Annotated in this window: 58 protein-coding genes and 1 tRNA gene (2 of these 59 cut by a window edge); 34 read left to right on the top strand and 25 right to left on the bottom strand. The window is 70.5% G+C overall.

Features of this window, described 5'->3' with window-relative positions:
- On the top strand, positions 1–26 hold the final stretch of the coding sequence (locus AC1DDU_RS04665) for an NIPSNAP family protein (protein WP_477431594.1). Its footprint begins 280 nt before the window's first position; 26 of the gene's 306 nt are visible here — the last part of the coding sequence; its start codon lies beyond the left edge, outside the window; the stop codon is at positions 24–26.
- Between the two features lie 6 nt (positions 27–32).
- On the opposite strand, the gene AC1DDU_RS04660 is transcribed toward AC1DDU_RS04665, so the two are convergent.
- The 3 genes from AC1DDU_RS04660 to AC1DDU_RS04650 form a co-directional block, all read right to left on the bottom strand.
- Positions 33–629 carry a hypothetical protein gene (locus AC1DDU_RS04660; RefSeq protein WP_477431592.1) on the bottom strand — a complete coding sequence of 199 codons (597 nt, stop codon included), beginning with the start codon at positions 627–629 and terminating at the stop codon, positions 33–35.
- 168 nt (positions 630–797) lie between these two features.
- Entirely contained in the window at positions 798–2825 is a 2028-nt protein-coding gene (locus AC1DDU_RS04655) for a galactose-binding domain-containing protein (RefSeq protein ID WP_477431590.1), read from the bottom strand.
- A 174-nt stretch (positions 2826–2999) separates the two neighbouring features.
- Positions 3000–3623 (bottom strand): TetR/AcrR family transcriptional regulator, encoded by a 624-nt coding sequence (locus AC1DDU_RS04650; RefSeq protein ID WP_477431588.1) that lies wholly within the window; start codon positions 3621–3623, stop codon positions 3000–3002.
- Positions 3624–3799: 176 nt separating this feature from the next.
- Here AC1DDU_RS04650 and AC1DDU_RS04645 point away from each other — a divergent pair, with 176 nt between their 5' ends.
- The gene (locus tag AC1DDU_RS04645; protein WP_477431586.1) at positions 3800–5125 is read left to right on the top strand and encodes a D-arabinono-1,4-lactone oxidase; all 1326 of its coding nucleotides are present in this window, start codon (positions 3800–3802) and stop codon (positions 5123–5125) included.
- A gap of 92 nt (positions 5126–5217) precedes the next feature.
- On the opposite strand, the gene AC1DDU_RS04640 is transcribed toward AC1DDU_RS04645, so the two are convergent.
- A complete protein-coding gene (locus AC1DDU_RS04640) occupies positions 5218–7572 on the bottom strand; it encodes a sulfatase-like hydrolase/transferase (protein WP_477431584.1) in 2355 nt (784 codons plus the stop codon).
- 159 nt (positions 7573–7731) lie between these two features.
- On the opposite strand from AC1DDU_RS04640, the gene AC1DDU_RS04635 reads away from it, so the two are divergent.
- Positions 7732–8751, top strand: coding sequence for an alpha/beta hydrolase fold domain-containing protein (locus AC1DDU_RS04635; protein WP_477431582.1), 1020 nt, complete (start codon positions 7732–7734; stop codon positions 8749–8751).
- Between the two features lie 36 nt (positions 8752–8787).
- On the opposite strand, the gene AC1DDU_RS04630 is transcribed toward AC1DDU_RS04635, so the two are convergent.
- Positions 8788–9558: a class I SAM-dependent methyltransferase gene (locus tag AC1DDU_RS04630; protein ID WP_477431580.1), complete on the bottom strand. Its 771-nt coding sequence runs from the start codon at positions 9556–9558 to the stop codon at positions 8788–8790.
- Positions 9555–10541 (bottom strand): epimerase, encoded by a 987-nt coding sequence (locus AC1DDU_RS04625; protein WP_477431579.1) that lies wholly within the window; start codon positions 10539–10541, stop codon positions 9555–9557. The genes AC1DDU_RS04630 and AC1DDU_RS04625 overlap by 4 nt, the downstream gene beginning before the upstream one ends.
- A gap of 89 nt (positions 10542–10630) precedes the next feature.
- Between AC1DDU_RS04625 and AC1DDU_RS04620 the strand changes: the two genes are divergently transcribed.
- Complete coding sequence (locus AC1DDU_RS04620) at positions 10631–11041, top strand: MmcQ/YjbR family DNA-binding protein (protein ID WP_477431577.1); 411 nt, start codon at positions 10631–10633, stop codon at positions 11039–11041.
- A 119-nt stretch (positions 11042–11160) separates the two neighbouring features.
- Positions 11161–12627, top strand: coding sequence for an APC family permease (locus tag AC1DDU_RS04615; RefSeq protein WP_477431575.1), 1467 nt, complete (start codon positions 11161–11163; stop codon positions 12625–12627).
- A gap of 66 nt (positions 12628–12693) precedes the next feature.
- Here the strand turns inward: AC1DDU_RS04615 and AC1DDU_RS04610 are convergent, their stop codons facing one another.
- Genes AC1DDU_RS04610 through AC1DDU_RS04600 form a run of 3 tightly spaced genes read right to left on the bottom strand, consistent with a single transcriptional unit; the run spans position 12694 to position 15235 of the window.
- Positions 12694–13170: a MarR family winged helix-turn-helix transcriptional regulator gene (locus AC1DDU_RS04610; protein WP_477431573.1), complete on the bottom strand. Its 477-nt coding sequence runs from the start codon at positions 13168–13170 to the stop codon at positions 12694–12696.
- Complete coding sequence (locus AC1DDU_RS04605; RefSeq protein ID WP_477431571.1) at positions 13167–14408, bottom strand: flavin-dependent oxidoreductase; 1242 nt, start codon at positions 14406–14408, stop codon at positions 13167–13169. Before AC1DDU_RS04605 ends, AC1DDU_RS04610 begins: the two co-directional genes overlap by 4 nt.
- Before the next feature lie 44 nt (positions 14409–14452).
- Positions 14453–15235 carry an MBL fold metallo-hydrolase gene (locus AC1DDU_RS04600; protein WP_477431569.1) on the bottom strand — a complete coding sequence of 261 codons (783 nt, stop codon included), beginning with the start codon at positions 15233–15235 and terminating at the stop codon, positions 14453–14455.
- A 114-nt stretch (positions 15236–15349) separates the two neighbouring features.
- On the opposite strand from AC1DDU_RS04600, the gene AC1DDU_RS04595 reads away from it, so the two are divergent.
- The 4 genes from AC1DDU_RS04595 to AC1DDU_RS04580 all read left to right on the top strand — a co-directional run bounded on the left by AC1DDU_RS04595 (position 15350) and on the right by AC1DDU_RS04580 (position 18839).
- Positions 15350–15694 carry a UBP-type zinc finger domain-containing protein gene (locus AC1DDU_RS04595; RefSeq protein WP_477431567.1) on the top strand — a complete coding sequence of 115 codons (345 nt, stop codon included), beginning with the start codon at positions 15350–15352 and terminating at the stop codon, positions 15692–15694.
- Positions 15695–15732: 38 nt separating this feature from the next.
- The gene (locus AC1DDU_RS04590; protein WP_477431565.1) at positions 15733–17370 is read left to right on the top strand and encodes an FAD-dependent oxidoreductase; all 1638 of its coding nucleotides are present in this window, start codon (positions 15733–15735) and stop codon (positions 17368–17370) included.
- Between the two features lie 114 nt (positions 17371–17484).
- Positions 17485–18465 carry an aldo/keto reductase gene (locus tag AC1DDU_RS04585; RefSeq protein ID WP_477431563.1) on the top strand — a complete coding sequence of 327 codons (981 nt, stop codon included), beginning with the start codon at positions 17485–17487 and terminating at the stop codon, positions 18463–18465.
- Complete coding sequence (locus AC1DDU_RS04580) at positions 18465–18839, top strand: DUF2255 family protein (protein WP_477433419.1); 375 nt, start codon at positions 18465–18467, stop codon at positions 18837–18839. The genes AC1DDU_RS04585 and AC1DDU_RS04580 overlap by 1 nt, the downstream gene beginning before the upstream one ends.
- On the opposite strand, the gene AC1DDU_RS04575 is transcribed toward AC1DDU_RS04580, so the two are convergent.
- Positions 18826–19725, bottom strand: a complete 900-nt coding sequence (locus AC1DDU_RS04575) for a helix-turn-helix transcriptional regulator (RefSeq protein WP_477431561.1) — start codon at positions 19723–19725, stop codon at positions 18826–18828. The two genes, AC1DDU_RS04580 and AC1DDU_RS04575, sit on opposite strands and share 14 nt — an antisense overlap.
- 238 nt (positions 19726–19963) lie before the next feature.
- Here AC1DDU_RS04575 and AC1DDU_RS04570 point away from each other — a divergent pair, with 238 nt between their 5' ends.
- Positions 19964–20824: an EamA family transporter gene (locus AC1DDU_RS04570; RefSeq protein WP_477431559.1), complete on the top strand. Its 861-nt coding sequence runs from the start codon at positions 19964–19966 to the stop codon at positions 20822–20824.
- Between the two features lie 2 nt (positions 20825–20826).
- On the opposite strand, the gene AC1DDU_RS04565 is transcribed toward AC1DDU_RS04570, so the two are convergent.
- Positions 20827–21579 carry a GntR family transcriptional regulator gene (locus AC1DDU_RS04565; RefSeq protein WP_477431557.1) on the bottom strand — a complete coding sequence of 251 codons (753 nt, stop codon included), beginning with the start codon at positions 21577–21579 and terminating at the stop codon, positions 20827–20829.
- A gap of 172 nt (positions 21580–21751) precedes the next feature.
- Between AC1DDU_RS04565 and AC1DDU_RS04560 the strand changes: the two genes are divergently transcribed.
- Genes AC1DDU_RS04560 through AC1DDU_RS04535 form a run of 6 tightly spaced genes read left to right on the top strand, consistent with a single transcriptional unit; the run spans position 21752 to position 28272 of the window.
- Entirely contained in the window at positions 21752–22675 is a 924-nt protein-coding gene (locus AC1DDU_RS04560) for a phosphate/phosphite/phosphonate ABC transporter substrate-binding protein (RefSeq protein ID WP_477431555.1), read from the top strand.
- 31 nt (positions 22676–22706) lie between these two features.
- Positions 22707–23534 carry a phosphonate ABC transporter ATP-binding protein gene (gene phnC, locus AC1DDU_RS04555; protein ID WP_477431553.1) on the top strand — a complete coding sequence of 276 codons (828 nt, stop codon included), beginning with the start codon at positions 22707–22709 and terminating at the stop codon, positions 23532–23534.
- Positions 23531–25279: a PhnE/PtxC family ABC transporter permease gene (locus AC1DDU_RS04550; RefSeq protein ID WP_477431551.1), complete on the top strand. Its 1749-nt coding sequence runs from the start codon at positions 23531–23533 to the stop codon at positions 25277–25279. The genes phnC and AC1DDU_RS04550 overlap by 4 nt, the downstream gene beginning before the upstream one ends.
- The gene (locus AC1DDU_RS04545; protein WP_477431549.1) at positions 25276–26412 is read left to right on the top strand and encodes a TIGR03364 family FAD-dependent oxidoreductase; all 1137 of its coding nucleotides are present in this window, start codon (positions 25276–25278) and stop codon (positions 26410–26412) included. Before AC1DDU_RS04550 ends, AC1DDU_RS04545 begins: the two co-directional genes overlap by 4 nt.
- The gene (locus AC1DDU_RS04540) at positions 26409–27131 is read left to right on the top strand and encodes a phosphonatase-like hydrolase (protein ID WP_477431547.1); all 723 of its coding nucleotides are present in this window, start codon (positions 26409–26411) and stop codon (positions 27129–27131) included. Before AC1DDU_RS04545 ends, AC1DDU_RS04540 begins: the two co-directional genes overlap by 4 nt.
- Before the next feature lies 1 nt (position 27132).
- Positions 27133–28272, top strand: coding sequence for an alcohol dehydrogenase catalytic domain-containing protein (locus tag AC1DDU_RS04535; RefSeq protein WP_477431545.1), 1140 nt, complete (start codon positions 27133–27135; stop codon positions 28270–28272).
- A gap of 16 nt (positions 28273–28288) precedes the next feature.
- On the opposite strand, the gene AC1DDU_RS04530 is transcribed toward AC1DDU_RS04535, so the two are convergent.
- From AC1DDU_RS04530 to AC1DDU_RS04520, 3 genes are all read right to left on the bottom strand, one after another.
- Positions 28289–29371: a DNA polymerase IV gene (locus AC1DDU_RS04530; protein WP_477431543.1), complete on the bottom strand. Its 1083-nt coding sequence runs from the start codon at positions 29369–29371 to the stop codon at positions 28289–28291.
- Positions 29372–29471: 100 nt separating this feature from the next.
- A complete protein-coding gene (locus AC1DDU_RS04525) occupies positions 29472–30848 on the bottom strand; it encodes a permease prefix domain 1-containing protein (RefSeq protein ID WP_477431541.1) in 1377 nt (458 codons plus the stop codon).
- 1 nt (position 30849) lies between these two features.
- Positions 30850–31224, bottom strand: coding sequence for a PadR family transcriptional regulator (locus tag AC1DDU_RS04520; RefSeq protein ID WP_477431539.1), 375 nt, complete (start codon positions 31222–31224; stop codon positions 30850–30852).
- Between the two features lie 168 nt (positions 31225–31392).
- Between AC1DDU_RS04520 and AC1DDU_RS04515 the strand changes: the two genes are divergently transcribed.
- A complete protein-coding gene (locus AC1DDU_RS04515) occupies positions 31393–32142 on the top strand; it encodes a DUF1684 domain-containing protein (protein ID WP_477431537.1) in 750 nt (249 codons plus the stop codon).
- 85 nt (positions 32143–32227) lie between these two features.
- A complete protein-coding gene (locus AC1DDU_RS04510) occupies positions 32228–33265 on the top strand; it encodes a potassium channel family protein (RefSeq protein WP_477431535.1) in 1038 nt (345 codons plus the stop codon).
- Here the strand turns inward: AC1DDU_RS04510 and AC1DDU_RS04505 are convergent.
- Complete coding sequence (locus AC1DDU_RS04505; RefSeq protein WP_477431533.1) at positions 33262–34521, bottom strand: MFS transporter; 1260 nt, start codon at positions 34519–34521, stop codon at positions 33262–33264. The two genes, AC1DDU_RS04510 and AC1DDU_RS04505, sit on opposite strands and share 4 nt — an antisense overlap.
- Positions 34522–34691: 170 nt before the next feature.
- Complete coding sequence (locus tag AC1DDU_RS04500) at positions 34692–35681, bottom strand: ArsR/SmtB family transcription factor (RefSeq protein WP_477431531.1); 990 nt, start codon at positions 35679–35681, stop codon at positions 34692–34694.
- Positions 35682–35759: 78 nt separating this feature from the next.
- Here AC1DDU_RS04500 and AC1DDU_RS04495 point away from each other — a divergent pair, with 78 nt between their 5' ends.
- Entirely contained in the window at positions 35760–36146 is a 387-nt protein-coding gene (locus AC1DDU_RS04495) for a cupin domain-containing protein (protein WP_477431529.1), read from the top strand.
- A 9-nt stretch (positions 36147–36155) separates the two neighbouring features.
- Complete coding sequence (locus AC1DDU_RS04490; protein ID WP_477431527.1) at positions 36156–36446, top strand: DUF4287 domain-containing protein; 291 nt, start codon at positions 36156–36158, stop codon at positions 36444–36446.
- Between the two features lie 42 nt (positions 36447–36488).
- On the opposite strand, the gene AC1DDU_RS04485 is transcribed toward AC1DDU_RS04490, so the two are convergent.
- Entirely contained in the window at positions 36489–37073 is a 585-nt protein-coding gene (locus AC1DDU_RS04485; RefSeq protein ID WP_477431525.1) for a DnaJ family domain-containing protein, read from the bottom strand.
- On the bottom strand, positions 37070–37921 hold the full coding sequence (locus tag AC1DDU_RS04480; protein ID WP_477431523.1) for an NAD-dependent epimerase/dehydratase family protein: 852 nt from the start codon (positions 37919–37921) through the stop codon (positions 37070–37072). The genes AC1DDU_RS04485 and AC1DDU_RS04480 overlap by 4 nt, the downstream gene beginning before the upstream one ends.
- 101 nt (positions 37922–38022) lie before the next feature.
- On the opposite strand from AC1DDU_RS04480, the gene AC1DDU_RS04475 reads away from it, so the two are divergent.
- Both AC1DDU_RS04475 and AC1DDU_RS04470 read left to right on the top strand, forming a co-directional pair.
- Complete coding sequence (locus tag AC1DDU_RS04475) at positions 38023–38967, top strand: aldose 1-epimerase family protein (protein ID WP_477431521.1); 945 nt, start codon at positions 38023–38025, stop codon at positions 38965–38967.
- A 54-nt stretch (positions 38968–39021) separates the two neighbouring features.
- On the top strand, positions 39022–39420 hold the full coding sequence (locus AC1DDU_RS04470) for a DUF5684 domain-containing protein (RefSeq protein ID WP_477431519.1): 399 nt from the start codon (positions 39022–39024) through the stop codon (positions 39418–39420).
- A 52-nt stretch (positions 39421–39472) separates the two neighbouring features.
- On the opposite strand, the gene AC1DDU_RS04465 is transcribed toward AC1DDU_RS04470, so the two are convergent.
- Positions 39473–40321 carry an SDR family NAD(P)-dependent oxidoreductase gene (locus tag AC1DDU_RS04465; RefSeq protein WP_477431517.1) on the bottom strand — a complete coding sequence of 283 codons (849 nt, stop codon included), beginning with the start codon at positions 40319–40321 and terminating at the stop codon, positions 39473–39475.
- Between the two features lie 104 nt (positions 40322–40425).
- Here AC1DDU_RS04465 and AC1DDU_RS04460 point away from each other — a divergent pair, with 104 nt between their 5' ends.
- The 4 genes from AC1DDU_RS04460 to AC1DDU_RS04445 all read left to right on the top strand — a co-directional run bounded on the left by AC1DDU_RS04460 (position 40426) and on the right by AC1DDU_RS04445 (position 42419).
- The gene (locus AC1DDU_RS04460) at positions 40426–41055 is read left to right on the top strand and encodes an asparagine synthase (RefSeq protein WP_477431515.1); all 630 of its coding nucleotides are present in this window, start codon (positions 40426–40428) and stop codon (positions 41053–41055) included.
- Between the two features lie 20 nt (positions 41056–41075).
- Positions 41076–41465, top strand: coding sequence for an MmcQ/YjbR family DNA-binding protein (locus AC1DDU_RS04455; RefSeq protein WP_477431513.1), 390 nt, complete (start codon positions 41076–41078; stop codon positions 41463–41465).
- Between the two features lie 106 nt (positions 41466–41571).
- Positions 41572–41644: transfer RNA gene (locus tag AC1DDU_RS04450), tRNA-Arg, on the top strand.
- Positions 41645–41990: 346 nt separating this feature from the next.
- Positions 41991–42419 carry a hypothetical protein gene (locus AC1DDU_RS04445; RefSeq protein WP_477431511.1) on the top strand — a complete coding sequence of 143 codons (429 nt, stop codon included), beginning with the start codon at positions 41991–41993 and terminating at the stop codon, positions 42417–42419.
- Between the two features lie 55 nt (positions 42420–42474).
- Here the strand turns inward: AC1DDU_RS04445 and AC1DDU_RS04440 are convergent, their stop codons facing one another.
- From AC1DDU_RS04440 to AC1DDU_RS04425, 4 genes are all read right to left on the bottom strand, one after another.
- Positions 42475–42939: a GNAT family N-acetyltransferase gene (locus AC1DDU_RS04440; RefSeq protein WP_477431509.1), complete on the bottom strand. Its 465-nt coding sequence runs from the start codon at positions 42937–42939 to the stop codon at positions 42475–42477.
- Between the two features lie 108 nt (positions 42940–43047).
- A complete protein-coding gene (locus AC1DDU_RS04435) occupies positions 43048–43596 on the bottom strand; it encodes a GNAT family N-acetyltransferase (protein ID WP_477431507.1) in 549 nt (182 codons plus the stop codon).
- Between the two features lie 117 nt (positions 43597–43713).
- On the bottom strand, positions 43714–43908 hold the full coding sequence (locus AC1DDU_RS04430) for a hypothetical protein (protein ID WP_477431505.1): 195 nt from the start codon (positions 43906–43908) through the stop codon (positions 43714–43716).
- Between the two features lie 295 nt (positions 43909–44203).
- Entirely contained in the window at positions 44204–44614 is a 411-nt protein-coding gene (locus AC1DDU_RS04425) for a nitroreductase family deazaflavin-dependent oxidoreductase (RefSeq protein WP_477431503.1), read from the bottom strand.
- Between the two features lie 238 nt (positions 44615–44852).
- Between AC1DDU_RS04425 and AC1DDU_RS04420 the strand changes: the two genes are divergently transcribed.
- Positions 44853–45596 (top strand): phosphatase PAP2 family protein, encoded by a 744-nt coding sequence (locus tag AC1DDU_RS04420; protein WP_477431501.1) that lies wholly within the window; start codon positions 44853–44855, stop codon positions 45594–45596.
- A gap of 130 nt (positions 45597–45726) precedes the next feature.
- Positions 45727–46278 carry an AAA family ATPase gene (locus AC1DDU_RS04415; RefSeq protein ID WP_477431499.1) on the top strand — a complete coding sequence of 184 codons (552 nt, stop codon included), beginning with the start codon at positions 45727–45729 and terminating at the stop codon, positions 46276–46278.
- A 56-nt stretch (positions 46279–46334) separates the two neighbouring features.
- On the opposite strand, the gene AC1DDU_RS04410 is transcribed toward AC1DDU_RS04415, so the two are convergent.
- A complete protein-coding gene (locus tag AC1DDU_RS04410) occupies positions 46335–46562 on the bottom strand; it encodes an RNA-binding S4 domain-containing protein (protein WP_477431497.1) in 228 nt (75 codons plus the stop codon).
- 74 nt (positions 46563–46636) lie between these two features.
- Between AC1DDU_RS04410 and AC1DDU_RS04405 the strand changes: the two genes are divergently transcribed.
- From AC1DDU_RS04405 to AC1DDU_RS04385, 5 genes are all read left to right on the top strand, one after another.
- Positions 46637–46975 carry an ArsR/SmtB family transcription factor gene (locus tag AC1DDU_RS04405; protein WP_477431495.1) on the top strand — a complete coding sequence of 113 codons (339 nt, stop codon included), beginning with the start codon at positions 46637–46639 and terminating at the stop codon, positions 46973–46975.
- 1 nt (position 46976) lies between these two features.
- Positions 46977–47624 carry a dihydrofolate reductase family protein gene (locus AC1DDU_RS04400; protein WP_477431493.1) on the top strand — a complete coding sequence of 216 codons (648 nt, stop codon included), beginning with the start codon at positions 46977–46979 and terminating at the stop codon, positions 47622–47624.
- A gap of 10 nt (positions 47625–47634) precedes the next feature.
- Positions 47635–48135 carry an SRPBCC domain-containing protein gene (locus AC1DDU_RS04395; RefSeq protein ID WP_477431491.1) on the top strand — a complete coding sequence of 167 codons (501 nt, stop codon included), beginning with the start codon at positions 47635–47637 and terminating at the stop codon, positions 48133–48135.
- A 49-nt stretch (positions 48136–48184) separates the two neighbouring features.
- On the top strand, positions 48185–48574 hold the full coding sequence (locus tag AC1DDU_RS04390) for a DUF1801 domain-containing protein (protein WP_477431489.1): 390 nt from the start codon (positions 48185–48187) through the stop codon (positions 48572–48574).
- Between the two features lie 104 nt (positions 48575–48678).
- Positions 48679–49647, top strand: coding sequence for a LacI family DNA-binding transcriptional regulator (locus AC1DDU_RS04385; RefSeq protein ID WP_477431487.1), 969 nt, complete (start codon positions 48679–48681; stop codon positions 49645–49647).
- Here the strand turns inward: AC1DDU_RS04385 and AC1DDU_RS04380 are convergent.
- Positions 49639–50658, bottom strand: coding sequence for a DMT family transporter (locus AC1DDU_RS04380; protein ID WP_477431485.1), 1020 nt, complete (start codon positions 50656–50658; stop codon positions 49639–49641). The two genes, AC1DDU_RS04385 and AC1DDU_RS04380, sit on opposite strands and share 9 nt — an antisense overlap.
- Positions 50659–50919: 261 nt before the next feature.
- Here AC1DDU_RS04380 and AC1DDU_RS04375 point away from each other — a divergent pair, with 261 nt between their 5' ends.
- Positions 50920–54211, top strand: the 5' portion of a protein-coding gene (locus AC1DDU_RS04375; RefSeq protein WP_477431484.1) for a DUF7402 domain-containing protein. The gene runs 1556 nt beyond the window's last position; only the first 3292 of its 4848 coding nucleotides appear in the window; the start codon lies at positions 50920–50922; its stop codon lies beyond the right edge, outside the window.

The following is a 54211-nucleotide window of genomic DNA, read 5'->3' as shown; positions in this document are numbered from 1 at the left end:
GGTTCCTCTCGCCGGTGTTCTCCTAGCGATGGTCACCGCGCGATGCCGGAGACGGTGATCGCGCCATCCTCGATCATGAACCGCAGCGTCGAGCCGTCCACCGTGCGCTCCACGGTGGCGCGCGTCACGCCCAGCGAATCGCAGGCGATCTCGCCCCAGCCGTTGTGGTCAGCCGCGCGGATGAGGATGCAGTCGCCGTCTCCGTCGGCCAGGGGAGCGGTCCACGGCTCGATCCCGGCGACGCTCTGAAAGCCCTGGATCATGTCGGCGTCGATCCCCTGATCCTCGAGCCACGCGTACGAGCCGAGCAGACTCTTCACCGTCAGGCACGGGTCGAGCTCCAGGATCAGATGCTCGCCCGGGGCGGGTGGCGTTGCTTCGAGGAGCGACGCGCGGGGGAAGTCGGAAGGCTCGCACCACTCGGGCGGCATCGTATGTGTGGGGCCGGGCGACGGATCCGAGCCGGCGGGCACCTCATCAGAGATGTTCGCGGGCGACGCCGAGGCGGCGATGACCTCCGCGCCGGTCCCCGCAGAGCAGCCCGTGAGCACCGCGATCACGACTGCCGCGCCGACGCCGGCGAACGCGATCGTCGTCGCTCCCCATCCGCGTCGATCCGGTCCTGCCATGGTCGGTCTCCCCATCGGCCGCGTGGTGAAACCCGACAACCCCATGCGCCGGGCCCACAACTGACAGAAGCATGCCAGTCGGCACAACGCCCCACAATGGGGCCGAGCGACGACATGAGGATGCCGGGGCGGCGACCGCCCCGGCATCCCGATGCCGGCTCGCTGCGATCAGCCCGAGAACACCCCCAATTCCCGGATCGAGTAGCCGTAGTTCGTCGTGCGCTCGGTGCACAGCACCCGGACGTAGCGGGCGCTCGTGGCCGGGAACGCGGCGGTGTCGAGACCGCCGTCGCCCGTCGTCGTGGACCAGACGGTGCGCCAGGTCTGCGCGTCGTCCGACACCTGCACCTCGTACGCCTTGGCCGCAGCCTTCTCCCAGTTCACCGTCACCCGCGAGAGCGGCACCGATGAGCCCAGGTCCACGCGCAGCCACTGCGGCGACGTGCCCCAGTTGCCGCTGGCCCACCGGGTGTCGGTGCGTCCGTCGACGGCGCGACCGGCGGCGAAGCTCGTGAACACGCTGAACTCGTTCGAGCTCGACGACGCCGGCGCGCCCGTGGCGAGGTTGACCGAGCTCTCGTGGGACCTCGTCGCCTCCCACGTCTGCAGGTAGGACTCGGCGCCCGACATCAGGTCGTCGACGAGCTCCTGCCCGCCTCCCGCGAGCCGCAGCTGCTCGATGTAGTCGGGGGTGAGCCCGGTGTGCGCGAACCCGTCGGTGTTGATGTCGAACGTGCGCTGACCGCTCACCTGCCGGTCGACGACGGTGCTGCCGTCCACAGCCGTGAACGGGTACTGCACGGCGACCGGTGCGGTCCCGCCGGCCGGGTGGCTGCCGACGCCGTTGAAGTCCAGCCCGAAGCCGTACCCCTTGCCGTACTGGTCGCGCAGCGCCGCGTCGTCCCGCCACTCCTGCAGGAAGCCCGCGGCGGCGTGCGGATACCCGGTCTTGAAACCGCCCAGCCGGTAGACGCGCTCGGTCCAGGTGTCGTCCATCCAGCTGTGGCTGGAGAGCACACCCGGGTAGTCCTCGGCCTCGAGCACGTCCAGCGCACGCCCGGCGGCCTTCACGCTCATGTGGTCGAGCTCGACCATCATGTTCCGCGCCATCATCGCCCGCAGTGCGTACTCGCCGAGCGAGGTCAGCCCGCGCTTGTTGCACTGGGCGCCGCTCGGATAGGTGGGCGGGTCGACGTCGGGCAGCCCCTCGGGCACCGGCGCGTTGCCGATGGGGTTGTCGTGCGCCGCTCCGGTGCACGCCTCGGTCTGCCACCAGGTGCCGGTCGAGTAGAACTGGCCGACGTTGATGATGGTGCCCTGGGTGCCCGTGTCGAAGCGCACTCCGCACAGGGCGTTGTCGAACTTGTGGCAGAGGAACATGCTGCTGATGCCCAGCTGCGCGAACTCGTCGAGCCCCCGGTCGATATCCGCCTTCGAGCACTGGGCGACGTCCATGATCATCTTGCAGCCGAACGGCTCGGACATCTCGACGCCGAGCACGACGGCGAGCTTGCCCTGCTGGATGACCTCGCGCGCCTGCGCGGGCGTGGTGACGATGCGGAAGAAGCCCTTCCCCGCACCTCCGTAGAGGCTGTCGATGTAGGCCTCCATCTCGCGCGCCTTCTGCGCCTCGAGACGGATCGCGCCCATCTCATCGCACGGGCGGTCCTTCGCCATGATGGGCAGCGAGCAGATCACCCCGTTGGTCACGAGGTCGTTCACGAGGATGCGCTGACCCGAGCGCCAGGCCCGCTCGATCCAGGCGTAGTACGAGGCCTGGTGGCTCATCGACGTCGTCTTCGGCCAGTCCGCGAAGGTCGGCCAGCCGACGGGGTCGTGCGTGCCGTCGGGGTCGCTCGTGAGGTTCTCGAAGATCGCCAGGCGCCCGTCGGGGTAGTGGTCGGGGCAGTCCTTGAGGGCGTCGGCCACGCCGTTCGGCGAGAACGGCGCACCGCAGATGAGGCGTCCGCCGAAGCCCTCGTTCGAGTTCAGGTGGGTGTGCGAGTCGATGAAGCCGCGGACGGGCTGTCCCGGTGCCGACGTGAACGGGGCACCCTCGACGTCGAGCTCGACATCCTCGGCAGGGCGGTTCGGAGCATCCCACCAGTCGGATGCCTCGGCAGCGGCGGGGGCGGCGGCCCACGACGCTGTGGCGGGGCCGAAGGGCACCACTGCGACGGCGGCCAGCACGGCCACGGCCGTCGTCGCGAGTGCGGTGCGGAGCGACGGTGTTCGCCGTCGTCTCGTACGGACAGCAGGGGAAGTCTGGGGAACACGACGCCACATATGAGCCTCCTTGCTCGGTTGCCTGGAGCGTAATGTGGGACGAATGTCCAGGTCAACCGACCCAGTAGGATGCCGCGCGGCGGCTCACGAGGTCGGTGGCACGTCCTCCGGGAGGTGGTCCGGGGTGGTCTCCGCGAGACTGGCGACGGCGCGCGCCGCGGCCATCACCGCCTCCTCGATGCCTTCGTCGTCGCGATTGACCAGCCAGTTGAGCGTCAGCCCGTCGGTGAGCGCGACGAGCAGTCGTGCGACGGTGGGCAGCGGGACGCTCCAGCGGACACCGGAGTGCTCGGCGGCGAGCGTCAGCGACGCCAGGGCGATCCGTGTGTACTGGGCATACTGCTCCTGAGCGAGGGCCGGGCGCGTGCGCAGCGCGTGCTGGGTGAGTTCGAGCATGGCCTGTTCATGCGTAGGGTCGGCGCGAAGGTGGTCCACGTAGCCCATCAGGGCGTCGGCGATCAGCTCGGTGAGCGTCTTGTCGAGGTCGGTGGGGACGACCGCCTTCTCCTCGCCGGCGAGCACCTCGACGATCAGGCGATCGATGAGCGCGTCGCGCGACTCGAACGCGTAGTGGAAGCTCGCCAGCGACATGCCCGCTTCCGCGACGATCGCCCTCGTCGAGGCCTCGTGGAGGCCGCGTGCGGCGATCACGCGCAATGCAGCAGCCGCGAGGGCTTTGCGGCGGACTTCGACGGGGGTTCTGGCCATGGTTCCTCCCTAGCACGTTCTGCGCGTCCGGCGGTTGATCTCGGGGGGACGTCACGTCTATGCTGACCCAGAAGTGGGACACTTGCCCCACTTCGGACATCCCCCCCGCACGTCGACGCAGACGGCCGTACCTCGGCCCGGCTTCCCGTGCACCGAGGCGACGAGAAGGCCCTCCAATGACGACGACGACAGCGACCACCACCCGGGCGTGGGAGAACTGGGGCCGCACCGTCCGCGCGCATCCGCGCTCGGTGGTCGCCCCGACCTCGGCCGAGGAGGTGCGCGACGCGGTGCGGGAGGCGGCCGCGGCCGGTCGTCGAGTGAAGGCGGTGGGGGCGGGGCACAGCTTCACCGCGATCGCCCAGGCAGACGACATCCTCATGACCCTCGATGGGGTGAGCGGACTTCTCGCGGTCGACCGGGACGCCCGCGCGGTGACGCTCGGCGCGGGGACGCGGCTGCACGCGATCCCGGCACTCCTGGCGCCCTACGGCCTCGCGATGGAGAACCTGGGCGACATCGATACACAGTCGATCGCGGGGGCGGTCTCCACAGGCACGCACGGCACGGGTGCGGGCTTCCGGGGGATCGCCGCGCAGATCATCGGGGTGGTTCTGGTCACCGGGCGGGGCGAGCTGCTTCGCGTGGACGAGCACCACAGCCCCGAACTGCTGCCTGCGGTGGCGCTCGGCCTGGGCGCACTGGGGATCCTCGTCGAGGTCACGATCCGCTGCGTGGACGCGTTCGATCTGCGGGCGAGCGAGAAGACCGAACCGCTCGAGGCCGTGCTCGAGTCGCTCGACGAGCGGGTGAGCGGCAGCGACCATTTCGAGTTCTTCTGGTTCCCGCACACGGACCTGGCCTTGACGAAGTCGAACACCCGGGTCGCGGCAGGCGACGGGCGCGCGCCGATCCCCGCGGTGCGGCGCTGGTTCGACGAGACGCTCATGGCCAACGGGGTGTTCCGTGCGACCTCGGCGATCGGCCGCGTCGCGCCGGGCGGCGTGCCTGCGATGAACCGTGCGGCCGCGCGTCTGTCGGGCAGCCGGTCGTTCTCGGACGTCTCCTCGAGCGTGTTCGCCACGCGACGCACCGTGCGCTTCACCGAGATGGAGTACGCCATTCCCGCGGACCAGGTCGTGGACGCCTTCGCGGAGGTGCAGGCGGTGATCGCGGAAGAGGGATGGCGCATCTCGTTCCCCGTCGAGGTGCGCTTCGCGGCGGCGGACGACCTGTGGATGTCGACCGCGTATCAGCGCGCCTCCGCCTACATCGCGGTGCATCGCGTGGCCGGCGAGGACCCCGAGTCGTACTTCCGCGCCGTCGAGCAGATCATGCGGGCCCGAGGAGGAAGGCCGCACTGGGGCAAGATGCACTGGCGCGAGGCCGCCGATCTGGCGGGGGTGTATCCGCGATTCGGGGGCTTCGTCGATCTTCGAGCCGACCTCGATCCCGAAGGAGTCTTCGCCAACGACTACCTCCTGCGCGTGCTCGGCGCCTGACCTGCACGCGGTCGCTCTCACGGCACAGCGATCGAGCTCGGTGGTCGCCGCGCCGCGGAGCGGCGTATCCGCCGCCCCGCGGATTCGGGCGGCTATTGCTTCATCATCGCGACCGCGAACTTGTGGTCGTCGTCGATGAGGTGGGAATGGTCGTCGTCGCCGAGGTCGATGCGCACCCAGTCGATCGCGCCGGTGAATGCGTTGCCCTGCGCGGCGTAGTCGGTGGAGACCGGCGACGCGAGGTCGCAGCCGACGTCGACGGTCTCGTCGAAGGTGAACTGGAACGGAATGGTCTTCTCGATCCGGCCCTCGCCGATCCGGTGATCACCAGCGAAGAGCGTCACGGTGCCGCCCTTGCCCAGCCCTCCGCCGTCGTACTGGAAGTGGGCCCGCACCTCCTGGGGTCCCGACGGCACCGTCTCGTCCGAACGCACGATGTCCACGCTGATGCCCAGCAGGTTGTACGCGAATGCGAGCTTTCCGGCGGTCGCGTAGAACGACCAGCCGCCGTAGGCGCCGCCCTGGGCGATGAGCACGCCATCGGCTCCGGCATCCGGGATCGTCACCTTCGCCGTGACGGTCCACGACTTGTTCTTGATGTTGATCGTGGTGTTCTCGCTCAGTCGCCGCATGCCGGGGTAGAACTTCTGCGAGTCGCCCAGCGAGAGGACGGGACGCCCCGCGAGGTCGGGGTTGAACCGCTCGGCGGTGCGGATGTCGAGCGGCAGCACGTTGAACCGCGCCGCCTGGATGAGGAAGAGCTGCTGCAGGTGGGCGAGCTTCGCGGGCTCCTGCTCGGCGAGGTCGTTGGACTGGGTCCAGTCCTCGTCGACGTTGTAGAGCTCCCAGCGGTCCTCGTCGAGCCCGTGGTCGGAGCCGAGCCACGGGTCCTTGTGCTTCGCGACGGCCGTCCAGCCCTTGTGGTAGATCGCGCGGTTGCCGACCATCTCGAAGTACTGGGTGACGTGGCGCTCCTCGGCATCGGCATCGGCGAACGTGTAATTCATCGCGGTGCCCTCGTACGGGCGCTGCGTCACGCCGTTGACACTCGTCGGCTCCGGGATGCCGGCCGCCTCGAGGACGGTCGGCGCGACGTCGATGACGTGGGCGAACTGATTGCGGATCCCGCCCTTCTCCACCCCGCCGTTGGGCCAGCTCACGATCGTGCCGTTGCGGGTTCCGCCCCAGTGGCTCGCGACCTGCTTCGTCCATTGATAGGGCGTGTCCATCGCGTGCGCCCAGCCCACCGCGTAGTGGTTGTACGAGCGCGGGGTGCCGATGTCGTCGATGTGGTCTGCGACGTACTGCTCGGTCTCGATCTCGTTCATGTGGTTGATCGTGAAGCCCTCGTTCGTCGTGCCGTGCATCGACCCCTCGGCGCTCGCGCCGTTGTCGCCGATGATGACGTAGACGAGCGTGTCGTCGAGGATGCCGAGCTCCTCGTACGCGTCCAGCAGGCGCCCAACGTGGTGGTCGGCGTAGGCGAGGAAGCCCGCGTAGACCTCCATCTGCCGTGCGAGTGCGGGCTTGATGAGGTCGCTCATCTCATCCCACGCGGGGATGCCGGGGCTGCGCTCGGTGAGCACGGCATCGGCGGGGATGACACCGAGCTCGAGCTGGCGCGCGAAGGTCTCTTTGCGGACCTCGTCCCAGCCCTGATCGAACCGACCCTTGTACTTGTCGGCCCACTCCGCGGGAACGTGGTGCGGGGCGTGGGTGGCGCCCGGAGCGAAGTAGGTGAAGGCGGGCACGTCGGGCGCCAGCATCTTCTGCTCCCGCGTCCATGCGATCGCCTTGTCGGTCATGTCGCCCATGAAGTGGTACCCCTGCTCGGGCGTGCCCCACGGCTCGACCGGCGTGGTGTTCTCGTAGATCGCGGGGTACCACTGGTTGGTCTCGCCGCCGATGAATCCGTAGAAGTACTCGAACCCGTTGCCCGGCGTCGGCCAGCCGTCGAACGGGCCGATCGCACTCGCCTGCCACACCGGGACCTCGTGGCACTTGCCGAACTGGGCGGTGTTGTACCCGTTCAGCTTGAGTGTCTCGGCGAGCGGCGCGCAGTTGTTCGGGCGCACGGAGCTGTAGCCGGGGGCGGATGTCGCGATCTCGGTGATGCCGCCCATGCCGACGGTGTGGTGGTTGCGACCGCTCAGCAGGGCAGCGCGCGTGGGGGAGCAGAGGGCCGTCGTGTGGAACCGCGTGTACTTGAGGCCGGCCGCGGCGACGCGCTCGAAGTTCGGCGTCTGCACCGGCCCGCCGAAGGCGCTCGACGCCCCGAACCCGGTGTCGTCGATGAGGATGACGAGCACGTTGGGCGCGCCCTGCGGCGGGCGCACCGGGGTGATCGGCGGGTAGTGGGTGTCGGGGTCGGTGGCGTCGTACGTCACAGTCCCCGTGTACGCCAGATCGGGGATCGGCAGACTGGAACGCTGAAGCTCATCGGACATGCAAATCTCCCAACTCCCGGCGGCGCGTTCGCGCGCGCCCGGTCGCCAGCCTAGGGGGATCCCCGAAAGGGACGCCGCGCGCGCCCGTCGACGGGCAGACGCTTCGGCGCATCGTTCGCGAGTCTGGCGGCTCCTCGACGGGTGCGATGAGATGGCACGGTGAACACTCCCACGCTCGCGATCAAGATCGCCGCGCTGTTCGGCCGGCCGATCGCGGTGTCGACGCGGCCCGCCGCGTTCGACGACACGGGCGGCATCCGCATCGCCGCCGATCGCCGCGACCAGCTGCCGCGGGCGCGCGGACTGCGATCGAGGAACGGCGTCGAGTACGCCCGCCGGACGCGGCCCGACGGTTCGCTCCGCCGGCTGCGGCTGGACCTGGTCCGCCCGGAGGCCGCCGGGCCGCTGCCGCTGGTGGTGTACCTCCCCGGTGGCGGCTTCGTGCGCGCGATCCGGCTCGGGGGCAGGCGCCTGCGCCGGCGCGTCGCCGAGGCGGGCTACGTCGTCGCGAGCGTCGAGTACCGGACGACGATGGATGCCGCCACCTACGTCGACGGCATGTCCGACGTGCGGGCGGCGATCGACCATCTGCGCAGGCATGCCGACGAGTACGGCATCGACCCGGGGCGCATCGCGCTGTGGGGCGAGTCGGCGGGCGGCTACCTCGCCGCCATGGTCGGCGTCGGCGCGGATGGCACCGACGATCCGGCGATCCTCGCGGTCGTCGACATGTTCGGCGCCTCGGCGCTGGACCGGGTCGCCGAGGGGTTCGACGATGCCATGGTCGCGAAGGTCGCGGAGCCGGGCGACTCGATCGCCCGCTACGCGCAGGGACCCGACGCCCGCCACGTCGACGACGACGAGGCGCGACTCCGCGCCGCCGATCCGGTGTCCCACGTCTCGGCCGCGGCCCCGGCATTCCTGCTGTTCCACGGCAGCGACGACCGGATCGTCTCGCCGGTGCAGACCGGCATCCTGCATCGCGCGCTGCGTGCGGCCGGCGCCGACAGCACATGGTGCATCGTCGACGGCGCGGGTCACGGCGAGATCGCGGTGAAGCCGGGGGAGGAGAAGGACTGGACGACCGTGCCGATGATGAAGCGGGTCACCGACTTCCTCGAAAGGACGGTCCGCGAACGACCGCTGCCGAGCGTTCCCGCGGGTCCCGTCGAACCGTGATCGCGCGCCCGGCGTCGCGGAGCCGGCGCGTCCCGGTCAGTCCGCGCGGCGACCGTACACGCTCGTGGCGCAGCCGAAGAAGTGTCGCCGCGTGGTGACTCGCAGCGCGCCGTGCGCCGTGAAGGCGTCGACGGAGCGGCGGCCGTCGCCGTAGGCGGCGAGGTAGCGGTGCAGCATCCGGTACTCCGTCGGATCGGACAGGAGCAGGATGCCGGCCACCGGCACGATGCAGCGGAGGTAGAGCCGGTATGCGGCCCGCAGCAGGCGGGACGGCGGTTCGGTGACGTCGACGAAGACGAAGGATCCGCCGGGCCGGAGGACGCGCGCGACCTCGTCGGCCAGCCGCTCGGACTGCGCCGCGTCGAACGTCTTCAGCCCGTACGCGCTCACGACGACGTCGATCGATCCGTCGGCGATCGACGTGCGCAGCGCGTCCTCGCAGAGGACCGCCACGTCGCCGTCGTGCGCCGCGCGGTTGCGGGCGTCGGCCTGCGCCGACATCCCCTCCGAGAAGTCGACGGCGGTGATCCGAGCTCCGGGGAAGCGCCGCACGATCTCGGACCAGGTCTCGCCCCGGCCGCTCATGAGGTCGAGGACCCTCACCGGCGTGGGCGCGCGATCGACCAGCGCGAGTGCCTGTCGTCGCCAGAGGGCGGAGAAGCCGAGCGACATCACCAGGTTCATGCGGTCGTAGGACGCCGCCATCCGGTCGAACAGCCGCCGCACCTCGCCCTGGTCGTACAGCGCGTCGTCGCGTGAGACGGCGAGGCACCCGGCGACCGCGCGAGCGGCGGTGACGGCGGTCATGCGCTCGCCCCGTGGGCGATGTCGACGAGCGCGGCCTCGAGGTCGGGGTGCGTGAAGGGGAAGCCGGCATCGAGGAGGGATGCCGGCAGCACCCACCGGCTCTTCAGCACCAGCTCGGGCTCGGTGCGCAGGGCCCACATGGCCGGCTCCAGCATCCATCGCCTCGCCGGCAGGCCGACGGGTGCCCCGACGACGCGCCGCAGGGTGCGCATCAGCGTGCGGTTGTCGGCAGGATGCGGCGAGGCGACGTTGATCGGGCCGGCGAGCTCGCCGTGATCGCGGATGAACCGGATGGCGGCGACCGCGTCGTCGAGGTGCACCCAGCTGAACCTCTGGCGACCGCCGGTACGGTGCCAGGGAGCGCGGTCGGGGCCGGTGGGATGGTCGCCGATCCCGCGATACCGGCGGTGCGGCGGGCACCACCCGTCGAACTGCGTCCCGCCCAGCCCACCGCGGGCGAGTGTCAGCAGCATCCGTGTCGCCGGCCCGTCGCCCAGCACGATCGCCATGCGCAGCGCGGCACGACGCGTGCCGGGAAGCGTGCCGGCGAAGAACTCGCGTTCCCACGAGGTCGCGACGTCGACCGAGAACCCGGCGCCGATCTCGCCGTCGGCCTCGGTCTGGGGCCGGTCCATGGCGTGGCGGTAGATGGTCGCCGTCGAGGCGTTCAGCCACACGCGCGGCGGATGCGTCGCACCAGCGACCGCCTCGCGGAGCATGCGGGTCGTGTCGATCCGGGAGTCGAGGATCGTCCTGCGGTTGCGGTCGGTGTAGCGACGGTTGACGGATGCGCCGGCGAGGTTGACGAGGACGTCCGCACCATCCACGACCCGCTGCACGCCGTCGGCATCGGCCCAGCGGATCGGCCCGTCGCGGCCGATGAGGCGCAGCTCGTAGCCGTCCGCCGCGAACGCATCGGCGACCGCGCGACCGACGAACCCGGAGCCGCCGGCGATCACCGCGACCGGGTGATTCTCACTCATGCCGCGACAGTACCACCTTTTTGAACATGTTCAGAAATGGATCGACGACGCCGGAGCCCGCTGTCGGAGGCACGGTCTACGCTCGCTCCATGTCCACGCTCGACGATCTGCGGCGCACCGCGAACGTGCTGCCCGGCAGCGAGGAGCGGGCGATGACGGGCGGCGCCGCGTGGTTCGTGCGCGGCAAGCTCTACGCCTGGGAGTGCCACCCCTGGCCGAGCATCCCGGACGATATGAGGGCGATCATCGCCTCCGAGCTCGTGGTCGGGGTCAAAGTCGCCGACGCCATCGATGCGCTCGCCCTCCGGGAGATGGCGCCCGACGTCTTCCTGCGTGCGACCACGAGCTGGGGAGAGCCCAAGGTCGCGTTCCGGATGGCCGGTGTCGACGACGAGCACCTCGCCGAACTGGTGACCGAGGCCTGGCGCACGCAGGCTCCGAAGTACCTGCGCCGGGCGTTCGACGACGGCGTCGACGGGGCGGCGATCCGGCCGGCCTGAGGCGCCGGATCACCGGCGCAGCGTCACGCCGCAACAAAATCATTCTGAACCCTATGTATTCGGGGTCGCGGGTGTTAGCGTCCCTCTGTCCTTCCCACAACCCGAACGACAGGGATGCAATGACGCATAACCACATCGAGACGGACACGTCTCTTCAGCGCGCGGTCGAATACGAGGAGCACGCGCTCCAATCCGGCGGCGTCTCCAAGCCCGGATCGACCCTCATGGCGGTCGCCGGCAGCGCTCCGGCGTACTCGATCGCCGCCAGCACCGCGCTGCTGATCGGCGCCGCAGGCGTCGGCGCCCCGGCCGCCCTGCTGTGGTGCGGCATCCCGATGCTCGGCATCGCCTTCGCCTTCAGCTACCTCGCGCGCGTCGACAGCCACGCCGGCGCCTCCTTCTCGTGGGTCGCGCGCGGACTGCACCCGCTGCTGGGCTTCTTCGCCGGCTGGGCGGTGGTGATCTCGGCGACGATCTTCATGGTCGCCGGCGCGCTGCCGGCGGGTGCCATGACGGTGTCGCTGTTCGCCCCCGAGCAGGCCGACAACACCCTGCTGGTCACGATCGTCGGCGCCGGCTGGTTCCTCGTCATGGCGGCCGCGGTGATCTTCGGCGTGCACACCACCGAGCGCGCGCAGTGGATCATGTCGGTCATCGAGGTCGGTATCCTCGTCGTGTTCGCGGCGATCGCGATCCCGCGGGCGATCGCGACCGTCCACCCGGGCGAGGCGTTCTCGTGGGACTGGTTCGGCTTCGGCCACCTCACCAGCGCGGGCGTCTTCGTCTCGGCCGCGCTCATCGCCGCCTTCTACTACTGGGGCTGGGACGTCACGGCCAACCTCGGTGAGGAGACGAAGAACGCGCACAAGACGACCGGCCTCGCCGGCATCCTCGGCATCATCATCGTGTTCATCCTGTTCGAGATCTACACGTCCCTGACGCTCGTGATGCTCCCGGGCGCGACCATCGAGGAGAACGCCGCGAACGTGCTCGGCGTGCTCGGCGACGCGATCATGCCGGGCATCGGCGGCAAGATCCTCATCGTGGCGGTCGCGCTGTCGACCATCGCGACGCTCGAGACCACGCTCGTCCAGGTCAGCCGCACGCTGTTCGCGATGGGCCGCTCGCGCGTCATCCCGTTCTCGTTCGGCCGCATCAACCGCCGCTGGAAGACGCCGGTGTTCGCGACCCTCGTGGTGGTCGTCGTGTCGCTGCTGCTGTTCGTGCTCGCGAACGTGTTCGGCGACAGTGTCGGCCAGATCCTCGGCTGGGCGATCTCGTCGATCGGCCTGCAGATCGCGTTCTACTATTCGCTGGCCGGGTTCGCGGTCGTGATCGGGTTCCGCAAGGTGCTCTTCAGATCCGTCAAGAACTTCCTGCTGATCGGCCTGTGGCCCTTCGCGGGGGCCGTGTTCATGCTCTACATCTTCGTGATGGCGATCCCGAACAACGAGCTCGCGGTGAACATCCTCGGCCTGGGACTCATCGTGGTCGGCGTGATCCCGCTGGCGCTGTTCTACCGCAAGGCGAAGGAGACGTACTTCACGCGTCGCCCGCTGGAGGTCCCCGAGGACTTCAAGGCGTAGCATCCGCTCGTTCCGACGCCCCCGCCGTGCCTCTGCACCGCGGGGGCGTCGGTCGTGCCGGCGCGATCACGACGCGCGGGCCGGGATCGCGGATGCCGCGCCCCGGCGCAGCGCGACGAGCGCATCGCGCAGGTGCTCGAGCACCGGCACGGCCTGTTCGAGCGCGGCCAGCTGGTCGGCGGTGAGCGCGGCGGAGACGTCGGCCATGATCGCCTCGGATGCCGCATCGAACCGGTCGAAGTACTCCAGCGCGGCGCCGGAGGCGGCGACGTCGACCCGGCGACCGTCGTCGGTGCGCGTGCGGCGGGTGATGAGGCCGGCCCGTTCCATCGCGGCGAGGAGGTTGCTCACGGTGGAGCGCCCGAGGCCCAGCGACGAGGCGAGTTCACCCGGCGACGAGACCGTGCCGCGTGGGAGCGCCCGGAGGATCTCGATCTGCGCGTCGGGGATGTCGGGAAGGCCCTCGCGTTCCCGGGCGGCGGCCAGCAGCGTCCGCCGCAGCGGCGAGATGACGGCGGTGAGCCGTGTGCCGTCGAACCTCACGGGCGCACCGTGAGCGACGACCGCTCGTTGAGCGCGTCGGGGTGGAACCCGGCGGCGCGCTTGTAGTCCGCGGCGATCTGCGCGAGTTCGTCGGCGGGGATGACGTCGTGGATGTCGGCGAACCCCTCGGGTGCGCGCTCCCGTGCGATGAGCATCACCCGCTCGGGCCCGGTCTGGCGCGTCATGTCGAGGAGCCGCGCTGTCGCCGGACGCCGTGCCCCGTCGTACGCGGTGAGAGCCTGCTCGACGGAGCCCGCGGAGGCCAGCTGGTACGCCAGCGTGCGCGCGTCGATGATCGCCTGCGACCCCCCGTTCGAGCCGTTCGGGTACATCGCATGCGCGGCGTCGCCGAGCAGGGTGGTGCGGCCGAACGACCACCGCGGCAGCGCGTCGCGGTCGACCATGGGGTACTCCAGGATCTCGTCGGCCGATGCGATCGCGGCGGGGACGTCGAGCCACTCGTACGTCCAGTCGCGGAACAGCTCGACGATCGGCGCCGGGTCGACCGCGCGGTTCCAATCGGCGTCGGGCGATCCCGCACCGCGGCGCTCCGCGATGAAGTTCACCCGCTGACGTCCGTCGGCGCCGGCAGCGGCGAGCGGGTACGCGACGAACTTCTGGTCGCCGTCGCCGGCCATGATCATGGTGCGGCCGTCGAGGAACGTCGGCACCACGGCGGTGCCCCGCCACAGCGTCAGTCCGCTCCACGCCGGGTCGCCGTCCGCGGGATAGCGCAGCGCGCGGAGGGCGGAGTGGATGCCGTCGGCCCCGACGAGCACGTCGGCTTCGACGTCCACCGGGCCCACGGCGGTGGCGAATCGGGCCGTCACGACGTCGCCTTCGTCGACCACCGCGGAGAGGCGATGGTCGAGCCGGACGACGTCGCCGAGCCGTTCGCGGACCGCGTCGAGCAGCGTCAGCTGCAGCCGGCCGCGATGCACCGACAGCTGCGGCCAGTGGTAGCCGGCCTCGAGCCCGCGCGGCTCGCTCCAGATCGGCTGGCCGAAGCGGTTGTAGTACGCGAGGGTCGACGGCGCCACGCCGAGGGCGGCGATCCGCTCGTCGAGACCGAGTTCGGTGAGCTCGCGCATCGCGTGCGGGAGGAGGTTGATCCCGACGCCGAGTCCGCGGATCTGCGAGGCGCGCTCGTAGACCGTGATGTCGCGGAAGCCGGCGGCCTCCAGGCTGAGGGCGGCGGCGAGGCCGCCGATCCCGGCGCCGGCGATGGCGATGCGCATATGAGACTCCTTCGTCGGACGCGATGAGGCTCACTTAGTTTTGTCTATGAACTACCCGGTTGTCCAGCGGCAGCCACGAGACGCACCAGATCGTCGTGCACCTCGGACATGCCGGGGTTCGCCAGGCGCGGATCGTCCGGCGTACGTCCGGCCAGGACGGCGTCCAGGTACCGGCGGTCGGCGTCCACGCGGGCGACGGCATCCCGGCCGGGAGCACCGTGGCCGGGGATCACGACGTCCGCGTGCGCAGCGAACCCGGCGAGGAGGTCCAGCGCCGCGAGGTAGGCGGGGATGTTCTGGGGTTCGTAGGGGAGCGGCAGCTCGATGTCGCTCAGCATGTCGCCGGCGACGAGCACCCTCTGATGCGGAAGCCACACCGCGGTGTGGCCGGGGGCGTGCCCGTCGTGCACCACGAGTTCGGGAGCGAACCCCGCGGGCACCGCGTCGGCGGGGAGCGCGGCATCCGTCCCCTCCACCCGCCCCATCAGCGCGACCAGCGGCGCGGGGAAGTCCTCACCCAGGTGCGCGACCAGCGCCTCACGCTCGTCGCGGGCCAGCGCCGCCGTCGCCGTCGACGCGAAGCGGCGCGCGTCGCCGAACCGCGGATGCCACAGCAGGTGGTCGTGGTGCGCGTGCGTGGCGATTCCGCCGACGACGCGGAGGGCGCGCGCGTCCAGCGCGTCGGCGAGTCCCTCGAGCTCGTCCGGACGCCACGACGGGTCGATCAGCAGCGCGTCCCCCTCACCCACGAGCACCGTCGACGTCGTCGACATGATGCGGCTGGTGGCGACGAACACGCCGTCGGCGACCTCGATCATCTCTCGCATCACCCCATCCTGCCCAAGGTGCCGTGCGAGACCGATTCCCCGCCGCTCGGGCCTGCTCGCCGCGCGGCGGGCTAGCATCGCACCGACGGAACGCGTGCGACGAGAGGCAGGCGGATGAGCCTGGACCAGATCGATCCGACCATCCCGCCCTCGGGTGCGGGCTGTGCCGACTGCGACGAGGTGGGCGGCTGGTGGGTGCACCTGCGCCGATGCGGCGTGTGCGGCCGGGTGCGGTGCTGCGACACCTCGCCCGCCCAGCACGCCACGGCGCATTTCCACGACACGGGCCACAGGTACGTGCGCAGCTTCGAGCCGGGCGAGGACTGGTTCTGGGACTACGTCGCGCAGGACTACATCGAGGGGCCCCCGCTCGCGCCACCGCAGTCGCGGCCGGTGACCCAGCCCTCGCCCGGGCCCGCCGGGCGGGTGCCCGCCGACTGGCGGCAGCTGATCCACTGATCCATGGGCGGGCGGATGACGCGGCGGGAGGTTCTGCGATGAAGCCGAGCGAGTTCGAGCGCATGATGAAGCCGGCGCTCACCGACGAGCAGTGGCACAGGCTGCTCGCCTTCGGTGAGGTGCACGACGTCGCCGAAGGCGAGCATCTGTTCCGCGCCGGCGATCAGGACTACGACCTGATCCTGGTCGAGACCGGCGAGGTGGAGCTCGTCCGCGTCGCCTTCGGGTGGGTCGAGGAGACCCGCATCGGCGTCATGGGTCCGCGCAGCTTCGTCGGCGAGCTGGGGCTGCTCAACGGTCAGGGCGCGTTCCTGACGGCGCGCGCGGCGACGGCGGGGCGGATGCGGCGCGTGAGCCGGTCGCGCCTGCGCGTGCTCATGGCCGAGGACGACGAGCTGTGCGACATCATCCTGCACGCGCTGTGGGCGCGACGGGAGATCCTGCGGCGCGGGCCCGCGGCGCTCACCCTCAAGCTCGTGGGGCCGCGATCGTCCCGCGACTTCCTCGCGCTGCGCCGCTTCGCCGATCGGGTCGACCTCGTGCACACCGCGATCGAGCTGGCACCGGGAGACCTCTGGACGCTCGGCGAGCACGGCATCGGCCTGGACGACCTGCCGGTCGCGTTCATCCAGGGCGAGCCGGTGAAGAACGCGACGCCCGGCATCGTCGCCGAGCGGCTCGGGCTCAGCTACCAGGCGCGTGCGGACGAGGTGGTGGACCTGGTCGTCGTCGGTGGCGGGCCGGCCGGACTTGCCGCGGCCATCTACGGCGCGTCCGAAGGGCTGAGCACGGTGCTGCTGGATGCCGTCGCCCCGGGCGGACAGGCCGCGGCGACGTCGCGCATCGAGAACTTCCTCGGGTTCCCGTTCGGCGTGAGCGGGGGCGACCTCATCGGGCAGGCATCGCTCCAGGCGCTCAAGTTCGGCGTCCGGGTGTACGCGCCGTGCGAGGCGGCCGACCTGCGGCCGGCGGGGAACGACCTCGACGTCACGCTCACCGACGGCCGCGTCATCCGCGCCCGCACGGCGATCGTGACCTCGGGGGCCGCATACCGCACGCTCGATCTGGACCGCTGGAACGAGTTCGAGGGCGCGGGCATCTACTACGCGGCGACGCCGCTGGAGCTGCGGCAGGTGTTCGAGTCCCCGGTGGTGGTCGTCGGCGGCGCGAACTCGGCCGGACAGGCGTCGCTGTACCTCGCGGCGAACGGATGCCCGGTGCACCTCGTCGTGCGCGGCGCCGACCTCGGCGGCCGCATGTCGTCGTACCTCGTGGATCGGCTGCTGGAGGACCCGCGGATCGACGTGCACACGCAGTCGCGGGTCGTCGCACTCGGCGGAGGTCCATCCCTCGAGAGCGTGAGCATCGACTCGGTCGGCGACGTCGCGGCGCGCGGGCTGTTCTGCTTCATCGGCGCCGAGCCTGCGACGTCCTGGCTCGCCGAGCTCGATCGCGACGCCGACGGGTTCCTCCGCACCGGCACCGACGTGTCGATGCAATCGCTCGAGCGCTGGCAGGGCCTGGGTCGCGAACCGCTGCCGTTCGAGACCTCCGTGCCCCGCATCTTCGCGGCGGGCGACGTGCGTCGCGGATCGATGAAGCGCGTCGCGGCGGCGGTGGGCGAGGGCTCCAGCGCCGTGGCGTCGGTGCATCGCGCTCTCGCCGACATCCGCTGAGAACCCACGGGGGTTCTCGCGGTACCTGTCACACCGGGCACTCCCGCGCGCAGTCTTGCAGGAGTGGGATGGAGGATGCCGCGGGGGAGCCCCCGCCGGCCACGAGGAGGATCCATGCACACCAGGAAGCTCGGTCAGGGACTGGAGGTCTCGGCGATCGGCATCGGCGCCATGGGGATGTCGATGAGCTACGGCCCGAACCCCGGCGACCGCGACGACATGATCGCCGTGCTCCGCTACGCGGCGGACCACGGCGTCACGTTCATCGACACCGCAGAGGTGTACGGACCCTACGACAACGAGGTGCTCGTCGGCGAGGCGATCGCCCCGATCCGCGAGCGCGTCGTCGTCGCCACGAAGTTCGGCTGGAACATCGTCGATGGCAGGATGCACGGCACCGACTCGCGCCCGGAGCAGATCCGGCGGGTCGCCGACGGCTCGCTCCAGCGTCTCGGCGTCGAGGCGATCGACCTGTTCTACCAGCACCGCGTCGACCCCGACGTGCCCATCGAGGACGTGGCCGGCGCCGTCGGCGAGCTCGTCGCCGCCGGCAAGGTGAAGCACTTCGGGCTCTCCGAGGCCGGCGCCGCGACCATCCGTCGCGCGCACGCGGTCTTCCCCGTGACGGCGGTGCAGAGCGAGTACTCGCTGTGGACCCGCGATCCCGAGGCGGAGGTGCTGCCGACGTGCGCCGAGCTGGGCATCGGGTTCGTGCCGTTCAGTCCGCTGGGCAAGGGGTTCCTGACCGGGACCGTCTCCGCCGACGCCACGTTCGGCGCCGGAGAGATCCGCGGTCGGGTGCCGCGGTTCGAGCCCGACAACCTGCGCGCGAACCAGGCCGTCGTCGACGGCGTCCGCGAGGTCGCCGCCGCACACGGGGCGACGCCCGGCCAGGTGGCTCTCGCATGGCTGCTGTCGCGGCATCCGTCCATCGTCCCGATCCCGGGCACGCGCCGTCGTGAGCGGGTCGACGAGAACGCCGGTGCGACCGCCGTGGCGCTGTCGGCCGACGACATCGCGACGCTCGACGCGCTCGCCGCGGCCGTGGTGGGCAACCGCTACGACGATGCCGGCATGGCGATGGTGGGGCTGTGATGACCGCCTGGGATGCCGAGGAACTGCGTCGCATCGGGGCGGCGACCGAGCTGCGCATCTCGTCACGGCGCCCCGACGGGTCGCTGCGCCCCGCCGTCACGATCTGGCATGCGACCGTCGGCGACGCGCTCTACGTCCGCTCCGCGCACGGTCCCGACAACGGCTGGTTCCGCCGTGCGGTGCGATCCGGCGCCGGCCGCGTGACAGCGGGCGGCGTCGAGAAGGACGTGACGTTCCGGATCGCCGACGCGGCCGTCGCTGCGGACGTCGACGCGGCGCTGCACACGAAGTACGACCGCTACGGTCCCGGTCCCGTCGGCGCGATCACCGGCATGGATGCCGCGACCACGACCCTGCTCGTCACGCCGGTCTGATCGACGGCGCAAGGGTCGCGTCGTGGGCGGCGAACTCCGCCGACTGCGTCGCCGCCCACGAGGCCAGGAGCTTCAGGGCGTCCGCCGAGGCGGAGTCCGCCGGGGCGGTGTAGACGTTGAGCACGAGCCCGGGTTCGCTGGGCAGGTCCATCGACTCGTAGTTCAGCTCGAGGTCGCCCACCACGGGATGGTGCAGGCGCTTCACGCCGCTGCGGTGGAACTTCACGTCGCGGGACGCCCAGCGCTCGCGGAACAGCTCGCTCTGCGTCGACAGCTCGCCGACGAGCCGGATGAGATCGCGGTCGTGCGGGTTGCGTCCCGCCTCCATCCGCAGCATCGCGGCGGAGTCGTGCGTGATCTGGTCGTAGTCGCGCCAGAAGTCGCGGGCCGCAGGGTTCAGGTAAACGAAGCGCGTGGTGTTCACGGGCCGGCGCGGGTCGTCGAACACGGGGGAGTAGAGCGCCCGCGCGAGCAGGTTCGCCGCGAGGATGTCGTGGCGGCCGTTGCGCACCCACGCCGGAGCCTCGGTGAATGCGTCCAGCACCTGCTGCACGGCCGGTCGCACCGTCGTCGTGGTCCGCCGGGACGGCCTGCGACCAGGACCTGCCGCGCGAGCGAGGTCGAAGAGGTGCTCGCGCTCGGCCTCGTCGAGCTGCAGCGTGCGGGCGACGGCATCCAGCACGCTCTCCGACGCGCCGGCGAGATTGCCGCGCTCGAGGCGCACGTAGTAGTCCACCGAGACGCCCGCCAGCATCGCCACCTCTTCGCGACGCAGGCCCGCGACGCGACGGTTGCCGCCGTAGGCGGGCAGCCCCGCCTGCGCGGGTGTGAGCCGGGCGCGGCGGGAGCTCAGGAACTCCTTCACCTCGGCGCGGATGTCTGCCATGACCTCCACGCTACGTCGCGGGATGCCGCGGTGACAGGTTCTGCGAATCCCCGTCAGCGCCGGAGGCGTCACCTGCGCCTGGTACGGTGTGCGCGACAGCGCCTAGGGTTCCGGAGCTTCGGCTCGACTGGTCCGAGCGGCGCCACGGCTGCCCGCCCGTGCGGACGGCCGTCATCTGACAGGACAAAAGCCCGGAGGACCCGGTTCGTCGCGCCCGCGGCGGACGGAAGGGTCTCGCATGTCCGGTCTCGCCATCGTCCTGGTCCTCGCCGCGGCCGTCGCCCACGCGACGTGGAACGTCATCGCGCACGGCGCCAGCCGATCCGGGCTGCCGTTCCTGTGGGCCGGGTCGCTGGTCAGCACGCTCCTCTGGCTGCCGGTGGTGCCCTTCACCGGCGGTCTCGGGGCGGCGCAGCTGCACGGCTTCGCGGTCGGTGTCGCCGTGTCGGCGGCGCTGCACGTCGTCTACATGCTCGTCCTGCAGCGCGGCTACGCCGTCGGCAATCTGTCGACCGTGTACGCGACCGCGCGGGGGAGCGGGCCGCTGCTGACGGTGATCGTCGCCGTCGCCGTGCTCGGCGAGCGTCCGTCGCCGATCGCTCTGGTCGGGGTGGCCGCGATCCTCGCCGGTGTCATCGGCATCGGGCTGATCGATCGCGGCGGATCGCGGGGCCGCGGGATGGACCCGGCGATCGTGTTCGGACTGCTCACGGGCGCGGCGATCGCCGCCTATACGCTGTGGGACGCGCAGGCGCTGCGCACGTGGGACATCTCGCCGGTCGCGTTCATGGTGGGGTGCACCGCGCTCGAGGTCCCGGTCTTCACGGTGCTCCTGGGTCGGCGCCTGCCCGAAGGCGTGAGGATGCTGCGGCGCGACGGGCGGCGCCTGCTCGTGTTCGGCATCCTGTCGCCGCTGTCGTACATCCTGGTGCTCGCCGCGGTCACGATCGCGCCGGTGTCGATCGTGGCGCCGATGCGCGAGGTGAGCGTCGTGCTGGTGAGTCTGTTCGGTGCCTTCGTGCTCCGTGAGGGGAGGCCCGGCGCACGCCTCGCGGCCTCTGCGGTCGTCGTGGCCGGCATCGCCCTGCTCGCGGTGTGACCTCAGGCGCTCCCCAGCGGGCGCACGTACGCGTCGCCTTGGCGGGAGCGTCCGGAAGCGGAGACCGTGAAGCGCACGATGTCGCTGAGGTAGCGATCGTCGGATGCCTCGAACGTGCGCCCCGCGGCATCCCGCGCGATCCGCCGCAGGCGCAGCACGGGCGCGCCGAGCGGAACCTCGAGCAGCCTGCTGTCGGCCTCGTCGGCGGCGACCGCGTCGATCTCGTGGTCGACGTCGGCCGACGCCGTGCCCTGGTCCTCGAGGTACTCGGTGATGGAGACGCCGTCGAGGTCGACGCCGAACAGCGCGCGGCCGACCGGCTCGATGTAGGTGAGGCGCTCGAGCATCGTGGGGCGATCGTCGAGCAGGCGCAGGCGGAGGACGTCGACGACGAGGTCGCCCTCGGGGATGCCGAGGAGGGCCGCCTTCTCGGCATCCGCTCGCCGCAGGCTCACCTCCTGGGTGCGCGCCCCCGGCACGGCGCCGATCTCGCGCGCCCAGCGCGTGAACGGGATCGACACGTCGACGGCCTGGTGCGCCTTGCGGGCGGTGACGCGTGCGGGTCGCCCCCGCGTGGTCTCGATGAGACCCTCCTGGCGCAGCGTCGCGAGAGCGTTGCGGATCGGGCCGCGCGACGTGTGCCACCGCTGGGCGAGCTCGGCCTCGGTGGGCACGTCGTCGCCCGGGGCGAGGCGCCCGCTGACGATGAGTCCGCGCAGATCGTCCGCGATCAGCTTGTACACCGTGTCTGCCACATGGGAATACTACTCACCGCACTCGCATCCCGAGACCCGGGGCACCGAGTGTTCTCGTCGCGCTCAGTTAGGTGAACAACCTTTGAACATTCACGACGTAGGTATATACCTCGTTCTACCGAATGCGAGAGTTCTGGAGGTTCTTCATCCCTCCCACTCCCGAAAGGCTGTCATGAACCTCCGTGCAAAGAACGCGTCGATCGCCCTGGCCGGCGCCGCACTCCTCGCCCTCGGTCTCTCCGCCTGCTCCGGCAGCGCCGGCGCTGCCGAGGACACCGCGACCACGACGGGCTACGCCGTGGACGCCGACACCCTCGTCTTCGGCGTGGTCCCCGACTCGGCCGACACCGAGACCAACTACCAGCCGCTCATGGACTACATCGCCCAGGAGACCGGCAAGACGGTCGAGTACCACGAGTCCACCGACTACGCCGCGCTCATCGAGGCGGCCATCGCCGGCAAGATCGACGTCGCCTCGTTCTCGGGCTTCACCTACGTCACCGCGACCAACAACGGCGCGAAGCTCACCCCGATCTCGTCCATCGTCACGGAGGAGGGGCAGGAGCCCGGCTACTTCTCGCAGGCGATCGTGCCCACGGGCAGCGACATCCAGACCCTCGCCGAGTTCAAGGGCATGAAGGTCTGCTTCGTCGACCCGTCGTCGACCTCGGGCTACCTGTTCCCGTCGTACAACCTGCTGCAGGAGGGCATCGACCCCGAGAAGGACGTCACGCCGGTGTTCGCGGGCAAGCACGACGTGAGTGTGCAGAAGGTCGGCGAGGGCGTCGAGTGCGAGGCCGGGTTCGCCGAGGACAGCGAGGTCGAGAAGTCCGACAAGGTCCGCGTCATCGACGAGACCATGGTGCCCGGCGCCCCGCTCGTCTACTCGAACACGCTGCCTGCCGACGTGCAGAAGCAGCTCGTCGGCATCCTCGGCGAGGTCACGATCGACGACATCATCGCCAGCGGCGTCGACAGCGCCGACACCGACGGCTTCCGCAGCGTCTTCTACGCCACCAAGCCCGTCGACGACGCGTACTACGACCTGATCCGCGACATCTGCGCGGAGACGAACGCCACCCAGTGCCAGGGCTGAGCCCGGCGCGTTGACGAGGACCCGAGCAGCCATGAACTCCACCGCACCCGAGACGGTCGTCCGCCTGGACGGTGTCACCAAGCGCTTCGGCGCCACCACCGCCCTCGACGACGTGTCGCTCACCGTGGACCGCGGCGAGATCGTCGTGCTGCTCGGGCTCTCGGGCTCCGGCAAGTCCACTCTGCTGCGGCACCTCGACGGACTGGAGACACCCACCTCCGGTTCCGTCGAGGTGCTCGGCGCGGACGTGCCGCGCCTCTCCGGCCGGCGCCTGCGCACCCTGCGTTCGAGCGTCGGCTTCATCTTCCAGCAGTTCGAGCTCGTGCCCTCGCTCACGGTGCTCGAGAACGTGCTCACCGGTGCCCTCGCCGGCGTGCGGGGTCCGCGGCTGGGACTCTGGTCGTACGCGCGGTCGCGCCGCCTCGCGGCGCTCGAGCACCTCGACCGGGTCGGGCTGCTCGACCGCGCGTACCAGCGTGCCGACACCCTCTCGGGCGGTCAGCAGCAGCGCGTCGCGATCGCGCGGGCGCTCATGCAGAACCCTCGCGTGCTCCTCGCCGACGAGCCGGTCGCTTCGCTCGACCCGGAGTCGAGCGACCAGGTCATGGCGCTGATCCGCGAGATCGCCGCCGACGAGGGTCTCACCGTGGTGTGCAGTCTCCACCAGGTCGACCTCGCGATCTCGTGGGCCGACCGCATCGTCGGGCTCCGCCACGGGCGGGTCGTGCTCGACCTGCCCACCCGCGACCTCACCAAGGCGCAGGTGATGGAGATCTACGGTCGGGTCGCGACATCCACCGCCGAGCTGCGCGCGGTCCAGCACGAACTGCTCGAGGCCGACGCGGAGCCGGTGCGATGACCACGACCGTCGACCGGCCGCGGGTCACCTCGTCCTCGCCGTCGCTGCTCGAGCGTGCACCCCGGCATCGCGTCTCGCCCGAGCGCGTCGCGGCAGGCCTCACTCTCGTCGCGCTTCTCGCACTCGCAGCCGCCGCGCTCGCCGAGGTGCAGATCTCGATCCCCGACATGGTCGCCAGCTGGGGCAACGCCGAGCGGTTCTTCGCCCGCGTGGGCGCCCTGTCGTTCCCGGAGCCCGCGGAGCTCGCATGGCTCATCGCCCTGACCGTCGGCCTCGTGCTGACCGGCACACTGCTGGCGGCGGTGCTGTCGGTGCCCATCGCCTACCTCGCGGCCGCCAACACCACGCCCGGGAACGGCTGGCGCGCGGCCGCGCGGTTCGTGGGCGTGCTCACGCGCGCCCTGCCCGATGTCGTGCTGGCCATGGTCTTCGTCCTGATGTTCTCGCTCGGCGCGCTCCCCGGCATCCTGGCGATCGGCATCCATTCCATCGGCATGATCTCCAAGATGTTCGCCGACGCGATCGAGCAGATCGACGAGGGGCCGCGGCTGGCCATCCGCGCGGCGGGCGGCACGCGGACGCAGGAGTTCTTCAGCGGCATCCTTCCCCAGGTGCTGCCGTCGTGGGTCGCGACGGTGCTGCACCGCAACGACATCAACCTGCGCGGCTCGGTCGTGCTCGGCTACGTCGGCGTCGCGGGACTTGGCCTCGAGATGTCGTACGCGTTCAAGTCGCTGAACTACGGGCTGGGCCTGGGCATCGCGCTGGTGATCTTCGTGCTCTGCGTCGTGATGGAGATCGTCTCGAGCGTCGTGCGCGCGGCGATGCTCGGCCGCGTCGGCGACCGCGGCTCGTGGGCCGACCGCCTGGTCGGCCGCCGGCTGCGCAGGAGCGGATGGGATGCCGCCACCCGGCCGGCGCCGGCCCGTGCGGGTGCGCCGTGGGCCGGGTCGCCGGAGGCCGCGCTGCGACGGCCGTGGACCGCGGCGCGCGTGCGCGACGTCGCGGCCGGATGGCTCGCGGTCGCCGTCATCGTGGCCGGCGTGTGGGTGTGCCAGATCAACTGGGGCGACTTCCTGACCTTCTGGGTGAAGCTCCCCGCCGTCGCGGTGCAGTTCTGGCCGCCGACGTTCGGTGTCTACGGCGCCGAGATCATGTTCGAGGCGCTGCGCGAGACCATCGCGATCGCCCTCGCCGCGACGCTGCTCGCACTCGTTCCGTCGATCGTGCTGGGCTCGTTCGCCGCGCGCAACGTCGCCCCGAACGGCGGGATCCGCGGCACCTCGCGCTTCGCCCTGGTCGGCATCCGCGGCATCCCCGAGATCATCCTCGCGATCGTGCTCATCGTGATCACCGGCCTCGGCATGCAGGCCGGCACGATCGCGCTCGCAGTCGGCGGCATCGGCCTGCTCGGCAAGCTCGTCGCCGACTCGCTCGAGGAGGTCGACCGCGGTCCCGAGCGCGCGCTGTTCGCGACCGGCGCGACCCGCCTGCAGGTGTACGCGGGCGCGACCGTGCCGCAGGGCACGCGGGCGCTGATCGGGCACTCGTTCTACCTGCTCGACACCAACGTCCGCGCGGCCACCATCCTCGGGATCGTCGGCGGCGGGGGCGTCGGGTACTACCTGCTCAACGCGAGCCAGGGGGCGAACTACGGCATGGTCACCGCGATCGTGCTGATGATCCTCGTGACGGTGCTGATCGTCGAGGGGATCGCGATGTGGATGAGGAAGGTGTTCCGATGACCCGGGCCTTCGACGTCGCCGTGATCGGCTCGGGGATCGTCGGACTCGGCGCCGCGTACGCGGCCGCCCGCCGCGGCCGCCGCGTGGTCGTGATCGAGCGCGGGCCCGAGGCGCTCGGCGCCACCGTCCGCAACTTCGGACACCTGTGCATCGGCGCGCAGACGGGCCTCGCCCGCGAGTACGCGGACGCGTCGCGGCCGCTGTGGCTGCGGCTGGCGCACGACGCCGGGTTCTGGCTGCGCGAGTCGGGCACGCTCGTCGTCGCCCGTCATTCCGACGAGCTCGCCCTGCTGGAGGCGGCGGCGCGGGAGGGCGGGATCGACCTGCTCACCGGGGCCGAGCTCGAGTCCCGCGTGTCGGTGCGATCCGGCGTCGCGGTGGGCGGGGCATGGATCGCACCCGACCTGCAGACCGACCCCCGCACCGCCGCGGCCGCGATCCGGGCGCACCTGGAAGCGCTCGGCGTCCAGTTCCGCACCCGCACCTCGGCCGGCGCGGTGCGCACCGGCCGCGTCGAGACGACCCGCGGTCCCGTCGACGCGGGCCTCGTCGTCGTCGCCGTGAACCACGACCTCGACCAGCTGCTGCCCGACCTCGCCGAGGCGGCGGGCGTGGTGCGCTGCGGCCTGGACATGATGCGCGTGCGCGGGGAGGGGGCATCCGTTCCCGCTCCGATGCTGACCGGCTGGTCGCTGGTGCGCTACGGCCGATTCGCCGGACTGCCGGAGGCGGCAGGCGTGCGGGAGCGGCTGCACGCGGAGCGCCCCGACCTCGCCGCGCTCGACCTCAACCAGATGTACACGCAACTGCCCGACGGGTCGGTCATCGTCGGCGACACCCACTACAAGGGCGTCGGCATCGCGCCGTTCCAGGCCGAGGCGGCCGCCGACCTGCTGCTCGAAGAGTTCGAGGCGCTGTTCGCGGCGCGTCCGCGGGTGATCGAGCGCTGGCAGGGCGTGTACGCCAGCGGGCGCGCCGACTTCCTCGTCGCCGAGCCCGAACCCGATGTGCTCGCGCTCGCCGCGACGACCGGCATCGGCATGACCACCGGTCTCGGTCTCGCCGAGACCGTCCTCGCCCCACGCCTGGGCGCCGACGTCGGCGCCGTCACTCCGGAAGGAACCCACCGATGACCCTCCCCGCCGACGCCCTCGCCCCCGCGCTCCCGCGTGGGATCGCACCCGAACTTGTCGTGCTCGACATGGCCGGCACCACCGTCCGCGACGACGGTGTCGTGGAGCGCGCATTCGAGCGCGCTGCCACAGAGACGGGGGTGGCCGAGCGGATGCCGTGGCCCGACGCCCTCGACTACGTCCGGCGCACGATGGGTCAGTCCAAGATCGACGTGTTCACGCACCTCGCCGGCGGCGACGTCGCGCGGGCGACCGAGGCCACCGCGGCGTTCGAGCGGGCGTATGCCGACCTCATCGCGACCGAGGGCGTCGAGCCGATCCGCGGTGCACGCGAAACGCTCGAGCGGCTGCGCTCCGCGGGGCTCGCGGTCGTGCTCACCACCGGCTTCGCCCCGGCCACGCGCGACGCGATCCTCGACGGACTCGGCTGGCGCGCGCTCGTGGACGCCGCGCTCTCGCCGGTGGACGTGGGCCGCGGGCGACCCGCCCCCGACCTCGTGCTGGCCGCCGTGACCCGGGTGCAGGCGTCGGCGGTGGCATCCGTCGTCGTGGTCGGAGACACCACCAGCGACGTGGCCGCGGGACGCGCCGCCGGTGCAGGCCTCGTGGTGGGCGTGCTCAGCGGTGCCCACGACCGCGACGCGCTCCTCGCGGCCGGAGCGGATGCCGTGATCGATGACGTGACGGCGCTGCCGGCGCTGCTCGGAATCGACGCCTGACGTGGCGTCGCCGCTGGCAACGCCGCCGGTGGCCACGCGGGATGTGTGCCTCACACCCCCCGCCACCGCGATGGTGTGGCTCGGCCAGGGGCGCCCCCACGAGGCGATCGCGGTGCCCGGCGTCCGGCTGTCGGAGGGCGACGTGCTCGTGGAGCTCGAGCTCGCGACGGTGTGCGGGTCGGATGTGCACACCGTGGCGGGTCACCGGAGAGCGCCGACGCCGCTCGTGCTCGGCCACGAGTACGTCGGCCGCGTGGCCGCCGTGCTCGACGACGTGCGCAGCGTGGACGGTGTGCGGCTGTCGGTCGGCGACCGCGTCGTCTGGTCGATCATGGCCGCGTGCGCGCGGTGCGACCGGTGCGCGCGAGGCCTGCCGCAGAAGTGCCGCGAGCTGCGCAAGTACGGCCACGAGCGACTCGTCCCGCGCTGGGAGCTGTCGGGCGGCTTCGCGACGCATGTGCACGTGCGCGCCGGCACCGCGATCGTGCGGGTGGGCGAGGCGGCGCCCGCCGCCGTGCTCGCACCCTCGGCGTGCGCCACCGCCACGGCGTGGGCCGCGGTCGACCGCGCCGCCGACATCGTCGACATCCAGGGGACGACGATGCTCGTCACCGGCGCCGGCCTGATCGGGCTGACGGCGACCGCGATCGCGACCCGTGCCGGTGCGCGCGTGATCGTCGCCGACCCCGACCCCGCCCGTCGCGCGCTTGCCGGCTCCTTCGGCGCCGTCGCAGGCGTGGATCCGGCCGACCCCGCCGAGCTCCCCCGAGCGCTGCGGCGGCTGCGCGCGCGGGAGATCGACATCGCGATCGAGGCGTCCGGCGCCTCCGCGGCTGTTTCGGCGGCGATCGACGGCATCGGCGTCGGCGGCGTCGTCGTGCTGGTGGGGAGCGTCTCGCCGATCCCCGCATACGCGCTCGAGCCCGAGCGGGTCGTGCGGAACCTGACGACGATCCGCGGCGTGCACAACTACGACGCCGACGATCTCGCGGGCGCCGTGGCCTTCCTGGAGGAGCACGGTCACCGCTACCCGTTCGCACAGCTCGTCGGGAGACCGCATCCGCTGTCCGAGCTGGACGTGGCGCTCGAGCGCGCCGCCGCGGCGAGCGACGTGAGGGTGGCGATCGACCCGCGCCGGTGAGGGTGGCGGCCCGGCGTCACCAGCCGCCGCGGGTCGGCGTGTGCCCCTCGCGGGCGTCATCGGGCATCGCCATCTCGGCACGCACGCCGAGGAGGCGGATCGGCCTGCCGGGCTCGATCTTCGCGACCAGCTCCATCGTGCGCGCCAGGACGACCTCGCGGTCGGAGGTCGACGGGATCTTCTTCGTGAACGTCTTGGTGAGAAACGGCGCGTAGCGCACCTTGAGCCCCAGCCCGACGACCGGCCGGCCGTCGGCGGCGACCTCGTCGAGCACCTCGCCGAGCAGCCAGCGGGCGGCCGCGGCGATCTCTCCCGGCTCGACGATGTCGATCTGGAACGTCGTCTCCTTGCTGTGGCCGCGGGCGACCCAGGGCGTGTCGTCGACGACGTTCGAACCGTCGCCGCGACCGAGCTGCCGATACCAGAGGCCCATCCTGGGCCCGAACTCGCCGGTGAGCGCATCGGCGTCGGCGACGGCGAGCTCGGCAACCGTCTGGATGCCGAGCAGCGCGAGCCGTTTCGAGATCTTCGAGCCCACGCCCCACAGCGCGATCGTCGGGCGGTGCCCCATGACCTCGAGCCAGTTGTCGGCGGTGAGGCGGAAGGTGCCGCGGGGCTTGCCGAAATCGGTGGCGTTCTTGGCCCGCACCAGGTTGTCGCCGATGCCGACGCTGCAGTGCAGCCGGGTGCGGTCGAGCACGTCCTGCTGCAGCCTCTGGGCGTACGCCTCCGGGTCGTCGGTCTCGACACCGACGAAGGCCTCGTCCCACCCGAGCACCTGCACCACCGCTCCCGGCTGCGCGCGCAGCGTCGCCATCACCTCCTCGGAGGCCGCGAGGTACAGCGGTGCGTCGACCGGCAGGATGACGGCATCCGGGATCTTGCGCGCGGCGATGCGCAGCGGCATGCCCGACCCGACACCGAACTCGCGCGCCTCGTACGACGCCGTGGACACGACGGCGCGCTCGGTGGGATCGCCCCGCCCGCCCACGATCACCGGCTTGCCCGCCAGCTCGGGGTTGCGCAGCACCTCCACGGCGGCGATGAACTGGTCGAGGTCGACGTGCAGCACCCACGGCCGCACGGCGGCCCCGCTCATGAGCTCGCCCTCCGCGACCGGCGCATGTGTCGAGACTAGGGCGCGTCACCGACACGCGCAGGAGGGGCGGATGCCGCAGGTCGCGGCATCCGCCCCCCGCTCACGCGTAGGCGAACAGCGGCGGGAACACCACGACCACGAACGCCGCCCACGCCAGGTAGACCGGGATGAAGCCGGTCTGCCAGCGCTCGAGGCGCTCGAACGGGGAGCGGTGCATCGCGAAGCGCAGCTGCAGCCAGCCGGCGCCGACGAGGTTGGCGAGCAGGATGATGTTGAGCCCCAGCGAGGCGAGCTTGTTCGGGCTCGCGCCGTACTCGGCGATGCGTCCGATCATCGCCACCAGCACCATGATGTCGACGACGAGGGCCGCGACGACCATCACCAGCTGCATCCTGTCGAACCACGACGGCGGCGCGAACGGATCGCGCGCCGACAAGGCGTACAGGAGCAGCCCCACCACGACGATCAGCACCACGTCGAACAGGATCAGCAGGTCGCGCTGGCCGAACGTCTCGGTGCCGCCGCCGTCGACCAGGTTTCCCTGGAGGAAGCCGGCGACGATGAAGGCGAGCAGCAGCAGCGTGAACAGCGGGGTGAACAGCTTGGTGAGCACCGGGGCGATGTTCTCGATGACGCTCTGCTTCGCCTCCACGAGCCACGCGGCGATCACCACGGCGCCGGCGATGCCGCTGGGCAGCATCCACTCGGTCACGAACCGGCTCGCGTCGAGATCGATCGCCGAGAACACGCCGAGCGTCAGCCCGATCAGCACCGCGCCGCCGAGGGCGATGAGCGCGAAGTACACGACCCACTCGCCGGTGAACCGGATGAAGTCCATCCGGGCCCGGCTCGAGGTCACGCGCCCGTCGACATATGCGATGCCGGTCACCAGCCACAGCGCGACCGCCGCGTGCACCGATGCCAGCATCAGCGTCGCGGCGTCAGACGCGAACGGGTACACCGACAGCAGGATCGCGGTCAGCACGAAGGGCGCCGCCACCACGGCGATCGTGCGCCACGACGACCGCCGCCGCACCAGGAAGTACGCGGCCAGGAACGGCAGCACGAGCAGAGCGAAGTACCGGCCGTAGAAGTCGCCGTCCTGGGCCCAGCGGATGCCGAACAGCGCGGGGATCTGCACCGCCAGCGCCGCGCCGACGGCGAGCCCGACTGCGAGCACGAGGCCGCCTGCGCGTGGCGCGCGCGGCTCGTCGGCGAACATCAGCTGCTTCCACAGCCGGTCGGAGTGCTCGCGGGCGAACTCCTTCGAGAGGGCGTCGAGGCCGCCCAGTCGCTTCACGGCGACAAGGAACGCCTCGTCACCGTCGAGGCCGGACGCCTCCAGCCGGTCGATCTGGCCGCGCAGGTGGTCTTCCAGCTCGTCGACGTCGCGGCCGTCGATCGCGTCGCGCCGCGACACGTAGGTGCGCCACGTCGTGATCTGGTCTTCGATGCGGGGGTCGAGGTCTTCGGCCATGTCAGGCACCTCCGAACGCGGGCAGTCCGGCGAAGTCGGTGCCGCCGTCGCGGTCGGCCCACACCCGCTGCAGCGCCTTGCTCACGACGGCCCACTGGCGTCGCTGCTCGGCGAAGGCGGCCTTGCCGCTCGCGCTCAGGCGGTAGTGCTTGCGCGGGCGACCGCTGGGGGAGGCGCCCCAGGATGCCTCGACATGACCGAGGCGCTCCAGGCGATGCAGCAGCGGGTAGAGCATGCCGTCGCTCCATTCCAGCTCGCCGCCGGACAGCTCGCCGACGCGCTGCAGGATCGCGTACCCGTACGACTCGCCCTCGGCGAGGATGCCGAGCACCATCGGCGTCGCCGCGGCGGCGACCAGGTCCTTCCCGATCTTCATCCGTCCTCCATACCTAGAACCTCTTTATACATAGAGGTACAAGTTACCTAGAGCCACAAGGTAACACGGATGACGCCCGATGACACCGCAGGGTGCCGCGGGGGAATGCCGCGCCGCGCGCCGTGTTGAGATGGTGAGCGATACCCCCGCACCCCGAAGAAGGACGGCATGACCCTTCCCGCGACCTCCGGCACCGTCGACACCGCGCGCTGGCGCGCCGTCTCCTCCGCGCACGGCATCGCCGCGCTGCGCCACACGCACTGGCTCGACGGCGAACCGCGCACCTACGAGGGCGCCCCCGGCCGGTGGCGCGCGCAGGACGGCCGGGTCGTCGGCGCGGGCCTTCAGACGGATGCGCCGGATGCCGCCACCGACGACGTCGCGCTGGCACCGGGGGAGACCGTCGACGTCGGACGCCTGCGGCTGAAGGCGATCAGCCGCGAGGGCGCCCTGGCGCTGCGGGTCTTCGACCCCGAGACGCCCGGACGCACCGCGCTGCGCGGCATCCTGTCGTTCCCGCAGAACGACGCGTGGGTGCTGCCGGGAGTGTTCCGTCCCGCCGCCGAGGGCGAGATCACCGTGATCGAGAGCGTCGACGGCTACGAGCGCGAGGAGCCCGCCGTGGGCACGGTGGTGATCGAGGTCGCGGGTGCGACCGTCGAGCTGACGGTGACCGGCGACCCGGCCGACGAGCTCAGCGCGGTCATCGCGGATGCCACCAGCAACGTCGACGCGTACCGGTTCCGGTTCCTCGAGATCGGGGCGCCCGCCGCCGACGGCTCGGTGACCGTCGACTTCAACGACGCGTACCTTCCGCCCTGCGCGTTCAGCGACCACTACGTGTGCCCGCTCCCGCCCGCGAACAACCGGCTCGCCGTGCGCGTGGAGGCGGGGGAGCGCCTGGCCGAGCGCGGCTGATCCCGGCATCGTCCTCGCGGGCCGAAGCGAGGACAATGGGGGCTCAGCCGGAGCGCCTCCGGTCCCGCCGACCTGAGGAACCGCCATGGCCCGACCTCTCTCCCAGGCCCGCGAGCGTGCGCGCGCCCGTGCCGCGGCACGCGCCGCCGCGCGTTCGGAGCTGAAGAACACCGCGTACGAGATCTTCATCGGCGCGCTGTCGATCCTGTCGATCGTGAACCTGGTGCTCGTCTACGCGATCGCCGGAGACACCGCGCTCGAACTCGTGCTGTCGGTCATGAACGCGCTGTTCAGCCTGATCTTCCTGGGCGACTTCATCTACCGGATCTCGACGGCGCCGTCGGCCGGACGCTACTTCTTCCGCGGGTTCGGCTGGGCCGACCTCCTCGCGAGCCTGCCGTTCCCGCAGTTCAAGATCCTCCGCCTGTTCCGGCTGCTGCGGGTCTTCCGGCTGCTGCGCGAACTCGGTCCGCGGACCGTCTGGTCGACGCTCATCCACGACCGCGCCAACAGCGCCCTGATGACGCTGCTGCTGATGGGCGTGCTGGTGCTGCAGTTCGGCAGCATCACGATCCTCGCCGTCGAGGAGGACGCCGAGGGTGCGAACATCACGTCCGCCTCGGATGCGCTCTGGTACACCCTGGTCACGATCTCGACCGTGGGATACGGCGATCAGTATCCGGTCACCAACGCCGGCCGGCTCATCGGCACGCTCATCATCGTCGTCGGCGTGGGCATCTTCGGCACGTTCACCGGCTACCTCGCGAACCTGTTCCTCGGTCCCCGCAGGAACGGTGAGGCCGCGGCGGAGACGGATGCCGAGACCGACGTGCCGAGCGATGCCGACGCCGAGTCCGCCGCCGACTCGCCGCAGCCCTCGATCGCCCGGCACGCGGCCAAGGGCGTCGCCGCGGGAGCGGTCGCGGGAGCGGTCGCCGCGGGCGTCGCCGCGAACGCGGCGGGGTCGGCCGATGCGACCACCCCGGGCGATGCGCCCGCGGCCCCGGCAGGCGTGCCCGACGCGGGCGCCGACGACACGGTCGCGCGCCTGCAGGACCTGCTCGCCCAGTCCGAGCAGACGATGGCCGAGATCCGGCGGCTGCTCGCCGAGTCGGCGCGCTAGGCGCTCACGGCGACACGGCGCGACGCGACGGCGTTCCAGACGCCGGCGCCCAGCACGACCGTGGCGGCCATGAGCGGCGCGACCAGCGCGGTGCCGGCTCCGGCCGCGTCGGCGACGAGGCCGGTGAGAGCGGATGCCGCCGACTGGCCGACGACGACGGCCGAACCGAGCATCGTCATCACGGTGGCGGAGCGCCCGCGCGGGCTGAACGCCGCGGCGAGGCTGTACTGCGTGACGAGGGTCGGGCCGATGCCGACCCCGATCACGAGGAGGCAGATCGCGATCGCGCCCACGCTGCCGACGAACGGCAGCGCGACCGTGCCGGCGACCAGGATGGTCGCGAAGGTCAGCCAGCGCGCCGCCAGCGTGAACCGGGCGGGGAACAGCGCCACGCCGAGCGCGAGCGCCGCCGACCCGATGCCCATCGCGCCGTAGACGAGGCCGGCCTGCTCGGGCACGCCCCGCTCGGCCATGAACGCGGTCAGCGAGGTGAGCATCGCGCCGAAGAACAGGCCCATGCCCAGCGCCCCGGCGGTCGGTGCGAGCACGCGCGCCCGGAACAGCTCGCGCACGGGCGCCTGCTCGGGGCGGTCGCCGGCGGCTGCCGCGGACGCCTTGGCGGTCGGGTGCAGCGCGAAGGCGCTCACGAACACGAGCGCGAGCACAGCAGCTCCGATGACAGGCGCGGCAGGGTTCATCGTCGTCGCGAGGAGGCCGACGATGACCGGGCCGAACACGAACACGATCTCGTCGGCGGCCGACTCGTACGCCATGGCGCCGTTCACGACCCCGGTGCGGCGGTCCCTCGGGTATGCCCGTCCGATGATGCCGACGAGGCGGCTGCGCGACATCGGCGACACCTGCGGCATCGACGCGCCGATGAAGAACGCGGTCGCCAGGAGCGCGGCATCCGGAACCGGCGCGAACGCGAGCCACGCCATCGTGGCCAGCAGCGCGCTGTTGATGACGCCGGAGATCAGCAGCACACGCCGCTGGCCGAAGCGGTCGGCGGCGGCGCCGAGCAGCGGACCGATCAGGGCGGTGCCGAGGCCGGTCATGGCGCTGGTCGCGCCGCCGAGGGCGAGCGAGCCGCGCGCGGACACGACGAGTGTGAGGATGCCGACCACCATCATCGCGAACGGCAGTCGCGCGATCAGGGCGATCGGGAAGTACGCGTACCCGGCCTCGCGGATGAGGCTCGGTCTGCGCGTGGACGGGCGCGTGGACGCGTCCGTCTGGACGAGTGAGGTGTGCATCTTTCTCCTGGCCGTGCGCCGAGGGTCGGCGGCTGTTGGTGCCGCCTTGTCCGCAGCCCGGAGCCGCAGACAGGTAGATGCACATCGAAATGGGCGAGCCCAGTCTACCGGGTGCCACCTGGGCAGGGCCTGGCCGGCGGCCTCGGTGTCCTCCTGGGGCGCCGCGCGGTTCAGAGCACGGCGCCGACCATCGCCTCGCCGAGGGGCGTGCGCCGGTGCAGCATCCGCGCGCCGTCGCGGGTTGCGGCGAGCAGTCCGGCGTCGCGCAGGATCGTGAGGTGATGCGACGCCGTCGAGATCGCCACGCCGCTGTCGCGCGCGACCTGGGACGTCGTGCGCGGCTCGTGCGCGTCGAGCAGGATCCGGGCACGGGCAGGTCCCAGCAGTGCTCCGAGCGTCGTCGCGACGTCGGCGGGGTCGCGCGCCCACGTGGCGGTCACGCCCTGCGCGGGATAGAACAGCGTCGGCCGCGCGGGCGGCTCGGTGAGGACGAAGCATCCTGTCGACCCCATGACCGACGGCACCAGCACCAGGCCGCTGCCGCGGCAGTCGACCACCTCGCTCCAGATGCGCATCGTGACGCGCACGGCGCCGTCGGCCCAGTGGACGCGGTCGTGCAGCGTGCCGATCATGGCGCCGATGCCGCCCTCGGCGATGCGCCGCGAACGCACCGCGATGTCGGCGCGCAGCAGGCGCTCCAGTTGCGGCCACACCGGTTCCACCGCGGTGCGCCACACCGACATCCACGCCTCCGCGATCACCGCACGGGCGCGGTCGGGATGATCGAGCATGCGCTGCACCGCGACACGGCGGGCGCCGTCGCTCCGATCGAGCACCTTGGTCATGTCGACCTGGAAGCGCGCGTCGTCGATGGCGCGCAGCCGCTCCGCCTCGGCCTCGGGGGTGAGCTCCCACGTGGGCGTCGTGGTGAGGAAGTCCGGGAAGTAGCCCTCGTCGCGGATGAGCAGCGCGAGCACCTCGAAGTCGTCGCGCGGGATCGCGCCGCGCGTCGCGCGCATCCACCCCCACTGCAGCGGGTACTCGTCGGGGCGGAGGATCGCCCGGACCGCGTGGCACAGCTCATGGCCTGGTGAGACGCCGAATCGGATGGCGGTGAGGTCGTCGGGGGCGAGCTGGAAGTCGACGAACTTTCGATCCACATCGAAACTATAGGACGACGAGACCGAGGCCGCGAGGCTGGGAGCACACAGACCGCCACCCACCGAGCGGAGGGCACCATGACCACCCAGACCCCCACGATCGTCCCCGCGACGGACCTCGGCGTCGGCACCGGCCGCACGCGCATGTTCGTCGGCGCCGAGCACGAGGCGGCCGTGTCGTACTTCCTCGTCGACAACGAGCCCGGCCAGGGTCCCGACATCCACAGGCACCCCTACGCCGAGACGTGGGTCGTGCTCGACGGCGAGGCCAGCATCACGATCGGCGACGACGTGCTGCACGCCGTCGCCGGAGACACCGCCACCGCGCCCGCCCACGCCTGGCACGGTTTCAAGAACAGCGGGACCGGCCGGCTGCGCATCCTGTGCATCCACGCGTCCGACCGCATCATCCAGGAGTGGAAGGATGCTCCCGGAGTCCTCGACATCCCCACCGGCAACCGATAGGAGCAGTCCATGTCGTTCCAGGCATATCTCGACAATATCGAGACCAAGACCGGTCTCACGCCCCGCCAGCTCGTCGACAAGGCCCACGAGAAGGGCTTCGACGAGAACACCAAGGCGACGCCCATCGTCGAGTGGCTCGCCGCCGACTACGGGCTCGGTCGTGGCCACGCGATGGCGATCGTCCACGTGATCACCAAGGGGCCGCAGATCAGCGACAAGCACGTCGGCACCGACACCACGCACTCCGATCCGTCGAACACGCTGTGGCTCGACGGCAAGGCCACGAACCCGAATCCCTGAAAGCGGGCTCCCCGGCACAGGGGAACGAACGGATGCCGCGCCTCAGGCCTCGCGCCGCCGCCACCACGCGCGGCGGCGGCCGGGTGCGGCATCCGTCTCCGCGAGCGGCTCAGCCGCCACGCGTGCCTCGCGCCGCTCGCGCCACGCGGCCACCTCGGCCTCGACGTCGCGCGTCGGCGTCACGACGGGTGGTCCGCCCTGGAGCTGCCGCCGCGCCTCGACGATGCGGCGGTTGAAGTCCTCGAGCGCCTCGCGGACGTCGGCCTCGCGCGGGAGCGCGTCGAGCTTCGTGTCGAGTTCGACGTTCTCCACGCGCAGCATCAGCGCCGGCGGGCCGAGTCCGGTGAGCTGCTCCGTCTCGATCTTGCGGCGGATCCACCAGTCCGGATCGTGGGTCTCGCCCAAGCCCGGGATCGGCTTGCCCGCACCGGGAAGGTCGTCGAACTCGCCGCGGCGGATCGCCTGCTGGATCGCCGTCTCGACGACGGCGGCCCGATCGGCAGCCGAGTACGCCCGCGCGGCCGCCGTGGGCGGGGTCGCGGCATCCGACTCTCCGTCTGCACCCGAGCCCTCGCCGTGCTGTTCGGCGCGGTAACGGGCGGCGGCCTGACGCGGGTCCTCGCTCATGATCCCGGGATGTGGTCCCGCCACGAGTGCTGCGGCTCGTAGCCGAGCAGGCGGCGCGCCTTGTCGATGGACAGCAGCGTGTCGTGCTCGCCGAACGCGCGCGTCTCGACGCCCGGGAACACCTCGGCGACGAGTTCGGCGTTGGGCCGCGACATCACGGTGTCGGCGGCGGCGATGATGTACGTCTCGAACCCGGCCGGGGCGACCTCGAGCGCGCGCTGCACGGCCTGGGCGCCGTCGCGGGCGTCGATGTAGCCCCACAGGTTCCACTTGCGCTTCGAGGCGTCGTCGTCGTACGACGGGAACGCCTCGTAGTCCTCCGGCACCATCACGTTCGAGAACCGCAGACCCGTGATCGACAGGTCGGGGTGCCAGCGCACGAGCTCGACGGCCATGCGCTCCTCGAGGGTCTTCACCAGCGAGTACACCGACTCGGGCCGCGGCGGGTACTCCTCGTCGACCGGGATGTACGGCGGCGGCACGTCGAACGGCAGACCCAGCACGGTCTCGCTCGACGCGTACACGAGACGACGGATGCCGAGCCGCACGGCCGCCCAGAACACGTTGAACGTCGCCGTCATGTTGTTGTGGAAGGTCGCGACATCGGAGCGGATGCCGGGGGCCGGAATCGCGCCGAGATGCACGACCGCGTCGAACCCGTCGTGACGGTCGTTGACGGCGGTGAGGGCGTCGATGACCTGGCCGTAGTCGGTGAGGTCGACCTGCACGAATTCCGGGCCGCGTTCCCCGACGACGTCGAGGCCGATGACGTCGTGGCCGGCGGCGCGCAGTTCGCGGGCGACCACGGTTCCGAGCTTTCCGGACGAGCCGGTGAGGGCGATGCGCATGCCTCCAGCCTGCCACGCACGGAAGGCCTGCGGACGAGACGCGGGCGAGCCCCGGGTACTGTGATCTGCGGCCGTCTTCCCCCGCTCCAGAGGATCCCCACATGGCACGTCCCCCCGCATCCGGTATCCAGCACGCGCTCCGCGCCGGCGACTATGAGGCCGTCGTCGCGAGTGTGGGCGCCTCGCTGCGCTCGCTGACCTACCGCGGACGCGACCTCGTGCTGCCGTTCGACGCCGACGAGGTGCGCCCGGGCTACCAGGGCGTCACGCTGGCGCCGTGGCCGAACCGCGTGGTCGGCGGGCGCTACTCGTTCGGCGGCGAGGACTTCGAGCTGCCGCTGACGGAGCCTGCCCGTTCGCACGCATTGCACGGGCTCGCGGTGTGGCTCGACTTCGAGGCGATCGACAAGGGCCCCGACCACGTGACCCTCGCCGCGGTGATCCAGCCGCAGACGGCCTACCCGTGGCGCATCGTCGTCACGACGACGTTCACCCTCGGCGCCGACGGGCTCACGCAGTCCGTGACCGCGCACAACGAGGGGGAGCGCCCCGCGCCCTGGGGCACCGGTCCGCACCCGTACCTGGTCGCGGGTGAGGGGCGTGTCGACGAGTGGACGCTCGAGCTCCCGGCGACTCAGGTGCTCGCCGTCAGCGGCGAGCGTCTGCTCCCGGCCGGCCTCGGCGCCGTGGACGCGTCCGAGCCGGAGCGCTTCGATTTCCGCGTCGCACGGCCGATCGGCGCGGCCGAGATCGACCACGCGTTCACCGGCCTGGTCCGGGACGCCGACGGCCTCGCCACAGTGCGGGTGACCGACGCCGCCGGTACCGGCGTCGAGATGTCGTGGGATGCCGCGTGCCCGTGGGTGCAGGTCTACACGGCCGACAGCTCCGACCCGGCCCAGAGCCGTCTCTCGCTCGCGGTCGAGCCGATGACGTGCGCGCCGGACGCCTTCAACGCGTCGGCCTACGAGTACGACACAGGGCTCATCGTCGTCGAGCCGGAGGCATCCGTCACCGCCTCGTGGCGCATCGCGGCGATCGGCTGAGATCGGGCGCGCGGGCTCCGCGGCGGTGCCGAGGCCTGGCCCTATGCTGAGCGCATGACCACAGCCCTCGCCCTCCTCAGCGCCTCGGTGACGACCACCGCCGACCAGTCGCTCCAGTACGTGACGTGGAGCATCCTCGCGTTCCTCTGGTACGTCCTCGTCGCCATCGCGCTCTGGTCGCTGTTCGCGAAGGCCGGGTATCCCGGCATCCTCGCGATCATCCCGATCGTCAACCTGTTCATCCTGGTGAAGATCGCCGGCTACTCGGCCTGGCTGGGTCTGCTGTACCTCATCCCGATCGTGAACATCGTGTTCTCGATCATCGTGGCGGTCCGGGTCGGTCGCGGCTTCGGCAAGGGCGGCGCGTGGTCGTTCTTCCTGCTGTGGCTCATCCCGTTCATCGGCTACTTCATCATCGGATTCGGCAAGGCCACCTACACCAAGCCCGCGTGATCCGACGTCCTCCGCCCCTGGTCCGTGCGCACGGGTCAGGGGCGGAGCCGTGTCAGCGCACCGGCGTCGTGGTGTCGATCGCGTCGCGCAGCGGCCGCCGCATCGGCACCCAGTAGCGGGTCGGGGTGATCCGCGAGAGCACGTCGACCAGCCGCGCCTCGCGGCCGACCATCGTGCGCGGCCGGCGGCGGATCGTCGCCTCGACGATGCGGGCCGCGGCGTCGGCGGGCTCGGTGTGGTACATCGCGGCCTGCGCCGCCGCCGCGCGATCGGCGATCGCGGGGTCGATCGCGGCGGCGTACCGGCCCCGCAGGATGATGCCCGTCTTCACGCCCGCGGGGTAGACCGCGCCCACCGACACCGTCGAGCGCTCCAGTTCATGGCGCAGCGCCTCCGTGAACCCGCGCACCGCGAACTTGCTCATGGCGTAGGGGATGCGTCCCGCCGGCGCCGCGAGGCCGTAGATCGACACCAGGTGCGTGATGTGTGCCGCGGGTTCACGGCGCAGCGCCGGCAGCAGCGCCTTGGTGATGTTGACCGTGCCCCACAGGTTGACGTCCATCAGCCAGCGCATCTCGGCCATCGTCAGCTGGTCGATGTCGCCGAGCATCGACGAGCCGGCGCAGGTCACGAGCGACTGCACGTGGGGATGGGATGCCTCGACCTCGGCCGCGAGGGCCGCCACCGCGTCGTCGTCGGTGAGGTCGACGACGTGCGTGGTGTGCCCCGTGCCGGGAAGGCTCGCGGCCACGACGGCGAGCCCGTCGGCGTTGCGGTCGACCAGCGCGATGCGCGCGCCGCGGGCGGCGAGCTGACGCGCGACATCCGCGCCCATCCCGGCCGCCGCGCCGGTGATGACGGTCGTGCGTCCGCGCACGTCGAGGGGTCGGGTCTTGGCCATGTGCTGCCTCCAGATCACGGCCGTCGACGTCGACGGCCGGCGACTTCGATTCTCGCCGACTCTCGGGGTGCTCGCGGACGCTAGCCTCTTCGGAGGGAGGTGCGATGGGCAAGACCGCAGAGGCGATCGCCGAAGGGGTGTCCATCGCGTCCGCCGCCGCTCGGCTGGCGATCCGCAACCGCATCCTCGTGGAGACGATCGCGCACGACGAGCACTTCGACGTGGCCGCGTTCGCGCCGTTCGCGCGAGAGACGCTCATCGCGCTCGCCGACGAGCAGGACGAGGCCGCTGCCCTCGTCAAGCGCCAGCGCAAGAAGGCCTGGGGCAAGTTCACCGACCCCGACGGCACGCACGACTACCGCGATCGCGACACCCGCAACCTGCGCCGGCGCGGCCGCCAGTACTCCGGTGTCGCGCAGGCGCTGCGGCGCATGGCCGACGACCCGCACGTCGTGCGCACGCTGGTCGAGCAGTCGAGGGATGCCGCCTGGGGCGACGTCGAGGCGAACCTCCAGCGCCGGCTGCGGGTCGAGGCGATGCGCCCCGACCTGGATCCCGACTACGACCGGATGCGGGCCGCCCGCATGCAGTCGATCCGCCTGGTCGACCTGCCGCGGCTGGCCGCGCACAAGCGCCATCTCGAGACGGGCGAGCAGGATGCCGCCGCCCCTGCGGAGCCGGCGGCGCCGTCGCCGCGCGTCTCGGGCGTGGACGTCAGCGAGCTCGAAGGCTGACGCCGGGCTACGCTCGCGGTGTGGACGGCGACGCGGCTCGTTCGATGTGGTTCCCGCCTGATCACCCGCTGGTGGTGCGGATGCGGGGACTGTGCGCGTCGTACCCGGAGGCGGTCGAGGCGATCTCGCACGGGCGGTGCACGTTCCGCGCCGGCAAGCGCCAGTTCGCGATCGTCGGCGTCGACTCGCAGCCGGCGGTGCTCTTCATCCCCGACGACCTCGAGCGCCCCGTGCTGGTCGAGCGCGACGACGTCTTCGTCCCGCCCTACGAGGGCGCCTACGGATGGCTTGCGATCCGTGTCGAGTCGGACGCCGGCGACTGGGAGCTCCTCGCCGAGCTCATCGACACGTCGTACCGCCAGGTCGCGCTGCAGCGCCAGCTGCGTGCCCTCGACGCCGATGAGGCGTGACGATTCGGAGGCGGACACGCCCGGGATTCCGGCATCCCGGCGTCGATTCGCGCCGATCGGGACCGTGGGGTATTCTTGACGAGTTGTGCGCGAGAGCGAGCAACATGCGCCCGTAGCTCAATGGATAGAGCATCTGACTACGGATCAGAAGGTTAGGGGTTCGAGTCCCTTCGGGCGCGCACTGTGTTGAGACAGTACTGATCGAAAGCCCGCGGATCTCCGCGGGCTTTCGTGTTTCTGGCGCGGGTCACATCCTTCTGATTCCCGCGGAGGCGCCGTCCGGCGGCGGTCGTCGAGGCATGGACCCAGGCGACCGACGATGGTTACCGTTCGACAGAGGCAGCGGCCGGCCCTGGGGCGTAGCATTCGTCCGCGCCGCTGGCAACCCCCCTCGGTTTCCTGCTCGGTCACGGGTGGCGCGCGTACGATTGCGCGACCGCACCACGAAGGGAGACGAGAATGACCGACACCCAGGGAAACTCCGAAGCCACACAGGCGGCGCGAGATGCCGCCGAGCGAGTGCGCATGTCGGCCGCCGACGGTGCAGAATCGTTCGGCGCCACGGCGGAGCAGATCGCTGACGAGGTCTCGGCTGGCGCGCAAGCCACGAAGAGCGATGTCGCAGGAACCGTGAGCGACATCGCAGACACGGTGAGCGAGAAGGCCGGGGACGTCGTCGATGGAGCCAAGAGCGCTGCGTCCGAGGCGAGGGCCGCGGCCGGAAACCTCGCCGATGCCGCCGTCGATGCCGCCAAGGCCGCAACCGCGAGTATCAAGGATGCGGCCGACAACGTCGACGTCGACAGCCTGGTCGCCCAGACCAAGACGGTCGCGGGGGAGTGGGCGGACAAGCTGAAGCAGGCCTATCGTGAACGTCCCGGCCTGGTGATCGCCGCAGCCGCGGGCGCTGTGGTGGTGCTGGGCGCGATCGTGCGTTCGATCGGTCGTCGCTGACTGTCTCCAGGTCGCACCGGCTTGGCGGCTATTTCGGGCTCGACGCTCGCCTGTATCAGCGGGCGTTGTCGCCGAGGGGCCGGGACCACGCGACTTCGCGGTCGAGCTGGCCCGTCTCAACGAAGAGAAGCACCTGGTGCGTTTCCGGCAGAGCCGCCGCGAGTTGCTCACGGTCGGCGCGCGTGAAGCCGAGGTTCTGCCAGAACGGCCCGGACCGCCGCGAGAACAGCCACGCGCGCGTAGCGCCGGCTTCGTGCGCTCGCTCCATGGCAAACTTCGCAAGACGCGATCCGGCCCCAGCGGATCGGCGCTGCTGCGCCACCGCAACGCTTCGGATCAGGGCGTGCTTCCGATTCGCGCTGAGCTCGAATCCCGCGCTGCCGATGATCTCCCCACATTCATCGCGCCCGATCCAGAGTTGAACAGTGGGGGCTTCGAGGCCGGCGAGTGTCAGATCGGCTTCGCGAAGGAACGCGCGAATCGCCTCGAGATCGACATCCGATACTCGCTCGATCTTCACGAGCCAATTGTCGCCGCCCCGGTCGACCTGGGCCGCTTCGCGTCGCCGATGTGCGGTCCATCAGTGAGCCGGCCCAGGGCGGAGCCGCCGTGCCGGTCAGCTCGAGCCTCACCAGGGGGTGCCGCGCAGGTCGATCTCGCCGGCCGGCCACTCGCGTCCCCGGATGGGGAAGACCAGCAGCGGACCGTCGGACGACACCACCGTCGACCGGGGATCCTGCATCGATGTGTGGCGCTCGACGGCTCGCACTCGCTGCCACCCTGCGCTCTCGTAGAACGGAATGACTGTCTCTCGGCAACCGAGGTAGCCGAACTGTATTCGCTCGTCCTCACACATCGCTTCCTGCGCGCGACGCATGAGGCGCCGACCAAGCCCGCTCCCGCGCGCAACCTCGTCCACCAGGACGCCGCCTGTGCCGGCGACCGTGACTTCCGCTTCCCCGACGGTGATCGTCCGTATCTGAAACCCGACGTGGCCCACCAGTGCAGAGCTCACGACGGCGAGGGTGTGCACGCTGGCAGGCGAGTATCCATAGGGCCGATACGGATCCCACGCTCCGTACGCTGCGAAGTACTCCCGGTCGAACAACCCACGCAGAGCGGAGAGTTGTGAGGCGGTCAGTGCGCCATGCGACACAACGCGAAACTCCTCGGGCATCCGGCAAGCCTAAACGGGCGGTCCCTGCCGAGACCCAGCCCACTCACGCCGGTCGTCAACGCGCTCGGAGCGCCCTTGACGCACTCATCTCCCACGGGCCACCGGGCGTTGGCCGCGCTACGCGCCCGGCTTCTTCTGCGCCACCACAGCCGCACCGATCAACCCACCCGCAGATGCCAGCAGCACGAGGGCTCCGGCGATCATTGCGATCTCAACGGCCATCGGCAACTCCAACGCCACCGATAGGACGCAGAGAACAACGGCGAGACTCGCGACACACGCCGCAAGGGCGCCGACCGACTTCGTCTCCATGTTCGAACTCTACCGAGCGAACGCGCCACCCCTCGCACGTCAGACGCCGGAGCCAGGCGGGCGGCACCGAAGTCCCCATCGCCGCCCGGCAATGGGTCTGTTAGTGCGCGGCGATCGTGTGGCCTGGATGCTCGCCGCGAGGCGCCGATTGTGCAGCGGAACGACGGCAAGGCCCGGCATCAGTGCTAACGCGATGCCGGCAACTGACCAGTAGCGATCGCGAAGGCCAAGAAGCTGGCTCATGGAGGCGCTGCTCCTTCGCGCCGGGGACCGCAGCCAGCGCCTCGGGATGCGGTCAGGCGGCGGGCGCGGCACCCTGAGTCAGCACGATGAGCGGACTGTGCGCGATCATCTCGTCGACATCGTCTCTGCGCCATCGGCGTGCGGCGGCCTCGATGAGTGGGCGAGCTTCGTCGGGATCCGTGACTACCCGCGCCGTGGCAGGAACGTCGGCCTCGATGCCCTTCTTCAAATGCACGATGACATTCGGGTCTGCCGTGATGTTGTGTATCCAGTCTCTTGTGCGGTCTCGACGCGGCATCCCGGTGATGAACAGCACGCCGTCCGCATCGTGCAGGAAGATCTCGATGCGGCGAGGTAGCCCGCTACGGCGACCGGTCGTCGTCAAGTCGATCAGCTGACTTCGGTGCAGGGCCGCGCTGACCTCATTGTTCACACCTGTTGAAGCAATCTCGCTGCTGTGCACATTCCACACGATCGGTGAGACATTCCGAGCGCAAACGCCGGGGGCCGACGTTCCTGGTAGCAAAGCCGAGTATTTCGCCAGCGGGTCGTTGAGCGCTCGATCGCCGCGCTCAAGCCGGCCCGGCGGCCCCTCAACGCGCGGGACGATGCTTCCGCGCCGCGTAACGGGGACGTCCTGGGATGGACCGTCGCCCGCGTTCGCCGGCTGTCGCCGCGACCGTTGAACGTACGATCAGCAGATGGATGACGAAGACGTCTCGGAGCTGGTTGACAGCGCAGCTCCTGCGCCGGTGAAGATCGCTCGCCTGTGGTGGGTGGTGTCGGCGGCCGGCGCGTTGCTGCTTGTCGTTCTGCTCGGTGCGGTGATCTTCTATCGCCAGGCGGACAAGCCGTTCGGTTTCGAGGTGGAGTGGATGGGAGAACTGGTCGAGGCTCGCGCGCCGGTGTTCACGGTCCCCGCGCTGGCCTTGAATTGGATCGGCGGGGGCATCAGCGGGGTCGCGATCGTTCCGCTCGTCATCATCGCCGGGCTGCTCATCTGGCGACGGCCGTGGGCGGCGCTCTATTTCGTCTGTGCCTCGATCGCGAGCGCGCTGGTGGTCCTCGTCATGAAGAACCTCGTGGGTCGTCCGCGTCCGACGGATATCCTCGTCGCGGCTGACGTCGGCTCGTTCCCGTCCGGCCATAGCGCGAATGCAGCGCTCATCGCCACAACGCTGGGAATCATCTTCTGGCGGACCTGGGTATGGATCGTCGGAGCCGCCTACACACTTCTCATGATGCTGAGCCGCACCTACGTCGGAGCGCATTGGATATCCGACACCGTCGGGGGGATGCTGGTCGGAGTCGGTCTTGCGGTGATCATCTGGGCCCCGTTTGCGTTTGTGCTCTATCGCGAGCGACGCAAACCACATCCGCCGATTTGGGTGAAGGTCGCAACCCCCGCGGCGGCGATCGCTCAGCCTGGAGAGAGCTCACACTGACCTGCTCCGACACACCGAGGGGCGTAAGAGCCCGGGGACCCTTCACGTCGGGAACGACACAACCCGCCTCCGAGCGTGCCGTTCCGGAGCGCGGATGCAGGCATCCCGCTCGACCTTCTAGAGTCGCGACATGCGGATCGTCGTCTCAGGGACCCACGCGAGTGGCAAGAGCACGCTCGTCTCGGACTTCGCGTTGCACCACCCGGAGTTCACGGTGCTGCCTGATCCGTTCGAGCTGGTGGACGAGGCGTGGGACAGCCCGAACGCCGCCCTGTTCGCCGCGCAGCTCCGCATCTCCGCCGACCGGCTCGATCCGGACGAGTCCGCCGAGCACCTCATCGCCGAGCGTGGCCCCATCGACTTCCTCGCCTATCTGCTGGCGCTGGACGAGCTGAGCGGCACCTCCGGCGCACGCGAGCTCTTGGAGCGTTCGACGGCGATCACCCGCCACGCGTTGGAGAGCGTCGACCTTCTCGTCGTCCTGCCGCTCACCGCCGGGGATGAGATCGTGGTCGACGCCGACGAGCACCTGGCGCTTCGGGACGCGATGAACGACGCCCTCCTCGATCTCATCGACGACCCGGATGTGGTCGGCGAAGGCGTGGAGGTCGTCGAGATCACCGGCGATCGCGACCAGCGGCTGGCTGCCCTCGAGGCTCTGGCCATCGCGCCGACCGGCTGACGGCCCAGTGCTCGGGGCAGCCGGACAGAGGCGGCACCCGTCAGCAGCGGCATCCCTTACGGGCAGACGCGAACGCTCCGCCCCTCGAAACTGACGACGTCGCCGAGCTGCAGCTGCCGGCCACGGCGGCGATCGACCTCGCCGTTGACGAGCACGTAGCCGTCGATGATCGCCTCCTTCACGTTCCCACCGGAGTCGAGCAGGCCGGCGAACTTCACGAACTGCCCGAGGCGAATCATCTCGCCGCCGATCGATACGTCGTCGGTCGGAGCCGGAGTCATCATCCCCGAATGCTAGTCGACCAGGTGTCGCACGAAGCCCGTTGACTCAGCGGCGCACATGAGGAATAGTTAGGCATATGCCTAACTATTCTGCGGAGCTCGATGCGGTTCTTCGTGCTCTCGCAGACCCCACTCGGCGGAGGGTCGTGGAGCGGCTCGCGGTGTCGCCGGTGATCGTCTCCGACCTGTTGGCGCCGTTCTCGATGACGCTGCCCTCGTTGCTTCAGCATCTGCGCATCCTCGAGGACGCGCGGGTGGTGACATCGAACAAGCAGGGCCGCGTCCGCACCGTGAGCCTGCGACCGGGCGGGCTCGATGTCCTGCACCTCTGGCTGGACCAGCACCGGACCCCCGCCGAACGCCAGGCGGATCGCCTCGGCATCCACCTCGCCCGTGCAACCCGCAAGGAGATCTGACATGACCCGAGTTCGCATCGACCTGTTCTCGTCGCTCGACGGCTATACCCCGGCTCCCGATCCTGGCGCTGAGAATCCCATGGGCGAGGATTGGGGACCCCTCACCGCGTCGTACGCGGCCACGCGCACGTTCCGGCGCAAGATCTTCGGCGACGACAGCGGCGGAGGAACGACCGGCATCGACGAGTCGTACGCCCAGGCGTTCTTCACGGGCGTGGGCGCCGAGATCATGGGGGCCGCGATGTTCGGGCTGCACACGTATCCCGACGACCCCGACTGGAAGGGGTGGTGGGGTGACACGCCGCCGTTCGGCGGGCCCGTCTACGTGCTCACCCATTCCGCACCCCGCCCGTCGATCGACATGGACGGCGGCACGACCTTCCACTTCCGCAGCGGCGCGATCGAGGAGGTCCTCGTCGAGGCGACCGCTGCTGCCGGCGGACTCGACGTCCGGGTCGGGGGAGGGGTTCGCACGGCTCAGGAGTTCCTGCGCGCCGGCCTCGTCGACGACCTGCACGTCGGGATCGCCCCGATCGTGCTCGCCCGCGGCATCCGCGTGTGGGACGACCTTCGCGGCCTCGAGCACACGCACACGGTGACGAGCGAAGTCGCCGAGAGCGGCACCATCCACGTCACCTTCACCCGATAGGACCCACCCGATGACGACCGAGCGCCGACTCGCCCACGCCGGCTTCACCCTCACGCGCGACTATCCCGTACCCGTCGAGAGGGTCTGGCAGGCGTTCGCCGACGAGCAGCAGAAGCGCAACTGGTTCGGCGACGGAGACACGTTCGACTCCGTCGAGTGGGCGTTCGATTTCCGCGTCGGCGGGCGCGACGTGGACGAAGCGAAGTTCCACGGCGGACCGCTGTCGCGATACGAGGCCGTCTACACCGACATCGTCGAGCATCACCGCATCGTCACGACGTATGACATGTGGCTCGACGGCGCCCACATGTCGACGTCGGTGGCATCCTTCGAGTTCGAGGAGACCCCAGACGGAACCCGACTCACCCACGCCGAGCACGGTGTCTTCTTCGACCAGTACTGGACGGACGGCCCCAACAGGGAGGAAGGGTCCCGAGGCATCCTCGCAACCCTCGGTCGCCACCTCGAAGAGGGAACGGTGCTCGAGGCCCTCCGGCGCTCTTCGCGATGACAGGCCCGCGGTCGTTTGATTTCGTCGGGTCTCTTGCGAGTATGCGGGTATGAGTGACAAATCCGATTCCGAGCAGATCGACGACATCATCGCCCAACTGAGTGGGTGGAAGCAGGACGTCGTCGTCACGCTTCGCGCCGCGATCAGGGCCGCCGACCCGAACGCGGTCGAGGTGGTCAAGTACAAGAAGCCCTCCAAGCCGGAGGGCGTCCCGTTCTGGACGCACGACGGCGACGTCTGCTTCGTCGACGTGCTCAAGAGCGCCGTGCGACTGACCTTCTCCAAGGGCGCGCGCATGAAGAGCAGCGACCTCTTCAACACGCGCCTGGACAGCAAGGTCGTCCGAGCCATCGACTTCGTCGAGGGCAGCTCCGTCGATGACGCAGGAGTGAAGGCGCTCGTGGCGGAGGCCGTGGGGCTCAACGTGGGCGGCAAGTGACCGGGTCGCCGCGGCGCTTCGCGTGAGGAGCATCGTGCCGCGGATAGGCTCGGAGCACCATGACGGGGGCAGCGGGCAGCGGAAAGAGGGTCACCCTTCGCGACGTGGCGGCCCATGCCCGGGTATCGGTCGCAACGGCGTCGTACGTGATCTCCGGTGCTGAGAAGGCGGCGGCCCGCTACACGGATGAGACCGCGGATCGTGTGCGCCGCTCTGCTGCCGAGCTCCACTACATGCCCAACCGGATGGCCCGATCCGTGCGGACCGGCCGCACCGGCATCATCCAACTCGTCCTTCACATGCTCAGCGACCCGTGGTCGCAGAGCATTGCGGAATCGTTCAACGAGGCGACGTCGGGACTCGGCTGGACGACGTTGATCGCGATGGACTCCGACTTCGCTGCCGCACTCTCGCGGAGCGAGTTCGATGCCGCTTTCGTGGCTGCCACGGGGATCGCGGATGCCGCGCAATGGCGCGATGCGCTCGGACCAGTGGCTCGCAAGGTGGCCGTCTACTCGCACGACCTCGAACCCGACGGCTTCGATGTCATCCGTTTCGACCAGCGTCGTGCCTCCCAGGTCGCGATGGACCATCTGCTCGAGCATCGTCGACGAGTGGGATGCCTGATCGTCGAAGGCGCGGCGGATCGCCCGGAGGACGGCGTACGGCGGGACGTGTACGTCGACGCGATGCGCGGGGCGGGGCTGGACGTCCCCGACGGCTACATCGTGGAGCATCACAAGGACCTCGTCGACCCGTACCGCGCAGCGCGGCTGCTGCTCGACCGTGACGACCGCCCCGATGCCGTGTTCGCGGGGGCCGACTTCTCCGCATTCGCGGCGGTTCACACCGCGCGCGAGCTCGGGCTGCGGGTGCCGGAGGACGTGGCCGTCGTCGGCATCGGCGACTCCCGCCAGGCGGCTCTCGCCGGCATCAGCTCCGTGGGCGCGGTGGATATGGGCGCGCGCATCGTCGACTTCGTACTGCAGCGCGCGCGGGATGCCGCGACCCCGACGAACCGCATCCTCGAGCTCGAACCGGTGCTGTTCGCCCGCGCGTCGACGTCAGCCTGATCCGCGCCTTGCGGTCGTGTCCTCTCCTGGTCCCGGGTGGGCCCCAGCTCGCGCCGGCGAAGGCCCTGCGTGCGGGCGCGGCATCCTCAGCCGGATGACCGCGACCATCCCCGCGAGGGTGAGGCCCACGCCTGCAGCCTGGAGCAGATCCGGCGGGGCGGCAAGGCCCGACATGGCCGACACCACCCCGACGAGCGGGGGGACTGCCAGCGCGAGCAGGGACGCGAAAGCAGGGCCGGCGGTCACGATGACGCGGTGCTGCACGAGGTAGGCCGGGACGTAGATGACGATGCCCAGCACCGCCAGGACGGCGATGCTCCCGAGCGCGATCGCGGTACCCGACACCGTCTCCACGATCGCCCACATCGCAAGCGGGATGCTCCCGACGGCGAAGATCGGGACGAGGCGCGGGGTCATCGGGCCGTCGTATCCGCGGTTGAGATGCGCGAAGTACAGCCCGTAGGCGGCCATGGACGCCATGGCCCCGATCGCTGCGAGGGCACCCAGACCGACTCGGGGCGTGCCGACCCCTTCCAGTCGTGGGGCGATGTAGAGCGCCGCGCCGGCGACCGCGACGCAGGTGGCGACGAGGATCCCGCGACGGATCGGCTTCGCTGCGATCGCGGCTTCCGCGATGAGGACCACTGCTGGTGAGAGTGCCATCACGAGGCTGGGGAGCGTGGGTCCCGCGAGGTCGATGGCCACGGTCGACAGCACCGTGTAGCCCGCCACGCCGGTGCCTGCGAGCACGAGAAGCTGCGTCGGCGTATACGCGACCGGCCGAGCGTCGTCGGCACGCGCGCGAGGGCGCGAGCGATCGGTTCGGGTCACCGTCGCAAGGAGCAGCAGGCCGAGGCTCGCGAACACGGTCCGTCCTGCCGACACGGCTCCCGTCCCGGTATCCGTCAGGGCGAGACCGACGATCACCCATGTGGAGGCGAGAAGGATGACGAGCGCGACGGATTGCGACGCGAGGCGTACGCCCGGCGACCGCCAGCGACTTCCCAGCAACGGTGCTCCTCGATTAATCGATTAACACCGTAGGGCATGCGAGTGCGTTCGCCTACCCCTGGCCATCGGAAAGCGCTGATCGTGCGGTGATCCCGGGCGGTGTTGGCGGGCACAGGCCTTCATTCCGAGTGAGCGATCACGCGGTTCCGGTTGACGCAGCGCTCCCGAACGGCTTAAACGATTAGGCAGGAGATCGAATTTCGCGATGCATCGGTCCGTTTCGCGATTTCGCCTGCGTCTCGACGAAGAGAGGAACACGCAATGAAACGTCCACATCCCGTCCGGCGGGTCGCGGTGGCGGCCGCGGCGGCGGCCGCCGTGGTGGCCGCCGTGGTGGCCACTGCTCTCGTTTCGCCGGCGCTGCCGGCATCCGCGCTGCAGACAACCGGCACCGCTCCCTATCTGAACCAGTGGCTGGTCTCGGGCCCGTTCACGACGCCCGTCGTCGAGGGCGCGGGATCAGCCCTCTCGCCTGCGCTCGGAGGCAGCGTGTCTGCGCCTGGGGGCGCCGAGTCGTCGAGCTGGCAGTACTTCGACGACCGGATCTTCAACCGGAACTACGACGACTACAACGACCTGATGGGGTACTTCGACGTCAAGCAGGGGCAGCCCACCACCGACAAATGGGTGCTCGCGGCGGGGTACGTCTACAGTCCCACCGCCCGCGACGTGCAGTGGCAGGTCGGCGGTTCCGGGGTGTACCGGGCATACGCCAACGATGCGCTGGTGGGAACCCAGGCGTCGGCCGCCGGGCGGGTGAGCAAGTCGGGCACCCGCTACGCCGTGGCCCTCAAGGCCGGCTGGAACAAGCTCATCATCGAGATCCAGCACAAGAATCCCAGCGCGAACAAGAACTTCCTCGGGTTCTACTCGCGCATCTCGGACGCCGGTGGCAACGCGGTGCCCGACCTCACCTACGCCGCATCCGTCGGTGGCGGCGACAAGCCGACGATCGTGACGACGGGCCTCGACGTCGACGAGACCGCCTTCGACGAGCGCAACGCGAACGTCCCGGCCAACGACTACCCCGACAACGTCCTGCCGTACGCCTACGACGAGAACCCCTACGTCGCGATGACCGCCACCCTGGACGGCAAGCGGAACACCTCCGGCATCGCACCGCAGGCGTCGCCGTTCACCTTCCAGGCCTCGGGCGGCGCGCCGGGCTACTCCTGGAGCGTCATCAAGGGCGAGCTGCCTCCCGGCCTGAAGCTCACGGCATCCGGATCCATCGAAGGCACGGTCGCCGATGGCGCACACGGTGCGGATGCGAAGGACTACGCCTTCACCGTCAAGGCCACCGATGCTGCGGGCGCCACCGCCACGAAGAAGTTCACCATCACGGTGAAGCGCAATCCCGTCGACTGGTTCATCGACGGCAAGATGTCGGCGCTCTCGCACACCACGGGAACCATGCCCAATCTGTACGACCCCAACTACAACTACGACGAATGGGCTCGCACGGCCAAGGAGATGGGCATGACGATGCTCTCCACCGAGACCATCCAGAACACCGTCTACTTCTGGCCGTCGCCGAACGCGAACCTCACGCCGAACAACGGCAACAAGCTCTTCATGTACAACGCGCTTCAGCAGGGCGCCGACGGCACCTGGGCGGTGCGCGATCGCGTGCAGCAGGCGAAGGATGCCGCCGAACGCTACGGGCTGAGGTTCGGCGTCTACGTGTCGTCGCAATACGAGGGACGCGACATCCTCGAGACCGACATCCAGGGTCTCGTCGCCCGGTACAACCCGTGGTACCTCTTCGCCGATGGCGGACCCGAGTCGTACTCCAACACGGATGTGGCCTGGAGCTCCGCGCGCAACTTCAACGACCGCGTCCTGATCGACGCGAACCCCAACGCGCAGACCGGCGACCAGGACATCACCCTGTACGAGCGGCCGTTCTGGAACAGCGAGCCCTACAACGACGGGGGCTGGGTGAACGGCGTACGCACGCAGGGCCGCAAGGTCGCGCACGAAGAGTGGAACGATCCGTACACCACGGCGCTGGACGTCTGGACGCAGTACGCGAAGGGCAATGAGCGCGACGCGTGGCCGGAGGCGACGAAGGAGCTCATCAACCAGTACGGCCACGGCTACGTGATGAACTACGACTCCTCCATCACCGTCACCCGCGGCATGGACAACCTGAAGAGCAACCTCGACAACGACAACATCTTCTCGATGGTGCCGATCTCGTCGCAGCAGCTGTCGGACATGCGCCAGGGGATCGTGGGCTGGATGGACAACCCCGCGGGGCCGGACCTCCGGGAGTCGCTCTACGGCACCCGCCCGTACACGCTCGACTACGTCCGCAAGCCGGGCTGGTTCGAGGACCCGAAGAAGGCGACCGCGTTCGGACAGGGCCCCGAGTGGGGCTACGCGATGAAGCGCGACCAGTTCGTGTACCTCCACATGGTCCAGAACCAGATCTCGGGAACCGCCAAGACCGGCTTCACGGGTCAGGACCGGATGGATGCCGTCGGCCCGTTCACGCACCCGATCGCCAAGGTCGAGTGGCTCAACAGCGACGTCGCGCTGCCGTTCACCACGCGGAAGGACGGAGACAAGTACTACGTCGACATCGATACGTCTGCAGTCACCGCCGACCCGATCGACACGGTGATCAAGGTCACGACGAAGGACAAGACGCGTGAGTACAAGCTCACCGGCGTGAAGGTGTTCAGCAGCCAGAAGGATGGTCGCTCGCTCAAGCTCCGCGCAGAGAGCTACCTCAACGGGTTCACCAACGTCCTCGCTCCGGCCAAGCTCACCTTCTCGAGCGACAACCCTGCGGTCGCGTCGGTCGCCGGCTCGAGCGGCAAGATCCGGGCGCAGCAGGACGGCACGGCGACGATCACCGTCACCGCGACGTACAAGGACGGCGTGAACGAGCCCCAGGTCGCGCGCGACACCTACCCGGTGGTCGTCCGCGACGGCGTGATCTCGCCCGACCTGCCCCTGGTCGGCGTCGAGATGTCGACGGGAGGCGCGCAGTTCTGGAAGGAGCTGCAGGCGCGACAGCAGGTCCCGGTGACGTTCGAGGGCTACACCGAGAAGGGCGGCTCGATCGACGTCGTGAACCCCGCCGAGGTGGCTTACCACTACGCCACCGTGGACGGCCGTCGCGACAACCCGACGGGGAAGGTCGACGTCCGCGAGGTGCCGGCCGATCAGGTGCCGTTCGTCGTCGCCGACGGCGAGCTCCAGGTCACCGGCGCGGTCGATCGCTCGACCATGTACGCCTACTGGGCCGACATCACGGTCAACGGGAAGACGTACACGTCCACCCGCAACTTCGTCAGCATCCTCCCCGACAGCAACGTCGCGGCGGGGATCGTGCCGGAGGTCACGACCGATCCTGAGCACGCCGCCGGCCTGTCGGACGGTGTGATCAACGAGGCGACCGGCGGGAGCAGCGGGAAGTGGGTGGCCGGGTCCGGACAGGACGACAGCATCACCTACGACCTGAAGGCGCCGCAGGAGCTCACCCGTGTGAACCTCTTCTTCAACCACCGCATGCCGAACGCCGACAACGTCACGTACGTCA

The sequence above is a fragment of the Microbacterium sp. 05T445 genome (assembly GCF_056395865.1).
Note: the sequence above shows the minus strand (reverse complement) of the source record. Positions and strands in the feature narration are given on the sequence as shown.

Coding starts and splice junctions, on each gene's coding strand:
- AC1DDU_RS04660 (WP_477431592.1), bottom strand. CDS start 629: ATGGCAGGACCGGATCGACGCGGATGGGGAGCGACGACGATCGCGTTC.
- AC1DDU_RS04650 (WP_477431588.1), bottom strand. CDS start 3,623: ATGGCCAGAACCCCCGTCGAAGTCCGCCGCAAAGCCCTCGCGGCTGCT.
- AC1DDU_RS04645 (WP_477431586.1), top strand. CDS start 3,800: ATGACGACGACGACAGCGACCACCACCCGGGCGTGGGAGAACTGGGGC.
- AC1DDU_RS04640 (WP_477431584.1), bottom strand. CDS start 7,572: ATGTCCGATGAGCTTCAGCGTTCCAGTCTGCCGATCCCCGATCTGGCG.
- AC1DDU_RS04630 (WP_477431580.1), bottom strand. CDS start 9,558: ATGACCGCCGTCACCGCCGCTCGCGCGGTCGCCGGGTGCCTCGCCGTC.
- AC1DDU_RS04625 (WP_477431579.1), bottom strand. CDS start 10,541: ATGAGTGAGAATCACCCGGTCGCGGTGATCGCCGGCGGCTCCGGGTTC.
- AC1DDU_RS04620 (WP_477431577.1), top strand. CDS start 10,631: ATGTCCACGCTCGACGATCTGCGGCGCACCGCGAACGTGCTGCCCGGC.
- AC1DDU_RS04615 (WP_477431575.1), top strand. CDS start 11,161: ATGACGCATAACCACATCGAGACGGACACGTCTCTTCAGCGCGCGGTC.
- AC1DDU_RS04605 (WP_477431571.1), bottom strand. CDS start 14,408: ATGCGCATCGCCATCGCCGGCGCCGGGATCGGCGGCCTCGCCGCCGCC.
- AC1DDU_RS04600 (WP_477431569.1), bottom strand. CDS start 15,235: ATGCGAGAGATGATCGAGGTCGCCGACGGCGTGTTCGTCGCCACCAGC.
- AC1DDU_RS04595 (WP_477431567.1), top strand. CDS start 15,350: ATGAGCCTGGACCAGATCGATCCGACCATCCCGCCCTCGGGTGCGGGC.
- AC1DDU_RS04590 (WP_477431565.1), top strand. CDS start 15,733: ATGAAGCCGAGCGAGTTCGAGCGCATGATGAAGCCGGCGCTCACCGAC.
- AC1DDU_RS04585 (WP_477431563.1), top strand. CDS start 17,485: ATGCACACCAGGAAGCTCGGTCAGGGACTGGAGGTCTCGGCGATCGGC.
- AC1DDU_RS04580 (WP_477433419.1), top strand. CDS start 18,465: ATGACCGCCTGGGATGCCGAGGAACTGCGTCGCATCGGGGCGGCGACC.
- AC1DDU_RS04575 (WP_477431561.1), bottom strand. CDS start 19,725: ATGGCAGACATCCGCGCCGAGGTGAAGGAGTTCCTGAGCTCCCGCCGC.
- AC1DDU_RS04570 (WP_477431559.1), top strand. CDS start 19,964: ATGTCCGGTCTCGCCATCGTCCTGGTCCTCGCCGCGGCCGTCGCCCAC.
- AC1DDU_RS04560 (WP_477431555.1), top strand. CDS start 21,752: ATGAACCTCCGTGCAAAGAACGCGTCGATCGCCCTGGCCGGCGCCGCA.
- phnC (WP_477431553.1), top strand. CDS start 22,707: ATGAACTCCACCGCACCCGAGACGGTCGTCCGCCTGGACGGTGTCACC.
- AC1DDU_RS04550 (WP_477431551.1), top strand. CDS start 23,531: ATGACCACGACCGTCGACCGGCCGCGGGTCACCTCGTCCTCGCCGTCG.
- AC1DDU_RS04545 (WP_477431549.1), top strand. CDS start 25,276: ATGACCCGGGCCTTCGACGTCGCCGTGATCGGCTCGGGGATCGTCGGA.
- AC1DDU_RS04540 (WP_477431547.1), top strand. CDS start 26,409: ATGACCCTCCCCGCCGACGCCCTCGCCCCCGCGCTCCCGCGTGGGATC.
- AC1DDU_RS04530 (WP_477431543.1), bottom strand. CDS start 29,371: ATGAGCGGGGCCGCCGTGCGGCCGTGGGTGCTGCACGTCGACCTCGAC.
- AC1DDU_RS04525 (WP_477431541.1), bottom strand. CDS start 30,848: ATGGCCGAAGACCTCGACCCCCGCATCGAAGACCAGATCACGACGTGG.
- AC1DDU_RS04520 (WP_477431539.1), bottom strand. CDS start 31,224: ATGAAGATCGGGAAGGACCTGGTCGCCGCCGCGGCGACGCCGATGGTG.
- AC1DDU_RS04515 (WP_477431537.1), top strand. CDS start 31,393: ATGACCCTTCCCGCGACCTCCGGCACCGTCGACACCGCGCGCTGGCGC.
- AC1DDU_RS04510 (WP_477431535.1), top strand. CDS start 32,228: ATGGCCCGACCTCTCTCCCAGGCCCGCGAGCGTGCGCGCGCCCGTGCC.
- AC1DDU_RS04505 (WP_477431533.1), bottom strand. CDS start 34,521: ATGCACACCTCACTCGTCCAGACGGACGCGTCCACGCGCCCGTCCACG.
- AC1DDU_RS04495 (WP_477431529.1), top strand. CDS start 35,760: ATGACCACCCAGACCCCCACGATCGTCCCCGCGACGGACCTCGGCGTC.
- AC1DDU_RS04490 (WP_477431527.1), top strand. CDS start 36,156: ATGTCGTTCCAGGCATATCTCGACAATATCGAGACCAAGACCGGTCTC.
- AC1DDU_RS04485 (WP_477431525.1), bottom strand. CDS start 37,073: ATGAGCGAGGACCCGCGTCAGGCCGCCGCCCGTTACCGCGCCGAACAG.
- AC1DDU_RS04480 (WP_477431523.1), bottom strand. CDS start 37,921: ATGCGCATCGCCCTCACCGGCTCGTCCGGAAAGCTCGGAACCGTGGTC.
- AC1DDU_RS04475 (WP_477431521.1), top strand. CDS start 38,023: ATGGCACGTCCCCCCGCATCCGGTATCCAGCACGCGCTCCGCGCCGGC.
- AC1DDU_RS04470 (WP_477431519.1), top strand. CDS start 39,022: ATGACCACAGCCCTCGCCCTCCTCAGCGCCTCGGTGACGACCACCGCC.
- AC1DDU_RS04465 (WP_477431517.1), bottom strand. CDS start 40,321: ATGGCCAAGACCCGACCCCTCGACGTGCGCGGACGCACGACCGTCATC.
- AC1DDU_RS04460 (WP_477431515.1), top strand. CDS start 40,426: ATGGGCAAGACCGCAGAGGCGATCGCCGAAGGGGTGTCCATCGCGTCC.
- AC1DDU_RS04445 (WP_477431511.1), top strand. CDS start 41,991: ATGTCGGCCGCCGACGGTGCAGAATCGTTCGGCGCCACGGCGGAGCAG.
- AC1DDU_RS04435 (WP_477431507.1), bottom strand. CDS start 43,596: ATGCCCGAGGAGTTTCGCGTTGTGTCGCATGGCGCACTGACCGCCTCA.
- AC1DDU_RS04430 (WP_477431505.1), bottom strand. CDS start 43,908: ATGGAGACGAAGTCGGTCGGCGCCCTTGCGGCGTGTGTCGCGAGTCTC.
- AC1DDU_RS04420 (WP_477431501.1), top strand. CDS start 44,853: ATGGATGACGAAGACGTCTCGGAGCTGGTTGACAGCGCAGCTCCTGCG.
- AC1DDU_RS04415 (WP_477431499.1), top strand. CDS start 45,727: ATGCGGATCGTCGTCTCAGGGACCCACGCGAGTGGCAAGAGCACGCTC.
- AC1DDU_RS04410 (WP_477431497.1), bottom strand. CDS start 46,562: ATGATGACTCCGGCTCCGACCGACGACGTATCGATCGGCGGCGAGATG.
- AC1DDU_RS04405 (WP_477431495.1), top strand. CDS start 46,637: ATGCCTAACTATTCTGCGGAGCTCGATGCGGTTCTTCGTGCTCTCGCA.
- AC1DDU_RS04400 (WP_477431493.1), top strand. CDS start 46,977: ATGACCCGAGTTCGCATCGACCTGTTCTCGTCGCTCGACGGCTATACC.
- AC1DDU_RS04395 (WP_477431491.1), top strand. CDS start 47,635: ATGACGACCGAGCGCCGACTCGCCCACGCCGGCTTCACCCTCACGCGC.
- AC1DDU_RS04390 (WP_477431489.1), top strand. CDS start 48,185: ATGAGTGACAAATCCGATTCCGAGCAGATCGACGACATCATCGCCCAA.